The sequence below is a fragment of the Ectopseudomonas chengduensis genome (assembly GCF_900102635.1).
GTDB lineage: Bacteria > Pseudomonadota > Gammaproteobacteria > Pseudomonadales > Pseudomonadaceae > Aquipseudomonas > Aquipseudomonas chengduensis.
Window position 1 is genome coordinate 56,056 of record NZ_FMZQ01000002.1, and the last position, 55,068, is coordinate 111,123.

Below are 55,068 nucleotides of genomic sequence, written 5' to 3' on the forward strand. Positions count from 1 at the left end.
TCATGGCAAGCTCCGACCGATTTTGGGACAAAGGCTCTGTAACACGTCGTACAGGGACGCACCACTAGCGTTTCATTGAGCTGCCCCGTGCTGTTCGACGATGGCTGGCCGCAGTTCGCGCATGTCCGCACCGCTCGGATGCTGGAACACGCGCAGGCCGAACTCGGGGAGGATGGCCAGCAGGTGGTCGAAGATGTCCGACTGGATACCTTCGTAGGCATTCCAGGCGATGGTGTTGGTGAAGCAGTAGATTTCCAGCGGCAGGCCGTCGGCAGTCGGACTGAGCTGGCGCACCAGCAGGGTCATGTTCTGGTGGATGTTCGGGTTGTGCCGCAAGTAGTGCTCGACGTAGGCCCTGAAGCTGCCGATGTTGGTGATGCGCCGGGTGTTCACCGCTTCCTTGCCGTGCTCGGCCAGCTTGGCGTTCCAGTCCTGCAGTTCCTGGTCCTTGCGATCGAGGTACTCATCCAGAAGCATGAAGCGGCGCAGCCGTGCGATCTCCTCGTCGCTGAGGAAATGTACGCTGGTTTGATCCAAAAACAGCGCACGTTTGATCCGACGCCCACCCGACTCCTGCATGCCGCGCCAGTTCTTGAACGGGTCGGTGATGAAGCGCTTGGTTGGTATGGTGGTGATGGTCTTGTCCCAGTTCTGCACCTTGACCGTGTGCAGGGCGATATCGATCACGTCGCCGTCCGCGTTCAGCTGGGGCATTTCCACCCAGTCACCGACGCGGATGATGTCGCTGGAGGAAATCTGCACGCTGGCCACCAGCGACAGCAGGGTATCCTGAAAGATCAACATCAGCACGGCGGCCATGGCGCCGAGGCCGGACAGCAGGATCAGCGGCGAGCGGTCGATCAGCGCCGCTACCATCAGGATTGCGGCGATGGCGAAGATGGCGATCTTGATCACCTGCAAGTAGCCCTTGATCGGCTTCAGGTGTGCGTTGGGGCGACGCTGGTAGAGGGTGTTGAGGATATCCAGCAGCGCGCCAATGGCCATGGCGATAGTCAGCACCACGAAGGCGCCGCAGACGTTGCGCGTCACTTCCACCACGGCAGCGGGCATGCCCGGCACCAGAACCACGCCGCTGGACAGCACCAGCGCCGGCACGATGTTGGACAGGCGCTTGATGATGCCGCTTTCCTTGATCTGGCCATGGCGGCCCAGGGCGGTCGCGCCGACCAGGCGGTAGATGGCGCGGACCAGGATGCGTTTGACCACCCAGTTCGACAGCCAGGCGGCGACGATCAGGGCGAGGGTAGCAGTGAGGGTGAGCAGTTCTGGCTGAGTGTTCAGCCAGTCCATCCAGGTGTTGAGCTCATTCGGCATTTCCGGCTCCGAAGCAGACAGAAGAAATGACCGACGCTGCAGGGCGGCCATCTGAGCCGCCGTACCCTAGCAAAGATACTCGATTAACCCAAACGGCGGCTGTTGCAGGCTGCGTGCGTTCAGGGCTTGAACGCGCCGATGAAGATCGCAGGGTCGACCCGCGCGTCGTTGAGGCTGACGTTCCAGTGCAGGTGTGGGCCGGTGGCGCGCCCGGTGGCGCCGACCTTGCCGACGTGGCCGCCTCGGGCGATTTCGTCGCCAAGCTTCACGTCGATCTCGGACAGGTGGCAGAACATGCTGATCAGCCCCTGACCGTGATCGAGGAACACCGTTTTGCCATTGAAGAAGTAGTCACCGATGAGGATCACTTTGCCGGCTGCTGGCGCCTTGATCGGTGTGCCGCGGTTGGCGGCGAAGTCCAGGCCCGAGTGCGGGTTGCGCTCCTCGCCGTTGAAGAAACGACGCAAGCCGAACGGACTGGACAGCGGGCCGTTGACTGGTCTGTCGAACATCAGGTTGCTCGGCTGGCGTGCGCTGAATTGCTGGTAGGCGCGGGTCTGCTCGGCCAGCTCGCGTTCGATGCGCTTGAGGTTGGCGGCGTTGGGGGTGACCTGCTGCTGGTTCTTGATGGTGATGCGCTGCTCGGTGTAGTGCTTGGCACCCACCTGGAAATTCAGCCTCTGGCCGCCCTCGACCTCTACCTGCTGAGTGCCCGGTTTGACGCTGAGTGGGATGCCGACGATAGCGATCCAGCGCTTGCTGTCTTCATGCACGGTCAGCACCGGCTTGCCCTGATAGCGCACTTTGGGTGCCTGCGTCGGGTTGCCTAGATCGAGCACTGCCACACCGCCCGGCACCGGCTTGTTCAGCAGGCGAGTGATAAACCCCTCGGAGTAGGCGGGCAGGGTAAGACACAGAGCCAGCAGGCCGGCGAACAGTTGCGTGCGGGTAAGGCTGTACATCGGTTCTCAATCCAGGAGCGACAAGGTCGCCGGTTGTATGTGGTTGTCCTCGACGCGCACGTCCAGTTCGCCTTCGCTCAGGCGCGCCTTGAGGCGCTGGCCGGGCTGGGTCTGCGCGGCGCTGCGCACGGCCTGACCGCGTTCGTCGAGGAGGATGCTGTAGCCTCGACCGAGGGTGGCCAGGGGGCTGACGATCTGCAGTTGCGCGGCCAGTGCGCCCAGTTGCTGGCGCTGGCTGCGTAGCTGGCCTTGCATGGCGCGTGGCAGGCGCGTAGCCAGGCCATCCAGACGCTGTCGCAGCAGTGCCAGGTTGCGGCCCGGATGCTGGGCGGCGAGGCGCGCGTCGAGACGGGCCAGGCGTTCGCGCTGATAGGCCAGGTGCTGGTTGAAGGCACGGCGCAGGCGCATGTCCAGGTCATCCAGGCGCTGGGCTTGCTGGCGCAGGCGCTCGCCGGGGTGACGCAGGCGTCTGCTCACACCTTCCAGACGCAGACGTTCGCGGGCCAGACGGCCCTGCATATGCAGCACCAAGCGTCGTTGCAGATTGTGCAGGCGCTGCACCAGCTCACTGCTGTCCGGGGCCAGCAGTTCGGCGGCGGCCGAAGGGGTTGGCGCGCGCACGTCAGCGACGAAGTCGGCGATGGAAACGTCCGTTTCGTGGCCCACGGCGCTGACGATGGGTGTGACGCACGCAGCCACGGCACGGGCCACGGCTTCTTCGTTGAAGCACCAGAGGTCTTCCAGCGAGCCACCGCCGCGGGCCAGGATCAGCGCATCGAAACCCTGCGCATCGGCGCGTTGCAGGGCGCGCACGATCTGCGCGGTGGCTTCGCGGCCCTGCACGGCAGTGGGGATCAGGTTCAACTCCACCTGCGGCGCGCGGCGGCGAAACACGCTGATGATGTCGCGGATCACCGCGCCGGTCGGTGAGCTGACGATGCCGATGCGCTTGGGGTGCGCGGGCAGGGCGATCTTGCGTTCGGTAGAGAACAGCCCTTCGGCGCCGAGCTTTTCCTTCAGCGCCTCGAAAGCCAGGCGCAGCGCGCCGTCGCCGGCCGGCTCGACCGCATCGAGAATCAGCTGATAGTCGCCGCGCCCCTCGAACAGCGAGACCTTGCCGCGTACCTTCACCGCCAATCCGTCGCGCAGCGCCTGGCGTACGCGCGCAGCGTTCTGCCGGAACAGCGCGCAGCGCACCTGCGCCTGGCTGTCCTTCAGGGTGAAGTAGATGTGGCCGGAGGCCGGTCGGGCGAGGTTGGAGATTTCCCCCTCGACCCAGATGCCGGCGAACACGTCCTCCAGCAGCAGGCGGGCGCGATTGTTGAGCTGGCTGACGCTGAGCACCTCGCGGTCGAGGTTCAGGCGAGCAAAGGGATCATTGATCATGGGGCGGCATGATAAGCCGAGAGGCCCGCAGGTGCGACCTTCATCAGGCGTCCTGCAGCAGGCGCTCGAGCAACCAGGCCGCGACCGGGCCGAGTTCGCGCTGGCGTGACCAGATGGCGTCCACCGTGACCCGCCGTGGCCAGCCACTGCAGGGCAGTTCATGCAGGCTACCGAAGCCGTAGGCATCGACCAGTTGTCGTGGCAGTTCGGCCCAGCCGAAGCCCAGGCGCGCCATTTCCAGCAGCATCAGGTAGTCCGGTGCGGCCCAGCAGCGTCCGCCGCTGCCGGGCAGGTCATCGGTATTGGCATCGTCATGGGCGACGCTGCTCAGGCGCAGCAAGCGCCAGCGCGACAAGTCGTCCTGACGTACCTGGGCCAGCCTGCTCAGCGGGTGATCGTTGGCCACGAACAGGCCGAACTCGCTGCTCATTTCCAGGCGGGCGTGGGCGATATGCGGCGGGTAGGTTGGTTGTGCGCCGAGTAGCCCCAACTGCGCACGGCCCTGGGTAACCAGGTCGAGCACATCGGCCTGTTCGGCGATCAAGCTCTCGAACTGCAGGTCGGGGAAGCGCTGATCCAGCTCCTGCAGACGTACCTCGTATTGTTTCGGCTGGTAGGCGTCGGACAGGGCCAGGGTCAGGCGCGCTTCCTGGCCTCTTGCCAAACCGGCCGCGTGTCGCGCCAGGCGGTCGCTGGCGCACAGGACTTCTTCGGCGTGGGCCAGCAGGCTGGCCCCGGCTTCGGTCAGTTGCAATGTGCGTGGGCCGCGCTCGAACAGCGCCACGCCCAGGTCGATTTCCAGGCGCGCGACGGCCTCGCTGATGGTCGACTGACTCTTGCCCAGGCGCCGCGCCGCAGCGCTGAGCGAGCCGCAATTGGCGGCCTGAGCGAAAGCTTGCAGCGATTCAGGTGAAATATTCATATCGGTTTTGCCGATGGCAGCTGCCTTTGGGTTGGCTGATATTCCGATGATCATAGCGCTCGTCGTCACTTATCACGAGGTTCGCTTCATGACTCAGCCCCTGCCGCGCTCTCTGCGTGAGCGCATTGGTCACGCCCTGGCCTTCGAAGGTATTGCCGTGCTTATCTGTGCGCCTGCCATGGCCTGGGCAATGGACAAACCGCTACTGCACCTGGGTGTGCTGACTCTGATGTTCTCCACCGTGGCGATGTTGTGGAACATGGTGTTCAACTACCTCTTTGACCGGGCACAGAGTCGCCTGGGTTTCGAGCGCGGGCTGTGGGCGCGGGTCAGCCATGCGCTGCTGTTCGAGGTGGGCTTGATCGTCGTGCTGGTACCGCTGGCGGCTTGGTGGTTGTCGATCGGTCTGCTCGAGGCGCTGCTCTTGGACATCGTGCTGATCCTGTTTTTCCTGCCGTACACCATGGCGTTCAACTGGATCTACGACGTGCTGCGTGCTCGCTGGGTGGCCCGTCGTGAAGCGCAGCAGGCTGCTGTGATCTGTCGCGGGGCTTGATTTGCCGGCGGTAGCGCCTAAGCTGCCGCCCTTTCCTTGCCAGCCGTTCGAACACCATGACCGCGCAACTGATCCTCGTCCCACAGATATCCACGCTTCCCGCTCACGAGCAAAAGGCCCAGGCCATGCTGCGCTGGCTGGTCAAACGGGAAATCGTCGAGGCATTGCCGACCACCTGCGGCCAGGGTGGCAACGGTATGGCCTACGCCATCGGGCCAGGCGCGCGGCGTATCGCCCAGCGTCCCGATTTGCTGCCTTATGGCCAGGCACACAACGGTCTGGAGATCATCACCCACCGCTGCATCTATGTACCGACGCGCAGCTTTCTCGAAGAGGCGGGCTGCGCCGAATGCCGCAAGGAAGTGGGCGTGCCGCTGTTCGACAGCCTGGAGGTGTGGTGGCCAGGGGAGACCGACAACTTCACCTGCCCGGAATGCGGGCATGAAGATGACATCAACGGTTTCCTGTTCCTGCAGCCGTGCGGCTTTTCCAACCTGGGCTTCATCTTCAACGGCTGGGCTGAAGCCGGCCTGCGCCCGGCGTTCGTCGAAGAATTCGGCGAACGCCTGGGCTTTGCGGTGAGCCAGGTGCGGGTGGACGATCCGGCGTGAACCACGTTCTGGCGTTGTTGGAGGGGCTTTAGCCGCGATGTTCTCGAATCCCTTCGCGGTTGAAGTCGCTCCTACAAAGGCTTTTTAGAACTCGACACTGGCCGACAGGCGCAGCTCGCGCGGTTCGCCCACGGCAACGCGTAGATTGCCGCCGCTGGAGGGGTAGTAGCGCTCGTTGAACAGGTTACGTACGTTCAGTTGCAGGCGCGTCTTCTCTCCAAGCAATTGGCTGTCCCAAGTGACGAAGGCATCGGCCACGGTGTAGCTATCCAGCCAGAATGTGTTGGCGTTGTCGCCAGCACGCTCGCCGACATAGCGGGCGCCACCACCCAGTTTCCACTGACCCAGCTCCTGGGGTAAATGCAGGTGATGGACGAGGTAGAGACTGCCGACATTGCGTGCGGCGTTGACCAGCTCGTTGCCTTCGTTGCTCGGGTCATCGAGGATTTCCGTATCGGTGTAGGCATAGCTGCCAAGCAGCTCCCAGTGCTCGCTCAGGCGGCCGCTGATATCCAGTTCCACGCCGCGCGAACCGACCTTGCCTGCTGCTTCCGATACGGAGTTGTTGGTGACCACGACGTTTTTCTTCTCGATATCGAACAGCGCCAGGCTGGCGCCGATGCCTTGAGGCAAATCGAATTTCACCCCCAGCTCGTAGCTGCGGCCTTCTTCGGGGTCGAATGCCTGGCCAGTATTGGTATCCGAGGCATTGGGCACGAAAGAGCGGCTGTAGTTGCCATAGAACGCCACCTGGTCGCTCAGCTGGAATACCAGGCCGCCGAAGGGCAGGAAGGTGGTATCGGTACGGTCGGTGGTGCGGGTATAGGTTGCGCCGCGGCCTTGTTCCACGAGTTGCTCGAAACGCTGGTAGCGACCGCCAAGCACCACGATCCACTGGTCGTTCAGGTGCCAGTTGTCCTTCGCGTAGATCGAACGTGAGTGCAGCTCGTCGCTGCGATCACTTTGCGCCGGATTGAGTAACGAAGGCGCCGCGAGATTGCCGTATATCGGGTTGTAGATGTTGAAGCCACCCACTGCTGGGCCGCGCCAGGTATCGCCACGGAAATTGTCGACGCGCTCTGTATCTGCGCCTATCAGCAGATCATGTCGTTGGCTAAAAAGGCTGGCGTTGCCGATCCAGTCCCAGGCCAGATATTGGGTCTGGTTGTCATGCTCACTACCGTCAGAACGGCGGCTGAGCGCGCCTGTAGTGGCATTCAGCGCGTTGGGGCGAGCTTCGGCATAGTCGTAGCGCTCGTTGTTCCAGCCATAGGTGAGGCGGGTCGACCAGTCGTCGCTGAGCTGATATTCGGCGGTGGCGGTGAGCAGTTCATCGATGCCTTCGGCCTTCGACCAGCTTTCACCGAAGCGGTCGTTATAGGACACCTTCGCCGGTTTGCCGTTGATGATCACCGTGCCACGATCCACCGGAGTGCTGTATTCCTTGTATTCGTAGGCGATGTTCAGGCGCAGGCGTTCGCCTTCCCAGCTAAGTGAGGGGGCGATCAAACTGTGTTCTTCCTCGCCGAAATTGCGCCAGTAGTCTTCGTGCTGGCGCTCGGCAACAAGACGGAAGGCCAGGCCGCTGTCGGCAATGGGGCCGGTAACGTCGACTGCCAGGCTGCCACCGCCGAAGCTGGAGCTGTCTGCGTTCAGTCGCGTATTCCACTGATACTGTGGTTTCTTGCTGATGACGTTGATCAGGCCGCCCGACTCCAGCGCGCCATATAGCAGCGAGGCCGGCCCTTTGAGCACTTCCACGCGCTCGGTGGTGGCGCTGAAGTTGCGCGACAGGCTGGATCGAATGCCGTCGCGCAGGATGGAGCCATCGGCGTTGCTACCAAAACCGCGTTTGACGAAGCCATCCTGCGTGCCAGCCAGGGTGTTGCTCTGGGTCATGCCACTGACGAACTTCATTGCATCGTCCAGCGATCTGACCTGAAAGTCCTCGATGGTCTGTGGCGTTACCACCTGTACCGACTGTGCTTCATCCTTGAGTGCCACTGAAGATTTGCTCGCCGTACTGGCGCGCTTGGCCTGGTAGCCATTCTCGTCAGCCACGGGCGCCGCGACGACTTCCTGGCTGGGCAGCTCCAGCTCCTGAGCCAGCAGGTGGCCCGCTGGAAGCAGGCAAAAAGTGAGAAGGGCGGCGCCTTGGCTACTCAAGGAAAAGCGGTTGAATTTCATTTGGCACTCAAGTGCAAGGGTTTTTGAGAATCATTATTTTATGTGTTTCGAGGTATGGCTGCCTAGAGACACACTTTGCATTGAGTGAAATGAGCTCGCTGGGTATAATGCCGCGCTTCTTATTTTCCCGCTCGGGAGCCCTCCATGCTGCGCATCAGCCAAGAAGCACTCACTTTCGACGACGTCCTGCTCATCCCCGGTTATTCCGAGGTGCTGCCCAAGGACGTCAGCCTGAAGACCCGCCTGACCCGCGGCATCGAACTGAACATCCCGCTGCTGTCCGCTGCCATGGACACCGTTACCGAAGCGCGTCTGGCCATCGCCATGGCTCAGGAAGGCGGCATCGGCATCATCCACAAGAACATGACCATCGAGCAGCAGGCTGCCGAAGTGCGCAAGGTCAAGAAGTTCGAGGCTGGCGTGGTCAAGGACCCGATCACCATCGAGGCCGATGCCACCGTGCGTGACCTCTTCGAGCTGACCCGCCTGCACAACATCTCCGGTGTTCCGGTGCTGTCCAACGGCGACCTGGTGGGCATCGTGACCTCCCGTGACGTACGTTTCGAGAATCGTCTGGACGCTAAAGTGCGCGAAGTGATGACGCCGAAAGAGCGCCTGGTCACGGTCAAGGAAGGCGCCGACAAGGAAACCGTACGTGAGCTGTTGCACAAGCACCGCATCGAGAAGGTACTGATCGTCGACGACGCCTTCACCCTCAAGGGCATGATGACCGTCAAGGACATCGAGAAAGCCAAGGCTTACCCGCTGGCGAGCAAGGACGATCAAGGTCGTCTGCGCGTTGGTGCTGCCGTCGGCACCGGTGCCGACACCGGTGACCGCGTGGCTGCTCTGGTCAATGCAGGCGTCGACGTGATCATCGTCGACACCGCACACGGCCACTCCAAAGGCGTGATCGACCGCGTACGCTGGGTCAAGGAGAACTTCCCGGAAGTCCAGGTGATCGGTGGCAACATCGCCACTGGCGCCGCCGCCAAGGCGCTGGTCGAAGCTGGCGCTGATGGCGTCAAGGTCGGTATCGGCCCGGGCTCGATCTGCACCACGCGTATCGTTGCCGGCGTCGGTGTGCCGCAGATCAGCGCCGTGGCCAACGTTGCTGCCGCGCTGGCTGGTACCGGTGTGCCGCTGATCGCCGATGGTGGTATCCGCTTCTCCGGCGACCTGTCCAAGGCCATCGTCGCTGGCGCTTCCGCCGTGATGATCGGCTCCATGCTGGCCGGTACCGAAGAAGCCCCGGGCGAAGTCGAACTGTTCCAGGGCCGCTCCTACAAGGCTTACCGTGGCATGGGTTCGCTGGGTGCCATGGCGCAGGCGCAAGGGTCGAGCGACCGTTACTTCCAGGACTCCTCGGCCGGTGCCGAGAAGCTGGTGCCGGAAGGTATCGAAGGCCGCGTTCCCTACAAGGGCGCGATGAGTGCCATCGTTCACCAACTGATGGGCGGCCTGCGTGCCTCCATGGGCTACACCGGTTGCGCCACCGTCGAGGAAATGCGCACCAAGCCCGAGTTCGTGCGCATCACCGGTGCCGGCATGGCTGAGTCGCACGTCCACGACGTGCAGATCACCAAAGAGGCGCCCAACTATCGGGTTGGCTAAAAAATCGATTTGACGCTGCTGCGCTCGCGCATGCGGCGTTGGAGAAAAACTCGACACTGGCTCGCCAGTGAACGTCCGAAAGGACGGCCCGGAGGGCGAACGAAGTGAGTAAATGCGTGCTTCAGCAAACTCCGCTTTCTCGTTTCTCTCCGCCTTGCCTGCTCGTCGCTCGCGACGCGGCAAATCGATTTTTGCAATGTATGAATAACGGGGCTGTTCGATCAGCCCCGTGTCATTTGTGAACACCTACGAGAGACGGCCATGGCCCACGACATTCACGCCCACCGCATCCTCATTCTGGACTTCGGTTCCCAGTACACCCAGTTGATCGCCCGCCGCGTTCGCGAGATCGGCGTCTATTGCGAACTGCATCCCTGGGACATGAGCGACGAGGACATCCGTGCCTTCGCCCCGCGCGGCATCATCCTCGCCGGTGGCCCGGAATCGGTGCACGAAGCCAATAGCCCGCGCGCGCCGCAAGCGGTGTTCGACCTGAATGTGCCGGTACTGGGCATCTGCTACGGCATGCAGACCATGGCTGAGCAGCTCGGTGGCAAGGTGGAAGGTTCCGACCTGCGTGAATTCGGCTACGCCCGTGTCGACGTGGTCGGCAAGAGCCAGCTGCTGGCCGGCATCGAAGACCATGTCGACGCCGACGGCGTGCTGGGCCTCGACGTGTGGATGAGTCACGGCGACAAGGTTACCCGCCTGCCGGAAGGCTTCCACATCCTCGCCAGCACCCCGAGCTGCCCGATCGCCGCCATGTGCGACGACACTCGCCACTACTACGGCGTGCAGTTCCACCCGGAAGTGACCCATACCAAGCAGGGCGGTCGCATCCTCTCGCGCTTCGTGCTGGAAATCAGCGGCTGTGAAGCCCTGTGGACCCCGGCCAACATCGTCGAAGACGCCATCGCTGCCGTGCGTGCTCAGGTTGGCGATGCCAACGTGCTGCTGGGCCTGTCTGGCGGTGTGGACAGCTCGGTGGTCGCAGCGCTGCTGCACAAGGCCATCGGCGATCAGCTGACCTGCGTATTCGTCGACAATGGCCTGCTGCGCTTGCACGAAGGTGATCAGGTGATGGCCATGTTTGCCGAGAACATGGGTGTCAAAGTGATCCGTGCTGATGCCGAGGAACAGTTCCTCGGCAACCTGGCCGGCGAAGCCGACCCGGAGAAGAAGCGCAAGATCATCGGCCGCACCTTCATCGACGTGTTCGATGCCGAGGCCAGCAAGCTGGATAACATCCAGTTCCTCGCTCAGGGCACCATCTACCCGGACGTGATCGAGTCGGCTGGCGCCAAGAGCGGCAAGGCCCACGTGATCAAGTCGCACCACAACGTCGGTGGTCTGCCGGAGGAGATGAACCTCAAGCTGGTCGAGCCGCTACGTGAACTGTTCAAGGACGAAGTGCGCAAGATCGGCCTGGAACTCGGCCTGCCCTACGACATGGTCTACCGCCACCCATTCCCGGGCCCAGGCCTGGGCGTGCGCATCCTCGGCGAAGTGAAGAAGGAATACGCCGACCTGCTGCGCCGCGCCGACCACATCTTTATCGAAGAACTGCGCAAGGCCGACTGGTACCACAAGACCAGCCAGGCATTTGTTGTATTCCAGCCGGTGAAATCGGTTGGCGTCGTTGGTGACGGCCGTCGCTACGCTTGGGTCGTCGCCCTGCGCGCCGTGGAAACCGTCGACTTCATGACCGCTCGCTGGGCGCACCTGCCTTACGAGCTGCTGGAAACCGTCAGCGGCCGTATCATCAACGAAATCGAAGGCATCTCCCGCGTCACCTACGACGTGTCGAGCAAGCCGCCAGCGACCATCGAGTGGGAGTGATTCCACGTCTGGCACCGGCTGGCATCTAGTAGCACGAAAACACACCTAAGCCCGCGTCACTGCGGGCTTTTTTGTGATCTCGTTCGGCACCGCCTGGCAACATTTGGCATCGCCAAGCACCGTTTCTTCATGGCATGATGGATGGCATTGAATGCTTCTATGCCATGAGAAGTCGCCGATACCATGCAACCACCTTGCAGATGTTCATGGTATCGAATTTGCGTAACACGATGATTTAATTGTTGTTTTACGCCGAGGCGGGCCGATTTTCGGATCATGGTATTTGAGCTGAATCAGGGCGAGAACCATGTTGACCGATACCAAGCTGCGCAACCTCAAGCCGAAGGACAAGCTCTACAAGGTGAATGACCGTGACGGCCTCTATGTAGCCGTCACGGCCGCCGGAGCGATCTCGTTCCGCTACAACTACTCGATCCACGGTAGGCAGGAGACCATCACCTTCGGCCGCTACGGTGTCGGCGGCATCACCTTGGCGGAAGCCCGCGAGCGGTTGGGCGAGGCCAAGAAGATGATCGCGGCCGGGAAGTCACCGGCCAAGGAAAAGGCGCGGGACAAGGCCCGCGTCAAGGACGCGGAGACGTTCGGGGCCTGGGCGGAAAAGTGGCTGCGCGGCTACCAGATGGCCGACTCCACCCGCGACATGCGCCGCTCGGTCTACGAGCGCGAGCTGAAGCCGAAGTTCGGCAATCAGAAGCTGGTAGAGATCACCCACGAAGACCTGCGCGCGCTGACCGATGCCATCGTCGAGCGCGGCGCGCCGGCGACGGCCGTGCATGTCCGCGAGGTGGTGCTCCAGGTCTTTCGCTGGGCCATCGAGCGCGGACAGAAGGTCGAGAACCCGGCCGAGCTGGTGCGCCCGACGACCATTGCCAAGTTCGAGCCGCGCGACCGTGCGCTGACGCCCGACGAGATCGGCCTGATGTACCAGTACATGGAGCGCATCGGCACAGCGCCATCCATTCGGGCGGCGGCCAAGCTGCTGCTGTTGACGATGGTGCGCAAGAGCGAGCTGACCAACGCGACCTGGAGCGAGATCAATTTCAGCGACGCGCTTTGGACGATCCCGAAGGAGCGGATGAAGCGGCGCAATCCGCACCTGGTGTTCCTGTCCCGGCAGGCGCTGGACATCTTCATTGCCCTGAAAACCTTCGCGGGGGGATCGGACTACGTGCTTCCGTCGCGGTATGACTCGGACTTACCCATGAGCAGCGCCACGCTCAACCAGGTGCTGACGCTGACGTATCGGCTGGCGCAGAAAGAAGGGAAGTCGCTCGCCAAGTTCGGGCCGCATGACTTGCGGCGCACGGCCAGCACGTTGCTGCATGAGGCCGGCTACAACACGGACTGGATCGAGAAGTGCTTGGCGCACGAACAGCGGGGCGTCAGGGCCGTCTACAACAAGGCCGAGTACCGCGAGCAGCGCACGGCGATGTTGCAGGACTGGGCGGACATGATCGACGAATGGACGCTGAGACGGCCGAAGGCGTAAGTCAGAGGAGGGCGGGTTCAGCAGCGCCGCCCGAGCATCGAGGTGTGGCTTCGGGCGTCATTGACACTTGAGGGGCGCGGCGTTTTAGCGGCTAAAAAGTGGCGGCGGCGACCGACTGGGTGAAGCCAGGCCGCATCGCCTGAGTGCCCGACGACTTCCGCGCCTCGATCCATTCCTCGACCTCGGCCAAGTCCCAGGCGACGTTTCGGCTGGTGAGTGCGATCCGGCGCGGAAACTCCCCGCGCTGCTCCATGTTGAAGATCGTGCGCTCAGACAGCGGGATCATCGCCAGTAGCTTCTTCCGATTGATGAGCGTCTTGCTTGTCGTTGCCTGCATCCCCTGGCCTCTTTCAGTCACTTGCGAACATGTGCCTGATGGTGCCTGGCAATGCGGATTGTTTCGTCCTATTAGTTGGTCAATTAGGTTGACGCCGTGAGCGCGGCTTTGTACTCAAGTGGAACATTGCGGGGATCGCCGCCAGCGCCTTCGATACCGCTTGGCGCTCGATGCCGAGCTTTCGCGCAATCTCCGACTGATTGAGTCCAGACCACTGGAGCATCAGCATCTGCTTTTTGCGATCCGATAGCTTCGAGTCCACCATCAGTCGTGCTTGATTGCGCAGCTCTGCCTTGTCCGCCGGCTGTAAGGTCTGGCCCGCGACATAGTGGAAGAAGTAGCTGTCAACTAGTTGATCGCCCGATTTCACTTGGGCAGTGGCCGGCTTCGCGCATTGCTGGCTGAGTCTTGCCAGTTCGAGGTCGAATTGCGCGAGGGATCGCCTTGCTTGTCTGTAGACAGGGTTCCATGCGCCGCTCGGCAATTTAGGCCGATGATCCAGGCAATACAGGCTGCTTAGTCGAAGCTTTTCCTCTGGATCGTCCGCCTTCGGATCATCGCTCCCGCCGGCGAATGAGGTTAGCTCGGCGAGTGATCCGCAGAACCGGCAGAACCCATGAAGGCGTTCGCCATTCAGCCGGGTGTCGCGCACCTTTGACTTCGTTGGCCGTTTGCAGGCGCAGTCCCATACAAGCCCGATCAACGATTCGAGTGTCGCAACAAACCGCCGATCCTTTGGGGTCTGCCTGTCCTCCGTTTTGATGAACTGGCGCAGCAACTGCCGCTGCATGCGAACCATCGCATCAAGTCCCACCAGTCGAATGATTCCGCTGAAGCCCACCCCTGTTCCTGCTCCCGGGATGTGGCCCAAGTAGCGTTGCGGCAGCGTCGCCGTGTATGCAGCCACGGCGGGGTCAATGAGTTCCTGTATCAGCCCAACGATGGGGTAGCGCCGCGAGGAGGCGGAATACGGCCGCCAGCGATCCTCAAACTGCTCGATGGCTTCCGAGACAGTGGGATCGCAGCCTTCCCAGATGACAATGGTTGGGTCGTTCTTCATGTCAACCATTTTGGACAACTAATAAGATGTGGGCAACCCCCAATAGCGCCTAACCTTCGTAGCAATTCAGTTGACAACGGAGGTTTACGCAATGACGATAGAAGACACGCTGCTGCAACGCTTCGGCCCGCTGCTGAGCATGGCGCAGCTCGCCTCTGTCCTGGATCGATCACCGGATGGCCTGCGGGTCAGCTTGCGCACGACGAGCGAATGGGCGGGGCGAATCAACAAGGCTCGCTTGAAGATCGGTCGGCGCGTCTACTTTCGAACCTCGCAGATCGCCGAGGTGCTGAGCGACGAATCCCTGTACGGAACGGGGAACTGAGTCGTGGCGATTGACGTCCTGGCGGCGTTCGAGTGCGAACCGCCGGTGCTGGACTTCATATGGCCGGGCTTCCTCGCGGGAACCGTCGGCGCGCTCGTCGCCCCAGGGGCCACGGGCAAGAGCTTCTGGGCGCTGGAAGCGGCCATGAGCATCGCATGCAGCGTTGCCGGCGGCGACCTCGTGGGCCTGGCCCCCGCACACACCGGGCGCGTGGTCTATCTGGCCGGGGAAGACCCGCCGCCCGCGCTTGTCCGGCGCATTCACGCCATCGGCCAGCACCTCGGGCATGCAGCCCGCCAAGCCATCGCCGAGAACCTCGTGCTTGAGCCGATCATGGGCAAGCGCCTGAACGTCATGGACGAGGCTCACTTGCGCCGCGTCATCGAGTACAGCGCCGGGGCGAGGCTGATCGTGCTGGACACCCTGAGCCGCATCCACGCCCTCGATGAGAACAGCAACGGCAACATGGCCCACCTCGTGGCCGTGCTGGAGCAGGTCGCGGCTACCACGGGCGCATCCGTGCTCTACCTGCACCACGTCAGCAAAGGAAGCGCCCGCGAAGGGCAGACCGACCAGCAGCAGGCAGCGCGTGGCGCGTCCGCGCTGATCGACAACGCCAGGTGGTGCGGTTACGTCGCCCGCATGACTGAGGACGAGGCGAAGCGCCTCAGCGACCGCGCCCATGACCGGCAACCCATCGGCGATGAGCGGCGCGGCTACTTCGTGCGTTTCGGCGTCAGCAAGCAGAACTACGACGCCACGCCGCTTGATCGCTGGTACATGCGGCACGCCGGCGGCGTGCTGGTGCCGGTGGAGCTGTATGAGGCCAGCCGGAATGAGGAAAAGGGACGTGACGGTCGGAGGCGAGGCGATGGCTTTTGACCTCACCCATGCCAGGCACGATCCAATGCACTGCTTGGTCCCCGGCTTGTTCCGCAGTCTCAAGCGCGGCGAACGGAAGAAGCTCAAGCTCGATGTGACGTATCACTACGCCGAAAATGAACTAGCGCGGTTCGTCGGATTCGAGCCTCTTGGTGCTGATGACATGCGGCTGCTGCAAGGTCTTGTGGCTCTTGGAGGGCCGAAGGGCATCATCCTGACGCCAGAGCCAACAGCGGACTTGCCGAAGCAACTCCGTCTATTCCTTGAGCCGAAGTTCGACGCGGTAGGGCAGGATGCGCTGGTCGTGAGAGAGAGTATGACCAGCCTGCTAGGCGAAATCGGCTTGACCGATGGCGGCGACAATATCAGGGCGATCAAGGCGAGCTTGCTGCGCATGGCAAACGTGACGGTGGTCGTCACCAAGGGGAGCAGGCAAAGGTCTTTTCACCTGATGAGCTACGCCTTCGACGAGGAGGACGGACGGCTATTCGTCGCGCTGAATCCTCAGATTGCAGAGGCGATTCTTGGGCGTCGCCCGTATACCCGCATCGAGATGGCCGAGGTGCGGGCGCTACAGACTGACCCGGCCCGTCTGATTCACCAGCGGCTATGCGGCTGGATCGATCCGGGCAAAGCCGGGCGTGTGGAACTGGATACCCTTTCCGGTTATGTCTGGCCGGACCAGGCGAACGCCGAGGCCATGAAGAAGCGCCGCCAGAAGGCCCGCAAGGCTCTGGCCGAACTTGCCACCGTGGGATGGAAGGTCAGCGAGTATGCGGCAGGGAAGTGGGAAATAGGCAGGCCGAAGCCCGTAGTAACGTTCCCCAAGCTCCGTAGCAACGTTCCCCTTCACCCGTAGCAACGTTCCCCGCCTCAAACCGGAAAACAGAGCAACGGCGCGGGCTTGCGGCTAGTCCGCAAACTCCATCCATGATCTTCCAAGATCATCCACTAGGCGGCACTTGCCGCCGCCCTTTAGGGCGACGCCAAGTCCTTGCCGATGGTCGGCCTGCGGCCGAGTTGTACGCCAGAAGGGCGGTCAGCTCCAGCCGGTTCTTTTTAGCGGCTAAAACGCTGCGCCCCTCAAGTGTCAATAGGCAGGTGTTGTATGTTGTAGCACGCTACAACATACAACAGTTCAATTCGATGCCCTGGCCACGTCATGAGATCGGCCTTTCTTTCGCGCGCTACGTCGAGCTGCAGCATCGTCATCTCCAGCGAGGCTGGCCATGTCCGGGCCATGGTCGACCATCGCCACGTCCGACGATGCACCGACGGCCCCATCGCCAGTTCTGACGATGACGGCCGCCGGCGCTGGAGCTCGCATTGCCACTTTTGACGATGCGATCCTCTCTTTGACACTTGAGGGGCCGAGCGGCGGGGAATCTCCCGGCCTACTCCCCTCTTGGCGTTCAATTTTCCGTGCTGAATGAGCTGCCATCCCTGTTTCGATGGGCGTGCCTGTGTCATCGGCTCCATGTCAACCATTTCGGCCAATTATTGGAATGTTGTGTAGGCCAGCACTCCGTAACCTTCGGAGTAGTTCAGTTGATAACGGAGGTTTACGGACATGGCGACGACAGAAAGCAGCTACCCCGAGGAGCTGGCCGCACGGCTGGCTCTTCAGCAGAAGACCTCGCAAACAAAGCGCAGGGACTACCTGGCCGCTTTCATGGCGGTGCGCTCGGACGTGAAGGAAGCGATGGAGGCCGGCTACGCGCTCAAGATCATCTGGGAGCACCTGCGCGAGGTCGGGCGCATCCCTTTCCGGTATGAGACGTTCCTGAAGTACGTTCGCCAGCACATCACCAATGCGCGGCCTGGCTCCATGGGGCAGGGTACGAAGTAAGCAAAGTTCCATGCTCAATCGCTGCAAGCGCATGGCTGAAACGCTGTTACCGGCCTCTCGGATCGCGGCAAGCACACGGACGTTGGCAATTTCCGTTGGTTTTCCCGCTGCTGGCGCGCTGTTGCGAAGCAACGGTGCGGTTACAGCGCGAAGTTCGATGAGTCATACGAGGCAAAAACAACGCCGTAAGGCGGGCAGGATGTGTGAAGTAGGCCCACCGGCAAGCCGGTTGTCCTTCTTCACTCTCCCTTATTCGCGCGGGCGCTCAACGGGCATCCTGCTCTGCGAGGCTGCCGGCTACCGCCGGTTGGAGGACACATGGGTGACGAGAATCGAATCACCAGGAAGGGCAGCCCGCCGATCAAGGTGTACTGCCTTCCAGAAGAACGCGAACTGATTGAGGCGAACGCCAAGATGGCGGGGATCAGCGTGGCGCGCTATCTGCGCGACGTAGGACAGGGCTACCAGGTCAAGGGAGTCATGGACTACCACTACGTGCGCGAGCTGGTGCGGGTGAATGGCGACCTTGGCCGGCTGGGCGGATTGCTCAAGCTCTGGCTGACCGACGATCCGCGCACTGCCCGTTTCGGCGATGCAACGATCCTCGCCCTGTTGGCTCGGATCGAAGCTACTCAGGATGAAATGAGTCGGCTTATGAAATCCGTGGTGCAGCCGAGGGCCGACCGTTGAGAGTTTTAGCGGCTAAATTTCCGTGTGCCGGACGCGACACGAGGCACTTCCAGGCCGCCGGCCTGAGCGTTATCAACTCTCGGGAGGACGCATAAGGCCAGGGACACCCCGTAAGGGCCGAGAGCAGAACCACCGAAGCCCGGGCCTCAGTGCCAAGGGCGATACCGATTAGCTAGTGGCGTAGCTCTTCGATGAAACCTTGCCGTGGGCAAGCGCGAGCTTGGTCAAGGCATTGCCTTTCTTTCATCGAATGGAGATTGCGACCATGAAGCACGTCCGTTTTTTAGCGGCTAAAACCGCGCTCGCCGCCGCTCTGGCCGGCAGCATCATCGTCACCCCGGCGCAGGCCGGCATCCCCGTCATCGACGGCGGCAACCTTGTGCAGAACGTCATGACCGCCATTGAGTCGGTGGCGCAGACGCTCAAGCAGATCGAGCAGTACCAGACCCAATTGCAGCAGTACGAAAACATGCTGCAAAACACCATGGCTCCGGCCGCCTATATCTGGGACCAGGCGCAGTCCACCATCAACGGACTGATGGCCGCCACCGACACGCTGAACTACTACCGGAATCAGCTCGGCAGCATCGATGCGTACCTGGGCAAGTTCCAGGATGTGGCCTATTACCGTGGTTCGCCTTGCTTCTCGGCCGCTGGGTGCTCGGATGCCGAGCGCGCCGCGATGGAGCAAAACCGCAGCCTGGCGAGCGAGAGTCAGAAGAAGGCGAACGACGCGCTTTTCAAGGGCCTGGAGCAACAGCAGCGCAACCTTTCCGCCGATGCTCGCCAGCTCGAACGGCTCCAGTCCGCCGCGCAGGGCGCGACCGGGCAGATGCAGGCCATCGGCTACGCCAACCAGCTCGCCGCCAACCAGGCAAACCAGCTTCTGCAAATCCGTGGCCTGCTGATCGCACAGCAGAACGCCGCGACGGCCAGGATGCAGGCGCAGGCCGACCTAGAGGCGCAACAGCAGGCCGCCGGCGCGACTTCCCGGGAGTCCAGGATCGAGCGGACGGCCAACCCGAGAAACTGGCTCGAACTGACCCGCTGACGGAGGCCCTGCACCATGAAGAAAACGATGCTGCTTACCGGCCTCGTGGTGGTGCTGGTGGCTGGGTGCGACAACAAGCCGGCCATCCCGCCCATGCCCGAGGTCAATGACACCAATTGCCAGATCGAGGCGATCAAGAAGATCGAGGACAGGGCCACGCGCGAGAAATTCGCCGGGCTGTGCTCGCGCCGGTCGCCGGCCGCCGGCGGCATCGCGCCGACCGAGAAGCCCATAAACTGGCTCGAACTGGCCGACCCGAAAGACCAGAAGGAGGCGAAGCCATGAAAACACTGCACAAGGCGGCGCTGATCGGCGTCGCCCTCGCGCTTTACTCCACCGCCGCATCGGCCCAACTCACCAATCAGGGGATGCTTGACCAGGTGGTGACGGAATTCGCCACGCGGGCCACGTCCTGGCAGACGGTGGTGATGAATGCCGCGATGTTCCTGTTCTGGACGCTGGGCACGATCTCTCTGGTTTTCACGTTCGGCTTCATGGCGCTACGCAAGGCTGACATTGGGGAGTTCTTCGCGGAGTTCATCAGGTTCATCCTGTTCTTCGGCTTCTTCCTCTGGCTGCTGCGCAACGGCCCGGCCTTCGCCAATTCGATCATCCAGTCATTGGCCCGGATCGGTGAGCAGGCGTCCGGGGTGGCATCGGTGACACCTTCGGGCATCGTGGATATCGGCTTCATGATCTTGAAGCAGGCATTCACAAACTCGTCGATCTGGTCGCCCGTGGATAGCTTCATCGGTGTGGCCTTGAGCGTCGGCATCCTGATCCTGCTGGCGGTTGTCGCCGTGAATATGCTGCTGCTGCTCGTCTCGGGCTGGCTGCTGATGTACGCCGGCATCTTCTTCCTCGGCTTCGGCGGCTCGCGTTGGACGTCCGACATGGCGATCAACTACTACAAGACCGTGCTGGGCGTGGCCGTACAGATCATGACGATGGTGCTCCTGGTCGGCATCGGGAACGACCTGCTTTCCAGTTTCTACGCCAGGATGAACACCGGCACGCTGAACTTTGAAGAGCTGGGCGTGATGCTGGTTTTCTGCGTGGCGTTGCTCATGCTGGTCAATCGCGTGCCGCCACTGGTCGCGGGCGTCATTTCCGGTACAGGCATTGGGAACGCTGGCGGCATCGGTAACTTCGGCGCAGGCGCTGCCGTCGGTGCGGCTATGGGCGCGGCAAGCATGGCCGCCGGTGCGGCAAGCGTGGCCGGTGCGGCCGTGATGGGTGGCGCAGCCTCGGCCGCCGGCGGCATGTCGGCGATCAAGGCAGCGTTCGAGAAAGCGGGATCGAGCGCCGGCGGCGAGTCGGGCGGAATGCCCATGCTCGGCGGCGGCTCCGATTCCGGCAGTGATGCCGGCTCGTTTGCACAAGCTGCTGGCTTTGGTGGCGGTTCAGGCTCAGGTGCGGGCACCACTACGCCACTTGCACAGGCCGCCGGCTTCGGCAGCAGCTCGGGCAGCGGTGCCAGCCGTTCGGTTGGTCGCAATGGGCAGCAGTCCGGTAAACCGGATGGAGGTTCCAGCTCAATGGGCAGCAGCGACGCCGGCGGCGCGAAAGCCTCGCACGGTGGCCAGCAGGCAGCACCAGGCAGCACCGGCCCCGGCTTGCTGGCCTCGGCCGCTGCGGCGCTCAGTACGGCGGGCCGCGTGACGGCCGACGCCGGCGCGAACCTGATGCAAGGCGTTGGCGAGGTTGCGAAGGCCAAGGCTGCCAGCATCCGCGACGCCGCTGTGGAGCGCATCGCAGACACCACCGGCGGGAAGATCGCGGCGGCTATCCGGGCCAGCGCAGAGAGCGACCAGGCCGCCGCTGTCGAGTCGGTGCCGACATTCGGCGGCAACAACCTGGCAGGGGCCGATTCGGCCGCTGCTGATCCTGATGATGAAGTGGCCGCGTTCGCCAACCGCGAGCACGGTAAATCGGAGACGTGACCATGAAACGTAGTGGCTTTTTCGACTGCCTGGCGCCCGACCAGGTGCAGCGGCCGGCGGTGGAGTTTGAGCTGCCTGGCGATCAATCAACCGAGCTTGATGCAGCGGCGGAAGTGGCGGCCTTCGTTGATCGTCCTGCCCCGTCTGTCATCGAGGCCACCAGGCCGGCGGCCAGGTCATCGAGCAACAGTTACAGCGGCAGCAACAGGAACACGCCACTGGCCGAGGCCGCCGGCTTCTACGGCACCGGCAGCCGATAAGCGCGCCGGCCGGCGTGGGGCCGGCCGACACTTCCACAACCCACCTGTTAGAGAGGTGAATCATGGCAACCCTGAATCCTACCAATGCAACGCAGGCCGTTCATCATGCAGCCGTGCAGCTCGCCGCGCTCGACTGGCTCGACCAGGACGCGGCGCGGCAGCTCGGGCCGCTCGCCGAGGCCGTGGCAAACGCCTTCATGGTCGTGTTCTACCAAGCCGAGACGGGGCAGGCGACGCCTGCTGACTTCCGTGAGGCATTGGAGGCGGTGCGGCAGTCACTCCGCGCCGCGTAGGCACGCGCACCAGGAACAGCAAGGGCGGCCAGTGGCCGCCCTTGTTATTTCCGGGCCTGCATCGTCAAAGGCGACGATGTGCGCCGGCGTGCTCGACCATCGCCAGATCGTGCGATGACGGCCGCTCTGGCCTTCTCCCTTGGCGTGGATCTCGCATCGTCGTTTCTAGCGATGAGATCCAGCGCACCAGAACGGCGCACGTCGATCTGCAGCACCGCCAGGAATCCAGCTCTCCTACTCGATGCCGTGCATGGCCTTCGCCCGTGCTGCGACGGCCTGTGCGTGTTCGATATAGGCCGGGTCGGCTGTGGCCTCGGCTTCGGCCAGGAAGGTGCTGATCGCCTCGGCCGAGGTCAGCGTCTCGGCCGGGTCGAAAGGCGTCAGCTCACGGCCAATGGTCGGCGCATCTACCCATTCGCGTTGTTCCGGCGGCAGTGGATACACGCCTGCGGCTTCTGCCTCGGCCAGCAGCTCGGCCAGGGTGTAGCGCACCTGGCCAGGCGTGACGGCGCGGGCCGGGTCGGCCTTCAAGGCGTCATAGGCCGGGCCGACCTTCTCATGCAGCCAGTTTTCCAGGTTCTTCGAGCCTGTCATCGGCTGGCCTCATCAAGCATGGATGCCAGGCGCTCCAGGTCATTAACCGATTGCGAGCGAAAGCGGCCGGTCAGCAGCTCGTGCAGCGCGGCCGGCGTCAATCCGAGAAGCGTAGCCGCTTGCTCGGTCGACAACTGTTGCGCCTTGATGGCCTCGCCGATCTTGGTGACGAGTCGGGTCTTGACCAGCATTTCGCCGGCGTCGGGATAGCCCAGGTCGGCATAGACGTTGGCGCTGCCCTGCTGAATGTTCGGAGTGTCGTCAGCGTTCAGGTCGGCCAGCAGCTCGGCGACTGTGGCGAACCGCCCCGAGACACGGCCGGCGCGGCTGTCTGCAATTGCTTCCTCGGTTTCCTTCCTGCCCATCGCACACCTCACGCTGATTTGCCTAGCCCGTCTCATCCAGATGAGGCCACAGAGAGCGCGGCTGTGAAGGCCAAAGAGTACTACGTTGCGTGTTTTCCCTGGAAGAAGACACGCCGACCACCTTCTTGGCGTAAACCATCTACAACCAGGTGGCTAGAGCACATGGCCTTGCCATCGAGCCGGTACCGCGAGCCCGCCCAACGCATGGCGCCGGCCGAATCCATGGCTTCGCGCACATGAGATTCGGGGTTCATTTGGGTGGATCAGATGGTAAACTTGGCCAAACTTTGGAAGACTTCGCCGCGCGACACCAAGCGAGCCGCCTGACATGAACCAACCTGATAGCGAAATTCTCACGCTGGATGAAGTGGCGGTCTACCTCAAGGCAGGGAAGAAGACCGTTTACCGGCTGGCCCAGCAGGGGGAGATACCGGGATTCAAGCTGGGCGGCACCTGGCGGTTTCGTCGCAGCGAGTTGGATTGCTGGATTGCCGCGCAGATAGCCGAGAAAACGCAGGACAAGACATGAGCGCCCCGAAAAACGATAGCAACCAGGCGGCCTCGCTCCGAGAGGGGGCTGCACGCCCATGAACGCCGTAGAAATCGAACAAGCCATCACCGACCTCGCGGAGCAGCCGTTCGACCGTGCAGAGTTCCCCTATGCCTTTCTTGAGGCGTTCGGCAACAAAGCGACCACCATCAAGCGCCTGCGTGCGGGGGCATCGAACAAGTCCGATCTCGGCGGTGTTCTCCAGACCAGCAACATCCACATCCTGACCTGCGACGCAGGGCGGGTCACGCAGACGCTGGCCGCCCTCAAGGCCAGCCCGGCGACGGCCAAGGCCAAGGCGAAGTTCATCCTCGCCACCGACGGCACGGACTTCGAGGCCGAAGACCTGACCAGCGGCGAGACCGTCGCCTGCGCCTTCGAGGACTTTCCCGACCACTTCGGCTTCTTCCTGCCGCTGGCGGGCATCAGCACCGTCCGCCAGATCAGCGAGAACGCCTTCGACATCCGGGCCACCAGCCGCCTGAATCGCCTGTACGTCGAACTGCTGAAGGACAACCCGGAATGGGGCACGGCGGAGCGTCGCCACGACATGAACAAGTTCATGGCGCGGCTGATCTTCTGCTTCTTCGCCGAGGACACCGACATCTTCGTCGGCAAGGGCCGCTTCACCGAAACCGTCGCGCAGATGAGCGCCAGGGACTCATCGAACACGCACGAGGTTCTCGCCACGTTGTTCCGCGCCATGAACACCAAGCGCGACGACCGGGCTGCCGCCAGGATTCCCCGGTGGGCCGAAGACTTCCCCTACGTCAACGGGCAGTTGTTCTCCGGCGGCGACGAGGTGCCGCGGTTCAGCAAGATTGCCCGGTCCTACCTGTTGCATGTCGGTGGGTTGGACTGGACCAAGATCAACCCCGACATCTTCGGTTCGATGATCCAGGCCGTTGCCGAAGACGAGGAGCGCGGCGAGCTGGGGATGCACTACACCAGTGTCCCCAACATCCTCAAGGTTCTCAATCCGCTGTTCCTCGACGACCTGCGGGAGAAGCTGGAGGAAGCGGACGATAACGCCCGCATGTTGCTCAACCTGCGCAAACGCATTGCCAAGATCAGGGTCTTCGACCCGGCCTGCGGTTCGGGCAACTTCCTGGTCATCGCTTACAAGGAAATGCGCGCTATCGAGGCAGAGATCAACCGGCGGCGCGGCGAGCCGGATCGTGCATCAGAAATCCCGGTCACCAACTTTCGCGGGATCGAGCTACGCGATTTCCCGGCGGAAATCGCCCGCCTTGCGCTGGTCATTGCTGAGTATCAGTGCGATGTGCTGTATCGGGGCCAGAAGCTGGCCCTGGCCGAGTTTCTGCCACTGCGCAATGAGAACTGGATCACCTGCGGCAACGCGCTGCGGCTGGACTGGCTGAGCATTTGCCCGCCAGCGGGTACCGGAGTGAAGGTGCAGGCCGATGATCTTTTTCGCACGCCGCTAGATCAAGCCGAGATCGACTTCGAGAACGAGGGGGGCGAGACGTATATCTGTGGCAATCCCCCCTATCTCGGCAGTCGATGGAGAGACAAGGAGCAGCAAGACGACTTGGCGGCCTTATTCGCTGGTCGCGCGCCTAGTTTCAAGGACTTGGACTATGTCGCCGCTTGGTACTTGAAGGCTGCAGATTATCTTCACGCCGTACCCGATTGTTGCTGTGCGTTTGTCGCCACTAAGTCGATTTGTCAAGGCGAGCAAGTCGCCATGCTATGGCCTCTGATCTTTGGTCAAGGTCTGGAAATATCCTTCGCTTACCGACCCTTTCATTGGAGCAATCTGGCGGCCGCAAACGCGGGCGTGACTGTAGTTATTGTTGGCATCGCGTCCGCGCGTTCGAGCAAGAAAACTCTTTTTGAGGGTGATGAAAAGCGCGTCGTAGACAGCATCGGACCTTACCTGATTCCAGTCGGAAACATCATCGTTCAAAAGGCTCCTAGACCCTTAAATGGCTTGCCTCGGATGGACTACGGAAACAAGCCTACAGATGGCGGTAACCTGATATTGGACAGGGCCACGAAGGACGGCCTTGTTGCGGCACGCCCCGAAGCTGCTCGGTTCATAAGAGCATATGTCGGCTCCACCGAGTTCATCAATGGCGTGCCACGCTTCTGCCTGTGGGTTGAAGATAAGGAAGTTGATGACGCACGCTTAGTGCCCGAAATTTGTGAGAGGTTTGAGAACGTACGAAAGCTCAGAGCCGAAAGTAAGGGGCAGCAGGCGAACGCGAATGCAGACACGCCCCATCGGTTTGTCTTCGCGCCTCATCGATCTGGGAGCGCGCTGATTATTCCTCGCGTTTCTTCCGAACGCCGCCCGTACCTGCCTGTAGGGATTGTCGATGATGCGACAGTAATTTCTGATCGGGCTGCGGTGATCTACAGGCCTGAAACGTGGTTGCTCGGTATCGTGGCTAGCCGTATGCATTTGGTCTGGATTGCTACTGTATGCGTGCGCATGAGAATGGACTTTTCTTATTCAAACACTCTCGGCTGGCACACATTCCCAGTGCCGACACTGACCGAGAAAAACAAGGCCGATCTCACGCGCTGCGCGGAGGACATCCTGCTGGCGCGGGAGCATCACTTCCCCGCGACCATCGCGGACCTGTACGACCCCGAGAACATGCCCGCTGACCTGCGTGCCGCCCATGAGCGTAACGACGAAGTGCTGGAGCGCATCTACATCGGTCGGCGCTTCAAGAACGACACTGAGCGGCTGGAAAAACTGTTCGACCTTTACACCAAGATGACCGCTTCGGCTGCACTGGCCAAGGGCAAGAAGCGCAAAGCGGGAGCCAACGCATGAGCGACAAGATCAAGTCCGTACCGTCCGTTTCCGTCACCTACGCCCGAAACGGCGTATCGACCAAGGCCAATGCGCTTGGCATGCGGCCCATGCAGGAGCGGGCCTACGAGAAGCGGGGAGAGCAATACCTGCTGATCAAGTCGCCACCCGCATCGGGCAAGAGCCGTGCGCTGATGTTCGTGGCACTCGACAAGCTCAATAACCAAGGCTTGAAGCAGGCCATCATCGTTGTACCGGAAAAGTCCATCGGTGCTAGCTTCAACGACGAGCCGCTGTCGAAGTACGGTTTCTGGTCCGACTGGCACGTCGAACCCAAGTGGAACCTGTGCAACGCGCCGGGCAATGACAACGGCGGCAAGGTCAAGTCGTTGGGCGCCTTCCTTGAAGGTGACGACAAGGTGCTGGTCTGCACCCACGCGACCTTCCGTTTCGCGGTCGATGCCTACGGCGTGGAAGCGTTCGATGATCGACTGATCGCGGTCGATGAGTTCCACCACGTTTCGGCCAACCCGGACAACAAGCTCGGCTTGCACCTAGGGCAGTTCTTCGCGCGGGGCAAGACACACATCGTTGCCATGACCGGCTCCTACTTCCGTGGCGACGCCGAGGCCGTGCTTGCACCGCAGGATGAGTCGAAGTTCGATACCGTCACCTACACCTACTACGAACAGCTCAACGGCTACGAGTACCTCAAGCAACTCGACATCGGCTACTTCTTCTACAGCGGGCCTTACGTCGACGACATCCTCAATGTCCTTGATCCCGCCGAGAAGACCATCATCCACATCCCGAATGTCAATTCGCGCGAGAGCACGAAGGACAAGATGCGGGAAGTGGAGCACATCATCGAGGCGCTGGGTGAATGGCAAGGCATCGACCCTGCGACCGGCTTCCAACGTGTCAAGCGCCCCGATGGCCGCGTGCTGCGGATCGCCGATCTCGTCGATGACGATGCCGCCAAGCGCGACCGCGTGTCCGCCTCACTCAAAGACCCGGCGCAGAAGAACAACCGCGACCATGTGGACATCATCATCGCGCTGGGCATGGCGAAGGAAGGCTTCGATTGGATTTGGTGCGAACATGCGCTGACCGTGGGCTACCGCGCCAGCCTGACCGAGATCGTGCAGATCATCGGCCGAGCTACCCGCGACGCGCCCGGCAAGACCCGCGCGAGGTTCACCAACCTGATCGCCGAGCCGGACGCAGCCGAGGAAGCTGTCACCGAGGCCGTTAACGATACGTTAAAGGCCATCGCGGCGAGCCTGCTGATGGAGCAGGTTCTAGCTCCGCGCTTCGAGTTCAAGCCCAAGAACCCCGACAGCGGCCCGACGCCGGGCTTTAACTACGGCGAGGGGGGCTATGACCCGGACCGCTGCAATGTCGGTGTCAATGAGCAGACAGGGGCGTACCAAATCGAAATCAAGGGCCTCGCCGAGCCCAAGAGCAAGGAGGCGGCGCGAATCTGTCAGGAAGACTTGAACGAAGTTATCGCGGCCTTCGTGCAGGACAAGCCCACCATCGAGCGCGGCCTGTTCGATGAGGAGCTGGTGCCCGAGGAGCTGACGCAGGTTCGCATGGGCAAGATCATCAAGGACAAGTATCCCGAGCTTGACGCCGAAGATCAGGAGGCCGTGCGCCAGCACGCCATCGCCGCCCTCAACCTCACGCAGCAGGCCAAGCGGCTAGTCACCGAAGGTGAGAGCGACGGGTCACCCAACACCGCCCTGATCGACGGCGTGCGCCGCTTCGCGATGGACGTGCGCGAGTTGGACATCGACCTTATCGACCGCATCAACCCCTTCGGCGAAGCCTACGCCATCCTCGCCAAGACTATGAGCGAGGACAGCTTAAAGCAGGTCGCGGCAGCCATCTCGGCCAAGCGCACGAGCCTGACGCCGGACGAGGCGAAGGAGATGGCTGTTCGCGCCGTTCAGTTCAAGAAGGAGCGCGGACGCATTCCTGCACTCGATTCCCAGGATGCCTGGGAGCGACGCATGGCCGAAGGCGCGGTCGCCTTTATGCGATTCAAGGCGGAGGGGCGCTATGAGTAACTCCGATCTTGACGAACTCGCTGCGGAGCTTGCCGAGTTCGCACCGCCCGAGGCTAAAGGCGGACGGCCAGCCAGTGAGGAGCGCGTCATCGCGGGCTTCGAGGAAATCCAACGCTTCACCGAGAAGCACGGGCGTGTGCCGCAGCATGGTGAGGATCGCGACATATTCGAGCGCCTCTACGCCGTGCGCCTGGACCGCTTGCGTGCGCTCCCGGACTGCCGCGCCCTGCTGGAGTCGCTGGACCATCAGGGCTTGCTTGCCGGGGCGCCTGCCGTTGTCGTTTCGGCAGATGAAGCCATCGATATCGACGACCTGGCTGCCGAGTTGGCGGGCGTAGCCGAGGCGGACGACATCACGGTCCTGCGCCATGTCCGCACCAGCGCCGACAAGCGCGCAGCCGAGGAGATCGCGGATCGCAAGCCTTGCGAAGACTTCGAAGCGTTCAAGCCACTGTTCGAGCGCGTAGCGACGGAAGTCAAGACCGGCTTGCGCCAATCCCAGCCCATAGAGGCGGGCCGCCGAGCGATTGAGGCCGGGGACTTTTTCGTTCTCGATGGAATCACGCTCTACGTTGCCGAGGTCGGCGAGCCATTGAAGACCACCGCCGGGGAAGTGGACCGCCGCCTGCGCCTCATCTTCTCCAACGGCACCGAGAGCAATCTGCTGTTGCGCTCGCTCCAGCGCGCTTTTTACAACGACCCCGCCGCGCGGCGGCTGGCCTCGCCCGAGAGCGGACAACTCTCCTTCGGCGGCGAGCTTGAAGCCGACGATGTCGAAAGCGGCACGATCTACGTCCTGCGCTCTCTCTCCGATCATCCCTATGTCGCGCAGCACCGCGACATCATCCACAAGATGGGCGTGACCGGCGGCAGGGTGGAGACGCGCATCGCCAACGCCGAACACGATTCCACCTACCTGCTGGCGAAGGTCGAAGTGGTGGCGACCTACAAGCTCGCGGGCATCAACCGCACCCGGATGGAGAACCTGTTCCACAGGCTATTCGCGCCCGCACGGTTGAACATCACTATCAACGACCGCTTCGGTCATCCTGTGCAGCCTGAGGAATGGTTCCTAGTGCCACTTCATGTGATCGACGAGGCCGTTCAGCGCATTCGAGACGGATCGATTACCGAGTTTATCTATGACCCGAAGACCGCTCGACTGGTGGGCTACGCGCGGACTCACTATAAGGATGAACCATGATGGAAAGTCTGCGACCGAAGCAGTCAGAGGCTCGATCCATGGTCTTTGCAGAAGGGGCGCAGTGGGTCCGCGCTGACTTTCATCTGCATACCCGAGCGGACCGTGAATTCAAGTTCACGGGCGATGACAACTTCTACAACAGCAACTATGTGGATGCGTTGGAGAAAGCGGGCATCCGATTGGGCGTCATCACCAACCACAACAAGTTCGACTTCGAAGAATTCAAAGCACTGCGCAAGACGGCCCAGAAGAAGGGTATTGCGCTGCTGCCAGGCGTCGAGTTGTCGGTCAATGACGGGGCTAATGGCATCCACACGCTTGTTGTGTTCTCCGACGAATGGATCGATGAACATAATTACATCAACCCCTTCCTGACCAGCGCATTCGAAGGCAAAACGCCCGCGCAGTACGAGCAGGAGAACGGGCGCACTTCATGGTCGCTTCTGGAGACCATCAAGAAGCTGGAAGGCTATCACCGGGACTTCTTTCTTGTCTTCGCCCATGTCGAAGCCCCGAGTGGGCTGTGGGCGGAGCTGGATGGCGGCCGGCTGACTGAGTTGGGGCAAAACGAGTTCTTCCGACGCAGAACGCTGGCTTTTCAGAAGGTACGCACGCACGACGGCGCAGGCAAAGACAAACCCTGCCGCACCAAGATTCAAAGCTGGCTACAGAGCTGGTACCCCGCCGAACTGGAAGGCAGCGACCCCAAGAGTGTCGATGAAATCGGTCGAGGCAAAGCCAGCTACCTGAAGCTGGGCGAACTGTCCTTCGAGGCGGTCAAGTTTGCCTTGAGCGATCCGGCTGGGCGGGTAGCCATGGAGCCGCCAAAACATCAAGCGTCGCACATCCGCAGCATCCGCTTCGACGGCGGCATTCTCGACGGGCAGATGTTGCATTTCTCTTCCGAACTCAACACGTTGATCGGCATCCGAGGCAGCGGCAAATCATCCATCCTGGAGGCAGTGCGCTACGCCCTCGACATTCCACGCGGCGAGAAGGCGCAGGACACCAAGTACAAGGATGAGTTGATCCGCCATACCCTCGGCAGTGGCGGCAAGGTGACGTTGACGGCCTGCGATGTGTATGGGCAGGAGTTCACCATCTCCCGTATCTTCCGCGAAGCGCCGAACGTCTACTTGGGCGGCAAGTTGCAGCCCGGCGTGTCGATCCGAGAGACCGTACTGCGTCGCCCGATCTATTTTGGTCAGAAGGACCTCTCCAGCACCGGCGAAGGCTTCGAGACCGACCTGGTAGAAAAGCTGGTTGGCGAGAAGCTACGTGTGCTGCGTGACGAAATAGAGGTTCAACGCCAGCGCGTGCGCGACGCTGCTCAGCGCTGGCTCAAGCTCAGCAACACGGCCGAACTCAAGCGCGACTTCGAGACCCAACTAAATGATGCCAACTTCCGTATGACCAAGTTCGCGGAGCACGGCGTCGCCGACAAGCTCCAAAAGCGCCTCGGATTCCAGCAGGACGCTACTGCGCTAGCACGCATGAAGGAGCGGGCAGACAGCTTCCTCCTCGCCTTAGGGCAATTGATTGCCGAACATGAGGACGAGTTGCGCAACGCGACGAGTTACGTGTCCAAGCAGAACCCGGATTTCTTCGCAGCCTACTACGTCGAGTTCTCCAACCTCGTGGCCAAGGTCGATCAGCTCAAGCAGATCGAGCAAGACGCGCGAGCCATTGCGGGGCGCCTCAAGACCAAGCAGAGCGAGTTTGAAGGTGCAAGCAAGAGCCTTCAGGAGGAGTTCGCACAAGTCGAGCGTCAACTAGCTCAGGAACTCAAGCAAACCGGCATGACAGCCATTCAGCCGGACGACTTCCTGGCCCAGCAGCAGCGCAAAACCAAGGCGGAGCAAATGCTGGAGGCGCTGGCCAAGCAGGAATCACAGCAGACCAGCATCCGCGACGCGCTGTTTGCCGAGATCGACAAACTCAATGAACTATGGCTGCGCGAGTTCAACACCATCAAGGTAGAGCTGGACCGCGTGAACGCTGGCCACACCGCCCTGCAGATCGAAGCGGACTTCAAGGGCGACAAGGAAGCCGCCATCAGCTTCATGCAGCAGCTCTTCAAGGGCAGCAACATTCGCGAAACCACGCTGCGCGCAGTGATGGAGGACTATGCCGATTTCGGCGGCCTCCTGCGTGCCCTGCCGGGAGCCTTGGCGAAGGCCGGCAGCACCCCCGAGGTCTTCGAAAAGACCTTCATGCAGAACCTGACCGATTTCGTCACCTGGCAGGTGCCCAACCGCTTCGTCATCCGCTATCGCGGCAAAGAGTTGAAGCACCACTCTCTCGGGCAGCGCGCTTCGGCGCTGTTGCTGTACGTGCTCAGTCAACGCCAGAACGACGTGATCATCATCGACCAACCGGAAGACGATCTGGACAACCAGACCATTTACGACGATGTGATCAAGCTGCTACGCGAAATGAAGCCTCACGCCCAATTCATCTTCGCCACCCACAACGCCAACTTCCCGGTGCTGGGTGACGCGGAACAGGTGCACGCCTGCCAATACCAGGACGAGGAGGTCGCCACGCGAAGCGGCAGCATCGACGCCCGCCCGGTGCAGGACGCCATCATCAACATCATGGAAGGAGGCCAGGAAGCCTTCAACCGTCGCAAAGAGGTCTACAACCTATGGAAACCACAGAGCTGATCGACCTGCTCAGCCGGGGCGAGGACAGTCGGCAGCAGTTCAAGACGGACATCAACAATGCCGACGCCTTGGCAGCAGAGATCGTTGCCTTCAGCAACACCGCTGGTGGTCGCATCTTCATTGGGGTGAACGACGACGGTTCGGTGCGCGGTCTATCCGGCGCCGACGTTGCTCGTCTCAACATGCTCATCGCCAACGTGGCCTCGCAGGTCGTGCGTCCCGCCGTGAACCCGCTCACGGAAAACGTGCCCCACCCGGCAGGCACTGTGCTGGTGCTCTCCATCGCTGAAGGCGTCAACAAGCCCTACATGGACAAGAACGGCGCGATTTGGGTGAAGAACGGCTCGGACAAGCGCCGCGCCACCTCGCGCGAGGAATTGCAGCGCCTGTTCCAGCAGGCGGGTTTGGTGCACGCCGACGAAACGCCCGTAGCGGGCTTGAGCGCGGGCGATGTGGACATGCCCTATTTCGAAACCTTCTTCGAGCAGCAATTCGGTGAGCCGCTCGCCCAGCATAACCAGCCGCTGCCGCAGTTGCTGACCAACATGAACCTGATGAACCAGGGGCAGCTCAACGTGGCGGGCGGTCTGCTGTTCGCCAAATCACCGCACTACGCGCTACCCGCCTTCGTCGTCAAGGCCGTCGCCTTTGTCGGCACCCAGATTGAGGACGAACGCTACATCGACAGCCGCGACATCGTCGGCAAGCTGGCCGACGTGTTCCAGCAGACGCTGGGCTTTATTGTCGCCAACACCCGCGCTGCGCAGGGCGAGCAGGGCTTCAACTCCCAGGGGCAGCCTGAGATTCCCCGCATCGTCTGGGAAGAGCTGGTCGCCAACGCCCTCATTCACCGCGACTACTTCGTCAGCGCGCCGATCCGCGTACTGGTCTTCGCGGATCGTGTCGAGATCATCAGCCCTGGCCACCTGCCCAACAACCTGACTATCGAGAACATCAAGGCCGGCAACTCCAATATGCGAAACCCCATCCTGGCGTCCTTTGCCGCCAAGCTCCTGCCTTATCGCGGATTGGGTAGCGGCTTGCTGCGCTCACTGCGGGCATGGCCGCAGATCGAACTCATCGATGATCGGGCCGGCAATCTGTTCAAGGCTATCGTGGCGCGTCCCAGCGTGCTGGAGCCGGCCGGAAGTTCTTGACTGATCGGCTGGGAGGGAGGTGGATAGGCTTCTGATTTTTAGAACGTCGCTATGGTGTCAGCATGAAACTGAACGAAGAAAACGAACCGTTCTTCATCACCGAGGACATGGCCGCCGAGATGGCTGCTGCCGGCTACGAGTTCAAGCCTCCCGGCCATGCCAGAACGAAGAGCGTCCGCGACCTGTACGGATGGCAGCCTGGGGAGACTCTGGAGCAGGCCATTGCCCGTCAACAGCGAAGGCAGTGTTTATCCTCTTGATCTGAGCATGGCATTATCCATGGCATTAGTTGATTGCCGTATTGTAAGTTATTGATATTTAACATATTTTTGTGATTATGGATAATCGAGTGGGAGTGATCCCGAAGCGCTGCATGAAAAGACCGGCTTAGGCCGGTTTTTTCATGCCTGCAGATTGGAGCTGCGGCAACCCGTCTCTACTCGTGGGGTCGTTTTCCATTCGTTGAAAATGAGAAGATACCGCAATTGAGTATGTGCGCAGATTGCCGAGGATGAAGATGTCGTTTACCCGCAGACAGGTGCTGGCCGGTCTGGCTGGTCTGGGTGTGGCCGGGCTGGGCGCTGGCGGTGTGCGCTACTGGCTGGGGCGCCCGGAGAATGTCGCTACCCACGATTACGAGCTGATCGCCGCGCCGCTGGATCTGGAACTGGTACCGGGGCATGTGACGTCGGCCTGGGGTTATGGCGGCCAGGCACCTGGGTTGGAGCTGCGTTGCCGGCAGGGCGAGCGCCTGCGGGTGCGTTTCATCAACAAGCTGGATGTGCAGAGCACCATTCACTGGCATGGCATCCGCCTGCCGCTGGAGATGGACGGCGTGCCCTACGTCTCCCAGGCTCCGGTGCTGCCGGGTGAATTTTTCGACTACGACTTCATCTGCCATGACGCCGGCAGCTTCTGGTACCACCCGCATACCGCCAGCGCCGAGCAACTGGGGCGTGGCCTGGTCGGGCCGCTGATTGTCGAGGAGCGCGAGCCGACCGGTTTTCGCCACGAACGCACGCTGAGCCTGAAGACCTGGCATATCGACGAACAGGGCGCCTTCACCGACTTTCTGGTACCGCGCCAGGCAGCGCGCGAAGGCACGCGTGGGCGACTGACCACCATCAACGGCGAACCCAATCCGACCTTGGAACTGCCGGAAGGGCAGGTGGTGCGCCTGCGGCTGATCAACGTCGACAATACCATCACCTACCGTCTCAACCTGCCGGGCGGCGAGGCGCGTATCTATGCACTGGATGGCAATCCGGTGCAGCCGCGCCCGCTGGGCAAGGAGTACTGGCTGGGGCCGGGCATGCGCATCGACCTGGCGCTGAAGGTGCCATCTGCTGGCGAGGAATTGTCGCTACGCAACGGACCGCTGCGCCTGGCCACCTTGAAAGGTGTCGCCAGTAGCGAAGTCGCAGGCGACTGGCCGCCGCTCCTGCCGGCCAACCCGATTGCCGAGCCTGATCTGGCGCGCGCCGAAACGCTGCGTTTCAACTTCGAGTGGGCGGCGATGCTGTCCGGTAACGTCGAGCGTGGCGGCAGCTACAAGTATTGGCAGATCAACGGTCAGGCCTGGGATATCAATGACAAAACCTGTGCCGAGCGCCCGATTGCCACGCTGAAGAAGGATGGCCACTACATCTTCGTGCTCCGCAACATGGCGCAGTACCAGCACCCGATTCACCTGCACGGCATGACCTTCAAGGTGCTGAGCTCGGATCGACGCAAGATCATTCCGTACTTCACCGATACCTATCTGCTGGGCAAGAACGAGACGGCGCGCATTGCCTTCGTTGCCGATAATCCCGGTGTGTGGATGTTCCACTGCCACGTGATCGACCACATGGAAACGGGGCTGATGGCGGCCATCGAAGTGGTCTGAAACTGCAGGCTTCAGGCTGCAAGCCACAGGCAGGCGCGAAAAGCTTGACGGGCTCTGATGGAAAGGCACACTGGCGCGCCTGAAGCCTGAAGCCTGAAGCCTGAAGCCTGAAGCCTGAAGCCTGAAGCCTGAAGCCTGAAGCCTGAAGCCTGAAGCCTGAAGCCTGAAGCCTGAAACCTGAATTATGAGAAGACCGCAGATCATCGACCGCTCGCGTGACGAGCACTTCATGCGCCTGGCGCTGGCGCAGGCGCGTCTGGGCGCTGAGCAGGGTGAAGTGCCGGTCGGTGCCGTGCTGGTGCAGGACGGTGAGGTGGTGGGCCAGGGCTTCAACTGTCCGATCCTGCGTCATGACCCCAGCGCCCATGCCGAGATTGTGGCGATTCGCGCTGCGGCGCAAAGTGTGCAGAACTATCGACTGCCCGGTAGCACGCTGTACGTCACTCTGGAGCCCTGCAGCATGTGCGCCGGCTTGATCGTGCATGCGCGCATCGCTCGTGTGGTGTTCGCTGCCAGCGAGCCGCGTGCGGGCGTGGCGATCAGTCAGGGGCAGTTCTTCGATCAAGGCTTTCTCAACCATCGCGTACTGGTGGAAGGTGGCTTGCTGGCAGAGGAAAGCGGGACACTGCTGAAAGACTTTTTCAAGGCCAGGCGCGGCTAAGCGTCTTTACCGGGAGCGATTATGAACAAAGGGATATTGAGCCTGCTGGCACTGCTGGCTGCGCCGGTTGTGGCAGCACAGCCTGAGGTGTATCTGGTCGCCAGCGTGCAGTTGGGCGGCTCCAACCTGGCGCAAAGCATCTTTCTGCACGAGCCGCAGATCACCACGCTGGAGGAGTGCCAGGAGGCCGTGCGTGTCGGTCAGCGTGATCGCGACTGGCAGCGCTATCACCACATCTTCATGCGTGATCGCTTTCAGGGCTTTACCGGCCATCTGGACTACCGTTGCGTATTTTCCGCTCAGCGTTTCAGTGGCTGGAACGACCGTGCGCGCTACAACCATCCCTACCTGATCAGTATCGATGCGCAGTCCAATCTGCAGGTGGAGCGGATATCGAGTCAGGCGCAGTGCGCGACGCGTTTGAAAGGGCTGCCGCCGGCGCGCCAGGCGATCAGTCGCTGTGCGGTGGGGAATCAGAGTTTGCTCTGACTGCTCAGAGCGGCGGGGTTTCTTCTTCGGGTTTGCGCTTGTCGATGCCGGGCAGGTGGATACCGCTCTCGGCCACTTGCGTGCCTTCCAGCTGCGGTTGGGTCACCCAGGTGAGAATGTCGTAGTAGCGGCGGATGTTGCGTACGAAGTGTACCGGTTCGCCGCCGCGGGCATAGCCGTAACGGGTCTTGCTGTACCACTGCTTCTGCGCCAGGCGCGGCAGGATCTTCTGTACGTCGGCCCATTTGTTCGGGTCCAGTCCTTCGGCCTCGGTCAGCTTGCGCGCATCTTCCAGATGACCACCGCCGACGTTGTAGGCGGCCAGGGCGAACCAGGTGCGATCCGGCTCGGCGATGCTTTCCGGCAGTTGCTGGTGGATCTGGATGAAATAACGTGCGCCGCCCTCGATGCTCTGCTTGGGGTCGAGGCGGTTGGACACGCCGACCGACTGGGCGGTGCGCTGGGTCAGCATCATCAGGCCGCGCACGCCGGTCTTGGAGGTGGCGTTGGGTTGCCACAGCGATTCCTGATAGCCCATGGCGGCCAGCAGGCGCCAATCTACCTGATGGGTGTGGCCGGCCTGGCGGAACATCTTCTCGTAACGCGGCAAGCGCTGCTGCAGATGCTGGGCGAAGGTGTAGGCACCGACGTAGCCGAGCACGTCGACATGGCCGTAGTAGCGCTCTTTCAGGCGCTGCAGGGTGCCGTTGGCCTCGGAGCGTTCGAGGAAGGCGTCGATCTCCAGCAGCAGGCTGTCATCCTCGCCAGCGGCTACTGCCCAGCGCATGGTGTTGGTGTCGCCCAGGTCGAAGGCGACCCGCACGTTGGGGAAGTACACCTGGTTCATCGCCAGTTCGTTGGAGTCCACCAGGGTCAGGTCGATCTGCCCTTCGTCGACCATGCGCAGCAGGTCGACCACCTCGACGGCGTCGGAGACTTCGAACTCAAGCTCCGGCAACTCCAGTTTCAGGGCTTCCAGCTGTTCGGCGTGGCTGCTGCCGGCGAGCACCAGAATGCGCTTGCCGAGCAGATCCGCGGGCTTGGTCGGGCGGGTTTCGCCCTGGCGGTAGATGACCTGTGGCGTGACTTCCAGGTAAGGAATCGAGAAGCGCGCCTGACGCTGGCGCAGTGGCGTGTCGACCAGACCGGCAGCAGCCATGACCGGACCATTGGCGCGGCCCAGGCTGGAAAACAGGCTGTCGAGGTTGTCCGCGGTTTCGATCTTCAGTTCCAGGCCGAGATCGGTGGCGAAGCGCTTGGCCAGTTCGTATTCGAAACCGGTGGCGCCGTTGCGGTCCTGGAAGTAGGTGGCGGGGCTGTTACGAGTGACCACGCGCAGCTCACCCTCCGCCTTAGCCTGCTCGAGTACGCTGGGCTTGGGTTCTTCGCCACAGCCAGCAAGCATCAGGAGGGTTCCAATCGCCAACAGCCCTTTGGCGCAACGCATGCGTATCCCAGGTCGTGCAAACATCGGCGCAGTATACGCAAAGCGCAGGCGGTGCCATATCTCGACAGCGCTTCGCTTCTCTGCTAGTGCGTTCGTCCTTTCAGCGCCTGGCTACAGGTGCCGCAGGCCGCCACTTTAGGGTAGAATGTCCGGCCTCCAGCACACCCCTTCCCAGAGGCTGTTCCGACGATGTTGATCCTGCGCGGCGCTCCCGCCCTTTCCGCTTTCCGCCATGGCAAATTGCTTGAGCAACTGACCAGCAAGGTGCCGGCCGTGACCGGGCTGTACGCCGAGTTCGCGCATTTCGCCGACGTGACGGGCGTGCTCAACGCCGATGAAGAGCAAGTGCTGGCGCGGCTGCTCAAGTACGGCCCGAGCGTGCCGGTGCAGGAGCCCAGCGGCAAGCTGTTCCTGACCATCCCGCGTTTCGGCACCATTTCGCCCTGGTCGAGCAAGGCCAGCGACATTGCTCGCAACTGCGGCCTGAGCAAAATCCAGCGCCTGGAGCGCGGTATCGCTTACTACGTCAGTGGTGACCTGAGCGAAGCCGACAGCGCCGCCGTCGCCAGCCTGCTGCACGACCGCATGACCCAGCTTGTTCTGAATGCGCTGGAGGACGCCGCCGCGCTGTTCAGCCACGCCCAGCCCAAGCCGCTGACCGCCGTGGACGTGCTCGGCGGTGGTCGCGCCGCGCTGGAGCAGGCCAATCAGGACCTGGGCCTGGCCCTGGCCGAGGACGAAATCGACTACCTGGTGAAGAGCTTCAATGACCTGGGACGCAATCCGCACGACATCGAACTGATGATGTTCGCCCAGGCCAACTCCGAGCACTGCCGCCACAAGATCTTCAATGCCAGCTGGGACATCGACGGCGAGAGCCAGGACAAATCGCTGTTCGGCATGATCAAGAACACCTACCAGATGCACAGCGAAGGCGTGCTGTCCGCCTACAAGGACAACGCCTCGGTCATCGTTGGGCACACCGCCGGGCGTTTCTTCCCGAACCCGGAAACCCGCCAATACGGCGCGGTGCAGGAGCCGGTGCACATCCTGATGAAGGTGGAGACGCACAACCACCCGACCGCCATCGCTCCGTTCCCCGGCGCGTCCACCGGCTCCGGTGGTGAGATTCGCGACGAAGGCGCTACCGGTCGTGGCGCCAAGCCGAAGGCCGGCCTGACCGGTTTTTCGGTCTCCAACCTGAACATCCCCGACTTCCTCCAGCCCTGGGAAAAACCCTACGGCAAGCCCGAGCGCATCGTCAGCGCGCTGGACATCATGATCGAAGGCCCGCTGGGCGGCGCTGCGTTCAACAACGAATTCGGTCGCCCGGCGCTCAATGGCTACTTCCGTACCTTCGAGCAGGCGGTCAGCAGCCCACGTGGCGAAGAAGTGCGCGGCTACCACAAGCCGATCATGCTCGCTGGCGGTCTCGGCAACATTCGTGAAGACCACGTGCAGAAGGGCGAGATCTCGGTCGGCGCCAAGCTGATCGTGCTCGGCGGCCCAGCCATGCTCATCGGCCTGGGCGGCGGTGCCGCTTCGTCGATGGCCACCGGTGCCAGTTCGGCCGACCTGGACTTCGCCTCGGTGCAGCGCGAGAACCCGGAAATGGAACGCCGCTGCCAGGAGGTCATCGACCGCTGCTGGCAGCTGGGCGATGCCAACCCGATCAAGTTCATCCACGACGTCGGCGCAGGCGGTATCTCCAACGCCCTGCCGGAGCTGATCAACGACGGCGGCCGTGGCGGTCGTTTCGAATTGCGCAAGGTGCCCAATGACGAGCCAGGCATGGCCCCGCACGAGATCTGGTGCAACGAGTCGCAGGAGCGCTACGTGCTGTCGGTCGATGCGGCCGACTTCGAGCGCTTCCAGGCCATCTGCGAACGCGAGCGCTGCCCCTTCGCCGTGGTCGGCGAAGCCACTGCCGAGCCGCACCTGACCGTTACCGACAGCCATTTCAGCAACACCCCGGTGGACATGCCGCTGGAAGTGCTGCTGGGCAAGCCGCCGCGCATGCACCGCAGCGTCAGCCGTGAGGCGGAGCAGGGCGATGACTTCAGCGCCGCCAGTGTCGATATCGAAGAAGCGCTGGGCCGTGTGCTGCGTCATCCGGCCGTGGCCAGCAAGAGCTTCCTGATCACCATCGGCGACCGCACCATCACCGGCCTGGTAGCCCGCGACCAGATGGTCGGCCCGTGGCAGGTGCCGGTGGCCGACTGCGCCGTTACCGCCACCAGCTTCGACGTCTACACCGGTGAAGCCATGGCCATGGGCGAGCGCACACCGCTGGCGCTGCTCGACGCGCCGGCATCCGGGCGTATGGCCGTTGGCGAGACCATCACCAACCTGGCCGCGGCGCGTATCGGCAAGCTGTCCGACATCAAACTGTCGGCCAACTGGATGGCCGCTGCTGGCCACCCGGGTGAAGATGCCCGTCTGTATGACACCGTCAAGGCCGTGGGCATGGAGCTGTGCCCGCAGCTGGGCATCACCATCCCGGTGGGCAAGGACTCCATGTCCATGAAGACCCGTTGGCAGGACGAGGGCGTCGACAAGAGCGTGACCGCGCCGCTGTCTCTGGTGATCTCCGGCTTCGCTCCGGTGCAGGACATCCGCAATACCCTGACCCCGCAACTGCGCATGGACAAGGGCGAGACCGACCTGATCCTGATCGACCTCGGCCGCGGCCAGAACCGCATGGGCGCCTCGATCCTGGCGCAGGTCTACGCGCAGATCGGCCAGCAGGTGGCGGACCTTGACGACGCCGAAGACCTCAAGGCCTTCTTCGCCGTGATCCAGGGTCTGAATGCCGACGGCCATCTGCTGGCCTACCACGACCGCTCCGACGGCGGCCTGCTGACCACCGTGCTGGAAATGGCCTTCGCCGGTCACTGCGGCCTGTCGCTGAACCTCGATGCGCTGGCAGACGAAGCCGCAGAACTGCCGGCCGTGCTGTTCAACGAAGAGCTGGGCGCGGTGATCCAGGTGCGCCAGGACGCCACCCCAGAAGTGCTGGCGCAGTTCAGCGCCGCCGGTCTGGACGACTGCGTGGCCGTGATCGGCCAGGCGGTGAACAACGGCGAGGTCAGCATTAGCTTCAATGGCGAGCCGGTATTCGCCGGCGAGCGGCGTCTGCTGCAGCGCCAGTGGGCCGAAACCAGCTACCGCATCCAGCGGCTGCGCGACAACGCCCAGGGCGCCGACCAGGAGTTCGACCTGCTGCTGGAGGAGGACAACCCCGGTCTGTCGGTCAAGCTCGGCTTCGACGTCAACCAGGACATTGCCGCCCCCTACATCAAGAAGGGCGTTCGTCCACAGGTGGCGATCCTGCGTGAGCAGGGCGTCAACGGTCAGGTGGAAATGGCTGCCGCGTTCGACCGCGCCGGTTTCGCCGCCATCGACGTGCATATGAGCGACATCCTGGCTGGCCGCGTCAGCCTGGAAGAGTTCAAGGGCCTAGTGGCCTGCGGCGGCTTCTCCTACGGCGACGTGCTGGGGGCCGGCGAGGGTTGGGCCAAGTCGATTCTGTTCAATGCCCGTGCCCGCGACGGTTTCCAGGCCTTCTTCGAGCGCAAGGACAGCTTCGCCCTCGGCGTGTGCAACGGCTGCCAGATGATGAGCAACCTGCACGAGCTGATTCCGGGTACCGAGTTCTGGCCGCACTTCGTGCGCAATCGCTCGGAGCAGTTCGAGGCGCGCGTGGCCATGGTGCAGATTCAGGAATCGGCGTCGATCTTCCTGCAGGGCATGGCCGGTTCGCGCATGCCGATCGCCATCGCCCACGGCGAAGGCCATGCCGAGTTCGAAAGCGAGGAGGCGCTGCTGGAGGCTGATCTGTCCGGCACCGTGGCCCTGCGCTACGTCGACAACCACGGCAAGGTCACCGAAGCCTACCCGGCCAACCCCAACGGGTCGCCGCGCGGCATCACCGGCCTGACCAGCCGCGACGGTCGTGTGACCATCATGATGCCGCACCCGGAGCGCGTGTTCCGCGCCGTGCAGAACTCCTGGCGCCCGGACGAGTGGCAGGAAGACGGCGGCTGGATGCGCATGTTCCGCAACGCCCGCGTGTGGGTGGACTAAAAGCGGCCGCGTAGCGGCCTTCTGCTGACCCTCTCCCGCTTGCGGGAGAGGGGGGCGGGGCACGTAGCCCGGATGCAATCCGGGGGCAGTTTCCTTCGCACCACGAACCCGGACTTCATCCGGGCTACATGGGCCCGACGATGGCCGATGATCCGCTACACACCCTTCCTGAAGTCCGCCTGGTCAAACCCGGTGAGACCCATCGGCTGTGTCGCTGCGGGCATTCCCCCGAGATGCCTGACTGTCCATCCGGCTGCGCCCAATCCCTGATCCTGCAACCCAAGCGCGAGCAGCGTCTGCTGCTGTGCCGCTGCGGCCGCTCCGCAAGCCTGCCTTACTGCGATGGCAGCCATAATCCGTCAGCACCCGGCATCACCGACAAGTGGCGACGTTTTTTCGGCGGAAGTTGAGAACGCAGTGCCTTCGGCAAGGGTCGAAAGCAGCGTATCGCTGGATGCAACGTATGGATTTGTGCGGGCGATCTCAAGACAAGTGAATGGCGAAATGACATCATGTCGGCGTCATGGCTTGTCTGTTGTTCGGTTGCCCATTTTGCGGAGAACTTGATGTACAAACTGTGTTTCTACGTGCCGGAAGCCCATCTGGAGCCGGTGAAAAAGGCGGTGTTTGCAGCCGGCGGCGGGCGCATCGGGCTTTACGACAACTGCTGCTGGCAGGTCTTGGGGCAAGGTCAGTTCCGCGCCTTGGAAGGTAGTCAGCCGTTCATTGGGCAGGTTGGCGACGTCGAGCAGGTGGCCGAGTGGAAAGTGGAAATGGTCGTTGCCGACGAGTTGATCCACGATGCCGTCAAGGCGCTGAAGAAGAGCCATCCCTATGAGACGCCGGCGTTCGATGTCTGGCGTTTGTCCGATCTGCAGTTTTGAATCACCTCAGATAAGGCCTGCAGCGCAGTCTTTGTAGGAGCCCCGCCCCAGGGCGAAGCGGTTCGGTGCTGTGCCGTCCAGTTCGCGGCGGGGCGCCGCTCCTACAGGTTGAATGCTTGGGTTCAGGGCCTGATTTCGATCAGCGTACCGTCCTTGACCAGGCTCCAGACCTCGCGCATGTCGTCGTTCTTCATGGCGATGCAGCCCTCGGTCCAGTCTAGGGTGTGGAAGAACCACTCCGGGTATTCCTCATCCAGCGGCGTACCGTGGATCATGATCATGCTACCCGGCGGCACCCCGGCGTCATTGGCCTTGGCCAGGTCGCGAGCGTTGGGGTAGGAAATGTGCAGCGACAATTGGTACTTGTCGCTCGGCTTGCGCCAGTCGATCCAGTAGAAGCCTTCCGGCGTGCGCAGGTCGCCTTCGCGTTGCTTGGCGCCATTGGGCTGTTTGCCCAGGGAAATACGGTACGACTTGATAGTCTCGCCGCGCTGCTGCAGGTGCAGTTTGCGCTCGGACTTGAGTACCAGCACCTTGTCCACGGTGCGGCTGCTGGTCGCTGGCGTGGTGCTGGCCAGGACGTTGAAGCTGAGGGTCAGGCAAAGCAGGGGCAACAACCAGCGCATCGGGAACGTCCGCAAGGGTCAACGGGGTGTGTAGTGGGCACGCAGCGCTTCGAGTGGCTCATTGCGTACCGGAAAGAGATTCTGCCGACGGTCGGCGAAGAAGCATTCTAAGGTACGGCCTATGGTCGGGAAAGCCAGCTCTGACCAAGGGATTTCGCTCTCTGCAAACAACCGCACCTCCAGGCTCTCTTCGCCTACGGCGAAATCCAGGTCGACCAGTTCGGCCCGAAACAGCATGTACACCTGGCTGATATGCGGCAGATCGAAGAGGGTATAGAGGCTCAGGTCGCGTACGCGGGCGCAGGCTTCTTCCAGGGTCTCGCGGGCGGCGGCCTGTTCGGTGGTCTCGCCGTTTTCCATGAAGCCGGCCGGTAACGTCCAGTAGCCGCGGCGCGGCTCGATGGCGCGGCGGCACAGTAGCACTTGGTCGCGCCACACAGGCAGGCAGCCGGCAACGATACGCGGGTTTTCGTAATGCACGGTGGCGCAGTGGCCGCAGACATGGCGCATGCGGTTGTCGCCCGCGGGGATCATGCGGGTGACCGGGTTGCCGCACTGGCTGCAGAATTTCATGCCCGTTCCTCTTTTTCTGGCGCTATCTTGGCCGGCTGAGAGGTGGCCGGCAAGCCCGCTATTGCGGCCGGCTTGTCCTGTCGTCGGGGTTGGGCGGCCGCGTGCTTTCATGCCATGATGCCTGGCAAAACAAGACTCCGAGTATGCCCATGCTGGACGAGTTGCTCCATCGTGTGCGCGGTTACAGTCCGCGCCCTCTGGAGACCGAGCGCAGCTTCCCCGAAGCGGCGGTGCTGGTCCCGATTACCCGCAGTGATGAACCTGAGCTGGTGCTGACCCTGCGCGCCAGTGGTTTGTCGACTCACAGTGGCGAGGTCGCCTTTCCCGGCGGCCGGCGCGACCCGGAAGACCGCGATCTGGTGGACACCGCGCTGCGCGAAGCGGAGGAGGAAATTGGCCTGCCACCTGGTTTGGTCGAAGTCGTCGGACCGCTCAGCAGCCTGGTGTCGCGTCACGGCATTCAGGTCACGCCCTACGTCGGGCTGGTGCCGGATTACGTCGAATACAAGCCCAACGACGCCGAGATCGCCTCGGTATTCTCGGTTCCGCTGGAGTTCTTCCGCAGCGACCCGCGCGAAGTCACCCACCGTATCGACTACCTCGGGCAGAGCTGGTACGTGCCGTCCTACACCTATGGCGAGTACCGCATCTGGGGCTTGACCGCGATCATGGTGGTGGAGTTGGTCAACCTGATCTTCGACGATGCGCAGATCGCTCTGCACCAGCCCCCCGAACACTTCATACACCTGCGCTGATAGCGCCGAGGACTGACGAGCATGAAATACCGCCTGGGAAGCTCCCGTGTCGATGCCCATCCCGAGAGCTGGATCGCACCAAGCGCCGACCTGATCGGCAAGGTTCGACTGGAAGCCGGTGCCAGTGTCTGGTTCGGCGCCGTGTTGCGCGGCGACAACGAACTGATACATATCGGCGAGAACAGCAACGTGCAGGACGGTAGCGTCATGCACACCGACATGGGCTTTCCGCTGACGCTGGGCAAGGGCGTCACCGTCGGCCACAACGTGATGATGCATGGCTGCAGCGTGGATGATTACAGCCTGATCGGCATCAACGCGGTGATCCTCAATGGCGCCAAGATTGGCAAGTACTGCATCATCGGCGCCAACAGCCTGATTCCCGAAGGCAAGGTGATTCCCGATGGCAGCCTGGTCATGGGCAGCCCCGGCAAGGTGGTGCGCGAACTGACCGAGGCGCAGAAGAAGATGCTGGAGGCCAGCGCCGCTCATTACGTTCATAATGCGCAGCGCTATTCCCGTGACCTGGTACCTGATGACGATGAATGATGTAGAAAAGCCGGTGCGTTCGCCCTGCGTGCATGTCTGCGCGCTGGACGAGCAGGATGTCTGCATTGGTTGTCAGCGCACCGTCGCCGAGATCACCCGTTGGGGCCGCATGGACAATGCCGAGCGCCGCGAGGTACTGCAACTCTGCCTGGAGCGCGCCCGTGCCTCCGGTCTCTTAATGACTTCCTGATTCACTGTTCGAGGAACACTCATGCCCCGTATTGGAACCCCTCTGTCGTCCTCCGCGACCCGTGTGCTGCTGTGTGGCTGCGGCGAGCTCGGCAAGGAAGTGGTGATCGAGCTGCAGCGCCTGGGCTGCGAAGTCATCGGCGTCGACCGTTACGCCAATGCGCCGGCCATGCAGGTGGCACATCGTAGCCACGTCATCGACATGCTCGATGGTGCCGCGTTGCGTGCAGTGATCGAGAAAGAGCAGCCTCACTACATCGTCCCGGAAATTGAAGCCATCGCCACTGCCACCCTGGTCGAGCTGGAGGCCGAAGGCTTCAACGTGGTGCCGACCGCGCGTGCCGCGCAACTGACCATGAACCGCGAAGGCATTCGTCGTCTGGCGGCCGAGGAGCTGGGCCTGCCCACCTCGCCGTACCATTTCTCCGACACCTTCGAGGACTACGCCGCAGCGGTGAAATCCGTCGGCTACCCCTGCGTGGTCAAGCCGATCATGAGCTCCTCCGGCAAGGGCCAGAGCGTGCTCAAGAGCGACGCCGACCTGCAGCGCGCCTGGGACTACGCCCAGGAAGGCGGGCGTGCCGGCAAGGGGCGGGTGATCGTCGAGGGCTTCATCGACTTCGACTACGAAATCACCCTGCTCACCGTGCGTCATGTCGGTGGCACCAGTTTCTGCGCACCGATTGGCCATCGTCAGGAGAACGGCGACTATCAGGAGTCCTGGCAGCCGCAGCCGATGAGCCCGAAGGCGCTGGCCGAGTCCGAGCGCGTGGCGCTGGCGGTGACCGAGGCGCTGGGCGGCCGTGGCCTGTTCGGCGTCGAGCTGTTCGTCAAGGGCGACCAGGTATGGTTCAGCGAAGTCTCGCCGCGCCCGCACGACACCGGCCTGGTGACGCTGATCTCCCAAGAGCTGTCCGAGTTCGCCCTGCATGCCCGCGCCATTCTCGGCCTGCCGATTCCAGTGATCCGCCAGATGGGGCCGTCGGCGTCGGCGGTGATTCTGGTGGAGGGCAATTCACAGCAGGCCAGCTTCGCCAACCTCGGCGCCGCGCTGAGCGAGCAAGACACGGCGCTGCGCCTGTTCGGCAAACCCGAAGTCAAAGGCCAGCGCCGCATGGGCGTGGCGCTGGCGCGTGACGAGTCCATCGAGGCTGCTCGCGCCAAGGCGCTGCGCAGCGCACAAGCGGTTCGCGTCCAGTTGTGAGTCGGCATGCGCTGTGGTGGCTGGCGACTGTGCCACTGCTGCCATTGGCGCTGCCTCTGGCCCTGCACACCCGGCGCACGGCATTGCGTCTGCCGGTTGCGCAGGGCGAGCCAAGCGGCACCGCTGCCGCGCATCTACCGGGTGAGCCGTTACGCCTGCTGCTGATCGGTGAGTCGACCGTGGCGGGCGTTGGTGTCACGCACTTCGATCAGTCCCTGGCGAATTGTCTGGCAGTGGCCCTGGCCGAGCGCCTGGGGCGGCCGGTACGCTGGCGCGCCTGTGGCGAGAATGGCATCACCGCCTCCGAGGCGCATGAACGCCTGTTGCCGCTGGCATTGGCGGAGCCGGCCGATCTGGCGCTGCTGGTATTCGGCGTCAATGACACCACGCACCTCACCCCGAGCAAGCGCTGGCTGCAGGCGCTCGCCGCGATGGCAGGTGCATTGGGCGAGCGGGGCTGTCGCGTGGTGTTCAGCGGCGTGCCGCCGTTGCAGCATTTCCGCGCCTTGCCGTGGTTGTTGCGACAGTTGATGGGCTGGCGGGCCAGCTTGCTGGATCGTGAGTTGCAGAGCCTGGCGCAGCGGCTGGGCGTGCTGCACTGCGTGTTGGACCTGCCGTTCGAGGCGCATTATCTGGCCGAGGATGGCTATCACCCGTCGGCATTGGGCTATCGGCAATGGGCTGCAGGCCTGGCCGAACGCCTCACTCCGGAGCTGCTTCGTCCGCTTTGATCTTTGCCACCTGCCAAACGCGCACGCTCTTCACCCGGTTTTCCGCTGCCTGGAGAATCTCCAGGCGATAGGGGCCGATCTTCAGGCAGACGCTGCTGTCCGGGATGCTCTCCAGGGCTTCGGTGATCAGGCCGTTGAGGGTCTTGGGGCCGTCGCTGGGCAGATGCCAGCCGAGGGTCTTGTTCACTTCGCGAATGTAGGCGGCGCCGTCGATGACCAGGGTGCCATCTTCCTGCGGGTGGATATCGGGGCTGCGCAGGCTGTCCTGATTGCTGAAGTCGCCGACGATCTCTTCGAGGATGTCTTCCAGAGTGACGATGCCGATCACGTCGCCATATTCGTCGACGACGATGCCGATGCGCCGCTTGTGCTTCTGGAAGTTGATCAACTGGGTCGCCAGGGGTGTGTTTTCCGGGATGAAATAAGGCTCGTTGCAGGCTGCCAGCAACGACTCCTTGGTCAGCTGGTTGTGGCTCAGCAGGCGGGCGATCTGGCGCATGTGCACCACGCCTTCGATCTGATTGATGTCACCACGAAACACCGGCAGGCGGGTGTGAGAGGTGCTACGCAACTGACCGATGATGATTTCCAGGTCGTCGTCGAGGTCGATGCCGGTCACTTCGTTACGCGGGATCATGATGTCGTCGACCGTGACCCGTTCGAGGTCGAGGATGCTCAGCAGCATGCTCTGGCGGTTCGTCGGCAGTTCCGAGCCGGACTCACGCACCACGCTGCGCAGCTCCTCGGTGGAAAGACTGTCGCTGGCGCGCTGCGACGGATCGATGCCGAGCAGGCGCAGCAGACCGTTGCTGATCACGCTGGTCAGCCACACCACCGGGTAGAGTACGCGCAGCAGCAGGCTGAGCAGGCGACTGGCGGGGAAGGCCACCAGTTCCGGGCGCAGTGCAGCCAGGGTCTTGGGCGTGATTTCGCCGAAGATCAGCACGATGATGGTCAGGCCTGCCGTGGCAATGGCGATACCGGCTTCACCCCACATGTCCACCGCCAGCACCGTGGCGATGGAGGCGGCGAGAATGTTGACCACGTTGTTGCCGACCAGGATGGTGCCGAGCAGGCGATCCGGGCGATCCAGCAGGCGAATGACGCGCTTGGCGCCGCTGTGCCCTTCCTTGGCCAGGTGCTTGAGCCGGTAGCGGTTGAGGCTGAGCATGCCGGTCTCGGAGCTGGAGAAGAACGCCGAGCAGAGAATGAGGAAAATCAGCAGGCCGAGCAGGTAGCTCGAATGTAGGTCGTCCACGAGGTCTGCCTCAGATGTGCAGGATGAATTCGCGTACCAGCTTGCTGCCGAAATAGGCCAGCATCAGCAGGCAGAACCCGGCGAGGGTCCAGCGAATTGCCTTGTGGCCGCGCCAGCCGAGCTGGTGGCGCCCCCACAGCAGCACAGCGAAAACCACCCAGGCGAAGCAGGAAAGAATGGTCTTGTGTGCCAGGTGCTGAGCGAACAGGTCGTCGATGTACAGCGCGCCGGACAGCAGCGACAACGACAAGAGCAGCCAGCCGGCGAAGAGGAAACCGAACAGCAGGCTCTCCATGGTCTGCAGCGGTGGAAAGTTGCGAATCAGCCCGGACGGGTGCTTGTGCTTGAGCTGATGGTCCTGCAGCAGCAACAGGATCGACTGGAACACGGCGATGGTGAGCATGCCGTAGGCCAGGATCGAGAACAGGATGTGGGCGAGGATGCCAGGGTGCTCGTTGATCGGATTGATGGTGCCGCTGGGCATGAACTGCGCTGCCAGTACGGTCAGCGTGCCGAGCGGGAACAGGAGTAGCAGCAGGTTTTCCACCGGTATGCGCAGGCAGGCCAGCAGAATCAGGCCGATGACCGCGCAGGCGATCAGGCTGGCCGCATTGAAAAAGTCCAGGTTAAGGCCGTGTACGTCATACAGCTGGAAGAACAGGCCGACGACATGCAGGCACAAGGCGAGCGCACCAAGCGACGCCAGCAGGCGTTTGTCGGGGATGCTGCGCTGCGTAAGGCGCAGTCCTTGGTAAGCGGCGGCGCCAGCGTAGAGGAGTGCGGCGGCGAGGCTGGGCAACAGAGGGTGCATAAATCCGTGTAAGGCGAGCCCGAAAGGCGCTGAGTGTGGCACAGAAGGGCGTCAGCACGAAAGACCGCCGGCGGTGTCGGCAGCTCGGCGACTTCGCTATAATCCGCCGCCTGTCGCACACCCGGCGCGCCGGGTCGCACCTATCAAAGGAACGCGCATGTTCGAAAATCTTACCGATCGCCTGTCCCAGACGCTGCGTAATGTCACGGGCAAGGCCAAGCTGACCGAAGACAACATCAAGGATACGCTGCGCGAAGTGCGCATGGCCCTGCTCGAGGCCGACGTGGCTCTGCCGGTGGTCAAGGACTTCGTCGGCAAGGTCAAGGATCGCGCCGTTGGTACCGAAGTCTCCAAGAGCCTGACGCCGGGCCAGGCCTTCGTGAAGATCGTCCGCGCCGAGCTGGAAGAGCTGATGGGCGCGGCCAACGAAGACCTGTCGCTCAATGCAGCTCCGCCTGCCGTGGTACTGATGGCCGGCCTGCAGGGCGCGGGCAAGACCACCACCGCCGGCAAACTGGCCAAGTTCCTCAAGGAGCGCAAGAAGAAATCTGTGCTGCTGGTGTCGGCTGACGTCTATCGCCCGGCGGCGATCAAGCAGCTGGAAACCCTGGCGGGCGATCTCGGGGTGACATTCTTCCCCTCCGATGCCAGCCAGAAGCCGGTGGATATCGCCAACGCAGCGATTCGTGAAGCCAAGCTGAAGTTCATCGATGTGGTCATCCTCGATACCGCCGGTCGCCTGGCCGTTGATGCCGAGATGATGGCCGAGATCCAGGCGCTGCACGCAGCTGTCAAGCCGGTCGAAACGCTGTTCGTGGTCGACGCCATGACCGGCCAGGACGCCGCCAACACCGCCAAGGCGTTCGGCGAAGCGTTGCCGCTGACCGGTGTAGTGCTGACCAAGGTCGACGGTGATGCGCGTGGTGGCGCTGCCTTGTCCGTGCGCCATATCACCGGCAAGCCGATCAAGTTCATCGGTATGGGTGAGAAGAGCGACGCGCTCGAGCCCTTCCACCCGGATCGTATCGCCTCGCGCATTCTCGGCATGGGTGACGTGCTCAGCCTGATCGAGCAGGCCGAGCAGACCCTCGATCGCGAGAAGGCCGAGAAACTCACCAAGAAGCTGAAGAAGGGCAAGGGCTTCGATCTCGAAGACTTCCGTGATCAGCTGCAGCAGATGAAGAACATGGGTGGCCTTGGCGGCCTGATGGACAAACTGCCGTCCATCGGTGGCGTCAACCTGTCGCAGATGGGCAGTGCCCAAGGCGCGGCCGAGAAGCAGTTCAAGCAGATGGAGGCGATCATCAACTCGATGACGCCCGCCGAGCGCCGCGACCCGGACATCATCAGCGGCTCGCGCAAGCGCCGCATCGCCCTGGGCTCCGGTACTCAGGTGCAGGACATCGGCCGGCTGATCAAACAGCACAAGCAGATGCAGAAGATGATGAAGAAATTCACCGCCAAGGGCGGCATGGCCAAGATGATGCGCGGTATGGGCGGCATGCTTCCCGGTGGCGGCGGAATGCCGAAATTCTAGGAAAGCAGCCACAAGCCACGAGCTTCAAGCCGCAAGAAAGAGCTGCAGTCTGAAAAACTGCTTTTACTTGTAGCTTGTGGCTTGAAGCCTACCGCTTTTGCTCATAGAATATGCGGCCTTTCGGGCCTAGGCCCATTTTTGATGTGTGCCTCAAGTTAGCACCGACTACAGGAACGATGTTCTCATGGTAACTATTCGTCTCGCTCGCGGCGGCTCCAAAAAGCGCCCCTTCTACCACCTGACCGTGACCAACAGCCGCAATGCGCGCGACGGTCGCTTCGTAGAGCGTATCGGTTTCTTCAATCCGATCGCCTCGGGTGCTGAAGTCAAGCTGTCCGTAAACCAAGAGCGCGCTACCTACTGGCTGAGCCAGGGTGCACAGCCGTCTGAGCGCGTTGCTCAGCTGCTCAAGGAAGCTGCCAAGGCTGCTGCCTAAGCATCTTCTATGAGTACGACGCCGGCCGTCGCCGAGGATCTGATCGTTCTCGGCAAGATTGTTTCGGTGCACGGCGTCAAGGGTGAAGTGAAGGTGTACTCCTTTACCGATCCCATCGATAACGTGCTCGATTACCGCCACTGGACGCTCAAGCGTGACGGTGAGGTAAAGAAAGTGGAATTGGCCAGCGGCCGCCTGCAAGGCAAGGTGCTGGTAGCCAAGTTGAAGGGTCTGGATGATCGCGAAATTGCGCGTACCTACGCCGGTTTCGAGATCTGCGTGCCGCGTAGCGAGCTGCCGGACCTTGATGATGGCGAGTTCTACTGGTACCAGTTGCAGGGCTTGAAGGTCATCGATCAGGCGGGGCAGTTGCTCGGCATGGTCGACCATCTGTTCGAGACCGGTGCCAACGATGTGATGGTGGTCAAGGCTTGCGCAGGCAGCCTGGATGATCGCGAGCGTCTGCTGCCCTACACGGACCAGTGCGTGCTTTCGATCGATCTGGCCGCTGGCGAGATGCGGGTCGACTGGGATGCGGATTTCTAAGGCTCATGCGCGTAGAAGTTATCACCCTGTTCCCGGAAATGTTCGCCGCCATCGGCGAGTACGGCATCACCAGTCGTGCGGTCAGGCAGGAGCTGCTCAAGCTCAACTGCTGGAACCCGCGGGACTACACGACGGATCGCCACCATACGGTGGATGACCGCCCCTTCGGCGGTGGTCCGGGGATGGTGATGAAGATCAAGCCTCTCGAGGACGCTTTGGCTAATGCCAGGCAGGCCGCGGGGGAGACGGCGAAGGTGATCTACCTGTCGCCGCAGGGGCGTAGTCTGAATCAGGCTGCGGTCCGCGAGCTGGCGCAGGAGGATGCATTGATCCTGATCGCCGGTCGTTATGAAGGCATCGACGAGCGTTTCATCGAGACGCATGTCGATGAGGAATGGTCGATTGGCGACTACGTCCTGTCCGGCGGTGAGCTGCCGGCCATGGTGCTGATCGATGCGGTGACGCGCCTTTTGCCTGGTGCATTGGGTCATGCCGATTCGGCCGAGGAGGACTCCTTTACGGATGGCCTGCTCGACTGCCCGCACTACACCCGCCCGGAGGTGTATGCGGATAAACGTGTTCCCGAAGTGTTGCTTAGTGGCAACCACGAACACATCCGGCGCTGGCGTTTGCAGCAGTCCCTTGGTCGGACCTGGGAACGCCGCGCTGATCTTCTGGATAGCCGCTCGCTTTCTGGAGAAGAGAAGAAGCTGCTGGAGGAATACATCCGCCAGCGGGACGATAGTTAACGTATCGATGGCAGGCCGGGAGGCTTGTCTTAGGAGCGAAGCATGACCAACAAGATTATCCAGATGCTCGAAGCCGAGCAGATGAACAAAGAAATCCCGACTTTCGCACCGGGCGACACCGTTGTCGTGCAAGTGAAAGTGAAGGAAGGCGACCGTCAGCGTCTGCAGGCTTTCGAAGGCGTCGTGATCGCCAAGCGTAACCGCGGTCTGAACAGCGCTTTCACCGTGCGCAAGATCTCCAGCGGTGTTGGCGTCGAGCGTACCTTCCAGACCTACTCGCCGCTGGTCGACAGCCTGAGCGTCAAGCGTCGCGGTGACGTACGCAAAGCCAAGCTGTACTACCTGCGCGACCTGTCCGGCAAAGCCGCGCGCATCAAGGAAAAGCTGTCCTAAGTTCGGACGCTTCTCTGGAAAAGCAGCCTACGGGCTGCTTTTTTCGTTTCTGGCGTCCAGTAATCATGAGTAGTAGTGGCATGACTCCAAGAGAGCAAGAAATCCAGCGGCGCATCGCGCTATCGGAAACCCGCGTGACCAAGGCGGTGTTTCCGCCGACTACCAATCACCACAACACCCTGTTCGGCGGCACCGCGCTGGCCTGGATGGACGAAGTGTCGTTCATCGCCGCCACGCGCTTCTGTCGCCTGCCGCTGGTGACGGTGTCCAGCGATCGGATCGACTTCAAGCATGCGATACCGGCCGGCTCGATCGTCGAGCTGATCGGGCGGGTGATCAAGGTCGGCAATACCAGCCTCAAGGTGGAGGTCGAGGTATTCGTCGAGGGGCTGTATCAGGAAGGACGTGAGCGGGCGATCAGCGGTAGCTTCAGTTTCGTCGCTGTCGATGAGCAGCAAAAGCCCGTGCCGGTCTTGCCAGGCTTCGTTAGCTAGTCAGCTGCCTGCCTGATTGTCAGGCTGGTCTGCTGGTGCGTCGGGTGCAGGCTGTGGAACACTTGCCTGCCCTGTAATTGAAGGTCACTCGATGCCTGCGCTGACTCACCCTCTAATCGAGCGCTTCCTTGAGGCGCTGTGGCTGGAAAAGGGGCTCTCGGCCCACACTCAGGCTGCCTACCGCAGCGATCTGGAACACTTCAATGCCTGGCTCGATGCGCGCGGCCTGGCGCTGCAGCACATTGGTCGCGATGCCATTCTCGATCACCTGGCCTGGCGTCTCGAGCAGGGCTATCAGGCGCGCTCCACGGCGCGCTTTCTCTCCGGGGTGCGCGGTTTCTACCGTTTCCTGCTGCGTGAAACGCTGATCAGTGAAGACCCAACCTTGCAGGTCGAGCTGCCGCAGATCGGTCGCCCTTTGCCCAAGTCGTTGTCCGAAGCGGATGTCGAGGCGCTGCTGCAGGCGCCGGATCTGGATGACCCCATTGGCCTGCGTGATCGCGCCATGCTCGAAGTTCTGTATGCCTGCGGCTTGCGCGTCAGCGAGCTGGTGAGCCTGACGCTGGAGCAGGTCAATCTGCGCCAGGGCGTGTTGCGGGTGTTCGGCAAGGGCAGCAAGGAGCGTCTGGTGCCGCTGGGCGAGGAGGCCATCGCCTGGATCGAGCGTTACATGCGCGAGGCGCGCCCGCTGTTGCTCGGCGGCAAGCCCAGTGATGTGCTGTTCCCCAGTCTGCGTGGCGAGCAGATGACCCGGCAGACCTTCTGGCATCGCATCAAGCACCAGGCGCAGGTCGCCGGTATCAGCAAGGCGCTGTCGCCGCATACCTTGCGTCATGCCTTCGCCACGCATCTGCTCAATCACGGCGCCGACCTGCGCGTGGTGCAGATGCTGCTGGGTCACAGCGACCTGTCCACTACGCAGATCTACACGCATATCGCGCGTGCCCGCCTGCAGGAGCTGCATGCGCAACACCACCCGCGTGGCTGACTGGCCATAAACGAAACCCCGTCACCGTTGCCGGTGGCGGGGTTTCGCTGCGCTTGGCGAGCGGCTCGGGGCGATCAGCTCTGCAGTGTGCAGGCGCTGGAAAGCTGCTCGTAGCTGAGGGTTTCCACCTCACCCGTACTGTTGCGGTAGGTCATCTGCGCCGTGACCACTTCGCACTGGGCGCTATTGGGCACGTCGATGGAAATCACCTTGGCGATATCCAGGTTCTGGCCGTAGTGGTAGGGCGTGGCCTCGGCGCTGTGGGCGAGGGTGGTGAGCGACGCGCTGAGAGCGATGGCGGTCAGAGCGTTGGCGAACAGGGTGCGGGTTTTCATGGTGATTCTCCTCTTGAGCCGCGCTCGGGCTATGGCCGCGAGCGCTGACTGCTATCTGTCAGACGATGGTCAAAGTGACGTCGATGTTGCCGCGGGTGGCGTTGGAGTACGGGCAGACGATGTGCGCGCGATCCACCAGGGTTTGCGCGGCGTCGCGCTCCAGGCCGGGCAGGCTGATGCGCAGTTCCACTTCGATGCCGAAGCCGGTGGGGATGGCGCCGATGCCGACGGTGCCTTCGATGAAGGTGTCAGCCGGGATGCTCAGCTTGTCGCGGGCGGCGACGAATTTCAGGGCGCCGAGAAAGCAGGCGGAGTAACCGGCGGCGAACAGTTGTTCCGGGTTGGTGCCGTTACCGCCGGCGCCACCGAGTTCTTTCGGGGTGGTCAGGGCGATGTCGAGGATGCCGTCGGAGGAGACGGCGCGGCCTTCA

Annotated in this window: 57 protein-coding genes (2 of these 57 cut by a window edge); 40 read left to right on the forward strand and 17 right to left on the reverse strand. The window is 62.3% G+C overall.

The annotated features are described in order from the left end of the window. From BLS08_RS04830 to BLS08_RS04850, 5 genes are all read right to left on the reverse strand, one after another. Window positions 1–4, reverse strand: the start of a protein-coding gene (locus tag BLS08_RS04830; RefSeq protein ID WP_090336115.1) for a glutathione S-transferase family protein. 662 nt of this gene lie to the left of the window's left edge; 4 of the gene's 666 nt are visible here — the first part of the coding sequence; the start codon lies at window positions 2–4; its stop codon lies off the left edge, out of view. Between the two features lie 68 nt (window positions 5–72). Then, window positions 73–1,335 (reverse strand): mechanosensitive ion channel family protein, encoded by a 1,263-nt coding sequence (locus BLS08_RS04835; RefSeq protein WP_064495697.1) that lies wholly within the window; start codon window positions 1,333–1,335, stop codon window positions 73–75. Window positions 1,336–1,454: 119 nt separating this feature from the next. After that, the gene (locus BLS08_RS04840; RefSeq protein WP_090336117.1) at window positions 1,455–2,297 is read right to left on the reverse strand and encodes a M23 family metallopeptidase; all 843 of its coding nucleotides are present in this window, start codon (window positions 2,295–2,297) and stop codon (window positions 1,455–1,457) included. 6 nt (window positions 2,298–2,303) lie between these two features. Beyond that, the gene (gene xseA / locus BLS08_RS04845; RefSeq protein WP_090336119.1) at window positions 2,304–3,683 is read right to left on the reverse strand and encodes an exodeoxyribonuclease VII large subunit; all 1,380 of its coding nucleotides are present in this window, start codon (window positions 3,681–3,683) and stop codon (window positions 2,304–2,306) included. 43 nt (window positions 3,684–3,726) lie between these two features. After that, on the reverse strand, window positions 3,727–4,659 hold the full coding sequence (locus BLS08_RS04850; protein ID WP_090336120.1) for a LysR family transcriptional regulator: 933 nt from the start codon (window positions 4,657–4,659) through the stop codon (window positions 3,727–3,729). A gap of 34 nt (window positions 4,660–4,693) precedes the next feature. Here BLS08_RS04850 and BLS08_RS04855 point away from each other — a divergent pair, with 34 nt between their 5' ends. Both BLS08_RS04855 and BLS08_RS04860 read left to right on the forward strand, forming a co-directional pair. Next, window positions 4,694–5,161 carry a multidrug/biocide efflux PACE transporter gene (locus BLS08_RS04855; RefSeq protein ID WP_090336122.1) on the forward strand — a complete coding sequence of 156 codons (468 nt, stop codon included), beginning with the start codon at window positions 4,694–4,696 and terminating at the stop codon, window positions 5,159–5,161. 56 nt (window positions 5,162–5,217) lie between these two features. Next, window positions 5,218–5,772: a sugar ABC transporter ATPase gene (locus tag BLS08_RS04860; protein ID WP_090336124.1), complete on the forward strand. Its 555-nt coding sequence runs from the start codon at window positions 5,218–5,220 to the stop codon at window positions 5,770–5,772. Window positions 5,773–5,856: 84 nt separating this feature from the next. Here the strand turns inward: BLS08_RS04860 and BLS08_RS04865 are convergent, their stop codons facing one another. Continuing rightward, window positions 5,857–7,959 carry a TonB-dependent siderophore receptor gene (locus BLS08_RS04865; RefSeq protein ID WP_090336126.1) on the reverse strand — a complete coding sequence of 701 codons (2,103 nt, stop codon included), beginning with the start codon at window positions 7,957–7,959 and terminating at the stop codon, window positions 5,857–5,859. 144 nt (window positions 7,960–8,103) lie between these two features. Here BLS08_RS04865 and guaB point away from each other — a divergent pair, with 144 nt between their 5' ends. The 3 genes from guaB (at window position 8,104) to BLS08_RS04885 (ending at window position 12,922) form a co-directional block, all read left to right on the forward strand. Beyond that, a complete protein-coding gene (gene guaB, locus BLS08_RS04870; RefSeq protein WP_090336128.1) occupies window positions 8,104–9,573 on the forward strand; it encodes an IMP dehydrogenase in 1,470 nt (489 codons plus the stop codon). Window positions 9,574–9,834: 261 nt separating this feature from the next. Next, a complete protein-coding gene (guaA, locus tag BLS08_RS04875; protein ID WP_090336130.1) occupies window positions 9,835–11,412 on the forward strand; it encodes a glutamine-hydrolyzing GMP synthase in 1,578 nt (525 codons plus the stop codon). A 307-nt stretch (window positions 11,413–11,719) separates the two neighbouring features. Next, window positions 11,720–12,922: a tyrosine-type recombinase/integrase gene (locus tag BLS08_RS04885; protein ID WP_011805741.1), complete on the forward strand. Its 1,203-nt coding sequence runs from the start codon at window positions 11,720–11,722 to the stop codon at window positions 12,920–12,922. 91 nt (window positions 12,923–13,013) lie between these two features. Here the strand turns inward: BLS08_RS04885 and BLS08_RS04890 are convergent, their stop codons facing one another. Both BLS08_RS04890 and BLS08_RS04895 read right to left on the reverse strand, forming a co-directional pair. Beyond that, a complete protein-coding gene (locus BLS08_RS04890) occupies window positions 13,014–13,259 on the reverse strand; it encodes a helix-turn-helix transcriptional regulator (protein ID WP_011805740.1) in 246 nt (81 codons plus the stop codon). Window positions 13,260–13,338: 79 nt separating this feature from the next. Continuing rightward, entirely contained in the window at window positions 13,339–14,319 is a 981-nt protein-coding gene (locus BLS08_RS04895; protein WP_208600917.1) for a LuxR family transcriptional regulator, read from the reverse strand. A gap of 91 nt (window positions 14,320–14,410) precedes the next feature. On the opposite strand from BLS08_RS04895, the gene BLS08_RS04900 reads away from it, so the two are divergent. The 10 genes from BLS08_RS04900 (at window position 14,411) to BLS08_RS04950 (ending at window position 21,612) form a co-directional block, all read left to right on the forward strand. After that, entirely contained in the window at window positions 14,411–14,644 is a 234-nt protein-coding gene (locus BLS08_RS04900; RefSeq protein ID WP_033996783.1) for an SPRY domain-containing protein, read from the forward strand. Window positions 14,645–14,647: 3 nt separating this feature from the next. Continuing rightward, the gene (locus BLS08_RS04905; RefSeq protein WP_011805737.1) at window positions 14,648–15,526 is read left to right on the forward strand and encodes a helicase RepA family protein; all 879 of its coding nucleotides are present in this window, start codon (window positions 14,648–14,650) and stop codon (window positions 15,524–15,526) included. Beyond that, window positions 15,516–16,385: a replication protein C, IncQ-type gene (repC, locus tag BLS08_RS04910; RefSeq protein WP_011805736.1), complete on the forward strand. Its 870-nt coding sequence runs from the start codon at window positions 15,516–15,518 to the stop codon at window positions 16,383–16,385. Before BLS08_RS04905 ends, repC begins: the two co-directional genes overlap by 11 nt. Before the next feature lie 711 nt (window positions 16,386–17,096). Then, window positions 17,097–17,375 carry a TraK family protein gene (locus BLS08_RS04920; protein ID WP_011805735.1) on the forward strand — a complete coding sequence of 93 codons (279 nt, stop codon included), beginning with the start codon at window positions 17,097–17,099 and terminating at the stop codon, window positions 17,373–17,375. A 318-nt stretch (window positions 17,376–17,693) separates the two neighbouring features. Beyond that, window positions 17,694–18,065: a conjugal transfer transcriptional regulator TraJ gene (gene traJ / locus BLS08_RS04925; protein ID WP_090336134.1), complete on the forward strand. Its 372-nt coding sequence runs from the start codon at window positions 17,694–17,696 to the stop codon at window positions 18,063–18,065. A gap of 265 nt (window positions 18,066–18,330) precedes the next feature. Next, window positions 18,331–19,116, forward strand: coding sequence for a P-type conjugative transfer protein TrbJ (gene trbJ, locus BLS08_RS04930; RefSeq protein WP_033996778.1), 786 nt, complete (start codon window positions 18,331–18,333; stop codon window positions 19,114–19,116). Between the two features lie 15 nt (window positions 19,117–19,131). Then, window positions 19,132–19,401 carry an entry exclusion lipoprotein TrbK gene (gene trbK / locus BLS08_RS04935; protein ID WP_090336136.1) on the forward strand — a complete coding sequence of 90 codons (270 nt, stop codon included), beginning with the start codon at window positions 19,132–19,134 and terminating at the stop codon, window positions 19,399–19,401. Next, the gene (gene trbL, locus BLS08_RS04940; protein WP_090336137.1) at window positions 19,398–21,059 is read left to right on the forward strand and encodes a P-type conjugative transfer protein TrbL; all 1,662 of its coding nucleotides are present in this window, start codon (window positions 19,398–19,400) and stop codon (window positions 21,057–21,059) included. The genes trbK and trbL overlap by 4 nt, the downstream gene beginning before the upstream one ends. Before the next feature lie 2 nt (window positions 21,060–21,061). Continuing rightward, window positions 21,062–21,319, forward strand: a complete 258-nt coding sequence (locus tag BLS08_RS04945; RefSeq protein WP_090336139.1) for a hypothetical protein — start codon at window positions 21,062–21,064, stop codon at window positions 21,317–21,319. Window positions 21,320–21,381: 62 nt separating this feature from the next. Next, window positions 21,382–21,612 carry a type I toxin-antitoxin system ptaRNA1 family toxin gene (locus tag BLS08_RS04950; RefSeq protein WP_090336141.1) on the forward strand — a complete coding sequence of 77 codons (231 nt, stop codon included), beginning with the start codon at window positions 21,382–21,384 and terminating at the stop codon, window positions 21,610–21,612. Between the two features lie 234 nt (window positions 21,613–21,846). Here BLS08_RS04950 and BLS08_RS04955 read toward each other — a convergent pair whose 3' ends face one another. Both BLS08_RS04955 and BLS08_RS04960 read right to left on the reverse strand, forming a co-directional pair. Next, window positions 21,847–22,206 (reverse strand): helix-turn-helix domain-containing protein, encoded by a 360-nt coding sequence (locus tag BLS08_RS04955; RefSeq protein WP_090336142.1) that lies wholly within the window; start codon window positions 22,204–22,206, stop codon window positions 21,847–21,849. Next, entirely contained in the window at window positions 22,203–22,571 is a 369-nt protein-coding gene (locus BLS08_RS04960) for a helix-turn-helix domain-containing protein (protein WP_090336144.1), read from the reverse strand. The genes BLS08_RS04955 and BLS08_RS04960 overlap by 4 nt, the downstream gene beginning before the upstream one ends. Before the next feature lie 328 nt (window positions 22,572–22,899). Between BLS08_RS04960 and mads1 the strand changes: the two genes are divergently transcribed. From mads1 to BLS08_RS05010, 10 genes are all read left to right on the forward strand, one after another. Further along, window positions 22,900–23,100, forward strand: a complete 201-nt coding sequence (gene mads1, locus BLS08_RS04965) for a methylation-associated defense system helix-turn-helix domain-containing protein MAD1 (RefSeq protein WP_063570099.1) — start codon at window positions 22,900–22,902, stop codon at window positions 23,098–23,100. A gap of 58 nt (window positions 23,101–23,158) precedes the next feature. Then, window positions 23,159–25,930 carry a class I SAM-dependent DNA methyltransferase gene (locus tag BLS08_RS04970; protein ID WP_090336146.1) on the forward strand — a complete coding sequence of 924 codons (2,772 nt, stop codon included), beginning with the start codon at window positions 23,159–23,161 and terminating at the stop codon, window positions 25,928–25,930. Beyond that, on the forward strand, window positions 25,927–27,981 hold the full coding sequence (locus BLS08_RS04975) for a DEAD/DEAH box helicase (protein WP_090336148.1): 2,055 nt from the start codon (window positions 25,927–25,929) through the stop codon (window positions 27,979–27,981). Before BLS08_RS04970 ends, BLS08_RS04975 begins: the two co-directional genes overlap by 4 nt. Next, a complete protein-coding gene (locus BLS08_RS04980) occupies window positions 27,974–29,185 on the forward strand; it encodes a GIY-YIG nuclease family protein (RefSeq protein WP_090336150.1) in 1,212 nt (403 codons plus the stop codon). The genes BLS08_RS04975 and BLS08_RS04980 overlap by 8 nt, the downstream gene beginning before the upstream one ends. A gap of 38 nt (window positions 29,186–29,223) precedes the next feature. Next, the gene (locus tag BLS08_RS04985; protein WP_169886833.1) at window positions 29,224–31,851 is read left to right on the forward strand and encodes a TrlF family AAA-like ATPase; all 2,628 of its coding nucleotides are present in this window, start codon (window positions 29,224–29,226) and stop codon (window positions 31,849–31,851) included. Then, complete coding sequence (locus tag BLS08_RS04990; protein WP_090336154.1) at window positions 31,833–33,008, forward strand: RNA-binding domain-containing protein; 1,176 nt, start codon at window positions 31,833–31,835, stop codon at window positions 33,006–33,008. Before BLS08_RS04985 ends, BLS08_RS04990 begins: the two co-directional genes overlap by 19 nt. Window positions 33,009–33,070: 62 nt before the next feature. Continuing rightward, window positions 33,071–33,268: a transcriptional regulator gene (locus tag BLS08_RS04995; protein WP_090336155.1), complete on the forward strand. Its 198-nt coding sequence runs from the start codon at window positions 33,071–33,073 to the stop codon at window positions 33,266–33,268. 257 nt (window positions 33,269–33,525) lie between these two features. Continuing rightward, complete coding sequence (locus BLS08_RS05000; RefSeq protein ID WP_090336265.1) at window positions 33,526–34,896, forward strand: multicopper oxidase family protein; 1,371 nt, start codon at window positions 33,526–33,528, stop codon at window positions 34,894–34,896. Window positions 34,897–35,080: 184 nt separating this feature from the next. Beyond that, window positions 35,081–35,557, forward strand: a complete 477-nt coding sequence (gene tadA / locus BLS08_RS05005) for a tRNA adenosine(34) deaminase TadA (RefSeq protein ID WP_090336158.1) — start codon at window positions 35,081–35,083, stop codon at window positions 35,555–35,557. Window positions 35,558–35,578: 21 nt separating this feature from the next. After that, the gene (locus BLS08_RS05010; protein WP_090336160.1) at window positions 35,579–36,046 is read left to right on the forward strand and encodes a hypothetical protein; all 468 of its coding nucleotides are present in this window, start codon (window positions 35,579–35,581) and stop codon (window positions 36,044–36,046) included. Window positions 36,047–36,050: 4 nt separating this feature from the next. On the opposite strand, the gene mltF is transcribed toward BLS08_RS05010, so the two are convergent. Then, a complete protein-coding gene (mltF, locus tag BLS08_RS05015) occupies window positions 36,051–37,517 on the reverse strand; it encodes a membrane-bound lytic murein transglycosylase MltF (protein WP_090336161.1) in 1,467 nt (488 codons plus the stop codon). Between the two features lie 165 nt (window positions 37,518–37,682). Between mltF and purL the strand changes: the two genes are divergently transcribed. The 3 genes from purL to BLS08_RS05030 all read left to right on the forward strand — a co-directional run bounded on the left by purL (window position 37,683) and on the right by BLS08_RS05030 (window position 42,463). After that, window positions 37,683–41,579, forward strand: coding sequence for a phosphoribosylformylglycinamidine synthase (purL, locus tag BLS08_RS05020; RefSeq protein ID WP_090336163.1), 3,897 nt, complete (start codon window positions 37,683–37,685; stop codon window positions 41,577–41,579). A gap of 140 nt (window positions 41,580–41,719) precedes the next feature. Next, entirely contained in the window at window positions 41,720–41,989 is a 270-nt protein-coding gene (locus BLS08_RS05025) for a CDGSH iron-sulfur domain-containing protein (protein ID WP_090336165.1), read from the forward strand. Between the two features lie 156 nt (window positions 41,990–42,145). After that, window positions 42,146–42,463, forward strand: a complete 318-nt coding sequence (locus BLS08_RS05030; RefSeq protein ID WP_090336167.1) for a YqfO family protein — start codon at window positions 42,146–42,148, stop codon at window positions 42,461–42,463. A gap of 122 nt (window positions 42,464–42,585) precedes the next feature. Here BLS08_RS05030 and BLS08_RS05035 read toward each other — a convergent pair whose 3' ends face one another. Both BLS08_RS05035 and BLS08_RS05040 read right to left on the reverse strand, forming a co-directional pair. Continuing rightward, window positions 42,586–43,089, reverse strand: a complete 504-nt coding sequence (locus tag BLS08_RS05035; RefSeq protein ID WP_090336169.1) for a L,D-transpeptidase family protein — start codon at window positions 43,087–43,089, stop codon at window positions 42,586–42,588. An 18-nt stretch (window positions 43,090–43,107) separates the two neighbouring features. Next, window positions 43,108–43,662, reverse strand: a complete 555-nt coding sequence (locus tag BLS08_RS05040) for an NUDIX hydrolase (protein WP_090336171.1) — start codon at window positions 43,660–43,662, stop codon at window positions 43,108–43,110. 149 nt (window positions 43,663–43,811) lie between these two features. Here BLS08_RS05040 and BLS08_RS05045 point away from each other — a divergent pair, with 149 nt between their 5' ends. Genes BLS08_RS05045 through BLS08_RS05065 form a run of 5 tightly spaced genes read left to right on the forward strand, consistent with a single transcriptional unit; the run spans window position 43,812 to window position 47,090 of the window. Further along, window positions 43,812–44,417, forward strand: a complete 606-nt coding sequence (locus tag BLS08_RS05045; RefSeq protein WP_090336267.1) for a CoA pyrophosphatase — start codon at window positions 43,812–43,814, stop codon at window positions 44,415–44,417. 21 nt (window positions 44,418–44,438) lie between these two features. Beyond that, entirely contained in the window at window positions 44,439–44,966 is a 528-nt protein-coding gene (locus tag BLS08_RS05050; protein ID WP_090336172.1) for a gamma carbonic anhydrase family protein, read from the forward strand. Beyond that, a complete protein-coding gene (locus tag BLS08_RS05055; protein WP_017675139.1) occupies window positions 44,959–45,156 on the forward strand; it encodes a DUF1289 domain-containing protein in 198 nt (65 codons plus the stop codon). The genes BLS08_RS05050 and BLS08_RS05055 overlap by 8 nt, the downstream gene beginning before the upstream one ends. A 21-nt stretch (window positions 45,157–45,177) precedes the next feature. Continuing rightward, a complete protein-coding gene (purT, locus tag BLS08_RS05060; RefSeq protein WP_021488832.1) occupies window positions 45,178–46,359 on the forward strand; it encodes a formate-dependent phosphoribosylglycinamide formyltransferase in 1,182 nt (393 codons plus the stop codon). Next, window positions 46,356–47,090 (forward strand): SGNH/GDSL hydrolase family protein, encoded by a 735-nt coding sequence (locus BLS08_RS05065; protein ID WP_017675137.1) that lies wholly within the window; start codon window positions 46,356–46,358, stop codon window positions 47,088–47,090. The genes purT and BLS08_RS05065 overlap by 4 nt, the downstream gene beginning before the upstream one ends. Here the strand turns inward: BLS08_RS05065 and BLS08_RS05070 are convergent. Both BLS08_RS05070 and BLS08_RS05075 read right to left on the reverse strand, forming a co-directional pair. Then, window positions 47,062–48,348 (reverse strand): HlyC/CorC family transporter, encoded by a 1,287-nt coding sequence (locus BLS08_RS05070; protein WP_017675136.1) that lies wholly within the window; start codon window positions 48,346–48,348, stop codon window positions 47,062–47,064. The two genes, BLS08_RS05065 and BLS08_RS05070, sit on opposite strands and share 29 nt — an antisense overlap. A gap of 10 nt (window positions 48,349–48,358) precedes the next feature. Further along, window positions 48,359–49,159 carry a cytochrome C assembly family protein gene (locus BLS08_RS05075; RefSeq protein WP_017675135.1) on the reverse strand — a complete coding sequence of 267 codons (801 nt, stop codon included), beginning with the start codon at window positions 49,157–49,159 and terminating at the stop codon, window positions 48,359–48,361. Between the two features lie 157 nt (window positions 49,160–49,316). Here BLS08_RS05075 and ffh point away from each other — a divergent pair, with 157 nt between their 5' ends. The 7 genes from ffh to xerD all read left to right on the forward strand — a co-directional run bounded on the left by ffh (window position 49,317) and on the right by xerD (window position 54,302). Beyond that, window positions 49,317–50,696 carry a signal recognition particle protein gene (ffh, locus tag BLS08_RS05080; RefSeq protein WP_090336174.1) on the forward strand — a complete coding sequence of 460 codons (1,380 nt, stop codon included), beginning with the start codon at window positions 49,317–49,319 and terminating at the stop codon, window positions 50,694–50,696. 184 nt (window positions 50,697–50,880) lie between these two features. Next, window positions 50,881–51,132, forward strand: coding sequence for a 30S ribosomal protein S16 (gene rpsP / locus BLS08_RS05085; protein ID WP_009403592.1), 252 nt, complete (start codon window positions 50,881–50,883; stop codon window positions 51,130–51,132). Window positions 51,133–51,141: 9 nt separating this feature from the next. Next, entirely contained in the window at window positions 51,142–51,678 is a 537-nt protein-coding gene (rimM, locus tag BLS08_RS05090; protein ID WP_090336176.1) for a ribosome maturation factor RimM, read from the forward strand. A 5-nt stretch (window positions 51,679–51,683) separates the two neighbouring features. Next, complete coding sequence (trmD, locus tag BLS08_RS05095; protein ID WP_090336177.1) at window positions 51,684–52,427, forward strand: tRNA (guanosine(37)-N1)-methyltransferase TrmD; 744 nt, start codon at window positions 51,684–51,686, stop codon at window positions 52,425–52,427. Between the two features lie 42 nt (window positions 52,428–52,469). Continuing rightward, entirely contained in the window at window positions 52,470–52,820 is a 351-nt protein-coding gene (rplS, locus tag BLS08_RS05100) for a 50S ribosomal protein L19 (RefSeq protein WP_003246155.1), read from the forward strand. Window positions 52,821–52,900: 80 nt separating this feature from the next. Next, window positions 52,901–53,314 carry an acyl-CoA thioesterase gene (locus BLS08_RS05105; protein WP_090336178.1) on the forward strand — a complete coding sequence of 138 codons (414 nt, stop codon included), beginning with the start codon at window positions 52,901–52,903 and terminating at the stop codon, window positions 53,312–53,314. Between the two features lie 91 nt (window positions 53,315–53,405). Beyond that, window positions 53,406–54,302, forward strand: a complete 897-nt coding sequence (xerD, locus tag BLS08_RS05110; RefSeq protein WP_090336180.1) for a site-specific tyrosine recombinase XerD — start codon at window positions 53,406–53,408, stop codon at window positions 54,300–54,302. A gap of 74 nt (window positions 54,303–54,376) precedes the next feature. On the opposite strand, the gene BLS08_RS05115 is transcribed toward xerD, so the two are convergent. Both BLS08_RS05115 and BLS08_RS05120 read right to left on the reverse strand, forming a co-directional pair. Further along, window positions 54,377–54,637, reverse strand: coding sequence for a DUF2790 domain-containing protein (locus BLS08_RS05115; protein ID WP_090336182.1), 261 nt, complete (start codon window positions 54,635–54,637; stop codon window positions 54,377–54,379). 58 nt (window positions 54,638–54,695) lie between these two features. Next, window positions 54,696–55,068: the 3' portion of an organic hydroperoxide resistance protein gene (locus tag BLS08_RS05120; RefSeq protein WP_090336184.1), read on the reverse strand. Its footprint extends 53 nt past the window's final position; 373 of the gene's 426 nt are visible here — the last part of the coding sequence; its start codon lies beyond the right edge, outside the window — the gene reads right to left on this strand; it ends in the stop codon at window positions 54,696–54,698.

Excerpts from the sequence above, each read along its gene's own strand:
- xseA (WP_090336119.1), bottom strand. The coding sequence starts at position 3,683 with ATGATCAATGATCCCTTTGCTCGCCTGAACCTCGACCGCGAGGTGCTC.
- BLS08_RS05010 (WP_090336160.1), top strand. The coding sequence starts at position 35,579 with ATGAACAAAGGGATATTGAGCCTGCTGGCACTGCTGGCTGCGCCGGTT.
- BLS08_RS04950 (WP_090336141.1), top strand. The coding sequence starts at position 21,382 with ATGGCAACCCTGAATCCTACCAATGCAACGCAGGCCGTTCATCATGCA.
- BLS08_RS04855 (WP_090336122.1), top strand. The coding sequence starts at position 4,694 with ATGACTCAGCCCCTGCCGCGCTCTCTGCGTGAGCGCATTGGTCACGCC.
- BLS08_RS04920 (WP_011805735.1), top strand. The coding sequence starts at position 17,097 with ATGGCGACGACAGAAAGCAGCTACCCCGAGGAGCTGGCCGCACGGCTG.
- BLS08_RS04860 (WP_090336124.1), top strand. The coding sequence starts at position 5,218 with ATGACCGCGCAACTGATCCTCGTCCCACAGATATCCACGCTTCCCGCT.
- BLS08_RS05105 (WP_090336178.1), top strand. The coding sequence starts at position 52,901 with ATGACTCCAAGAGAGCAAGAAATCCAGCGGCGCATCGCGCTATCGGAA.
- BLS08_RS05045 (WP_090336267.1), top strand. The coding sequence starts at position 43,812 with ATGCTGGACGAGTTGCTCCATCGTGTGCGCGGTTACAGTCCGCGCCCT.
- purL (WP_090336163.1), top strand. The coding sequence starts at position 37,683 with ATGTTGATCCTGCGCGGCGCTCCCGCCCTTTCCGCTTTCCGCCATGGC.
- guaB (WP_090336128.1), top strand. The coding sequence starts at position 8,104 with ATGCTGCGCATCAGCCAAGAAGCACTCACTTTCGACGACGTCCTGCTC.
- mltF (WP_090336161.1), bottom strand. The coding sequence starts at position 37,517 with ATGTTTGCACGACCTGGGATACGCATGCGTTGCGCCAAAGGGCTGTTG.
- BLS08_RS04955 (WP_090336142.1), bottom strand. The coding sequence starts at position 22,206 with ATGACAGGCTCGAAGAACCTGGAAAACTGGCTGCATGAGAAGGTCGGC.
- mads1 (WP_063570099.1), top strand. The coding sequence starts at position 22,900 with ATGAACCAACCTGATAGCGAAATTCTCACGCTGGATGAAGTGGCGGTC.
- BLS08_RS05055 (WP_017675139.1), top strand. The coding sequence starts at position 44,959 with ATGAATGATGTAGAAAAGCCGGTGCGTTCGCCCTGCGTGCATGTCTGC.
- BLS08_RS05040 (WP_090336171.1), bottom strand. The coding sequence starts at position 43,662 with ATGAAATTCTGCAGCCAGTGCGGCAACCCGGTCACCCGCATGATCCCC.
- BLS08_RS04945 (WP_090336139.1), top strand. The coding sequence starts at position 21,062 with ATGAAACGTAGTGGCTTTTTCGACTGCCTGGCGCCCGACCAGGTGCAG.
- trmD (WP_090336177.1), top strand. The coding sequence starts at position 51,684 with ATGCGCGTAGAAGTTATCACCCTGTTCCCGGAAATGTTCGCCGCCATC.
- rplS (WP_003246155.1), top strand. The coding sequence starts at position 52,470 with ATGACCAACAAGATTATCCAGATGCTCGAAGCCGAGCAGATGAACAAA.
- trbJ (WP_033996778.1), top strand. The coding sequence starts at position 18,331 with ATGAAGCACGTCCGTTTTTTAGCGGCTAAAACCGCGCTCGCCGCCGCT.
- BLS08_RS04980 (WP_090336150.1), top strand. The coding sequence starts at position 27,974 with ATGAGTAACTCCGATCTTGACGAACTCGCTGCGGAGCTTGCCGAGTTC.
- rimM (WP_090336176.1), top strand. The coding sequence starts at position 51,142 with ATGAGTACGACGCCGGCCGTCGCCGAGGATCTGATCGTTCTCGGCAAG.
- BLS08_RS04900 (WP_033996783.1), top strand. The coding sequence starts at position 14,411 with ATGACGATAGAAGACACGCTGCTGCAACGCTTCGGCCCGCTGCTGAGC.
- BLS08_RS04960 (WP_090336144.1), bottom strand. The coding sequence starts at position 22,571 with ATGGGCAGGAAGGAAACCGAGGAAGCAATTGCAGACAGCCGCGCCGGC.
- guaA (WP_090336130.1), top strand. The coding sequence starts at position 9,835 with ATGGCCCACGACATTCACGCCCACCGCATCCTCATTCTGGACTTCGGT.
- BLS08_RS04890 (WP_011805740.1), bottom strand. The coding sequence starts at position 13,259 with ATGCAGGCAACGACAAGCAAGACGCTCATCAATCGGAAGAAGCTACTG.
- BLS08_RS04840 (WP_090336117.1), bottom strand. The coding sequence starts at position 2,297 with ATGTACAGCCTTACCCGCACGCAACTGTTCGCCGGCCTGCTGGCTCTG.
- BLS08_RS04975 (WP_090336148.1), top strand. The coding sequence starts at position 25,927 with ATGAGCGACAAGATCAAGTCCGTACCGTCCGTTTCCGTCACCTACGCC.
- BLS08_RS04850 (WP_090336120.1), bottom strand. The coding sequence starts at position 4,659 with ATGATCATCGGAATATCAGCCAACCCAAAGGCAGCTGCCATCGGCAAA.
- rpsP (WP_009403592.1), top strand. The coding sequence starts at position 50,881 with ATGGTAACTATTCGTCTCGCTCGCGGCGGCTCCAAAAAGCGCCCCTTC.
- BLS08_RS04835 (WP_064495697.1), bottom strand. The coding sequence starts at position 1,335 with ATGCCGAATGAGCTCAACACCTGGATGGACTGGCTGAACACTCAGCCA.
- BLS08_RS04995 (WP_090336155.1), top strand. The coding sequence starts at position 33,071 with ATGAAACTGAACGAAGAAAACGAACCGTTCTTCATCACCGAGGACATG.
- ffh (WP_090336174.1), top strand. The coding sequence starts at position 49,317 with ATGTTCGAAAATCTTACCGATCGCCTGTCCCAGACGCTGCGTAATGTC.
- BLS08_RS05000 (WP_090336265.1), top strand. The coding sequence starts at position 33,526 with ATGTCGTTTACCCGCAGACAGGTGCTGGCCGGTCTGGCTGGTCTGGGT.
- BLS08_RS04990 (WP_090336154.1), top strand. The coding sequence starts at position 31,833 with ATGGAAACCACAGAGCTGATCGACCTGCTCAGCCGGGGCGAGGACAGT.
- trbK (WP_090336136.1), top strand. The coding sequence starts at position 19,132 with ATGAAGAAAACGATGCTGCTTACCGGCCTCGTGGTGGTGCTGGTGGCT.
- BLS08_RS05025 (WP_090336165.1), top strand. The coding sequence starts at position 41,720 with ATGGCCGATGATCCGCTACACACCCTTCCTGAAGTCCGCCTGGTCAAA.
- BLS08_RS04865 (WP_090336126.1), bottom strand. The coding sequence starts at position 7,959 with ATGAAATTCAACCGCTTTTCCTTGAGTAGCCAAGGCGCCGCCCTTCTC.
- trbL (WP_090336137.1), top strand. The coding sequence starts at position 19,398 with ATGAAAACACTGCACAAGGCGGCGCTGATCGGCGTCGCCCTCGCGCTT.
- BLS08_RS05115 (WP_090336182.1), bottom strand. The coding sequence starts at position 54,637 with ATGAAAACCCGCACCCTGTTCGCCAACGCTCTGACCGCCATCGCTCTC.
- BLS08_RS05035 (WP_090336169.1), bottom strand. The coding sequence starts at position 43,089 with ATGCGCTGGTTGTTGCCCCTGCTTTGCCTGACCCTCAGCTTCAACGTC.
- BLS08_RS05050 (WP_090336172.1), top strand. The coding sequence starts at position 44,439 with ATGAAATACCGCCTGGGAAGCTCCCGTGTCGATGCCCATCCCGAGAGC.
- traJ (WP_090336134.1), top strand. The coding sequence starts at position 17,694 with ATGGGTGACGAGAATCGAATCACCAGGAAGGGCAGCCCGCCGATCAAG.
- BLS08_RS04985 (WP_169886833.1), top strand. The coding sequence starts at position 29,224 with ATGGTCTTTGCAGAAGGGGCGCAGTGGGTCCGCGCTGACTTTCATCTG.
- BLS08_RS05030 (WP_090336167.1), top strand. The coding sequence starts at position 42,146 with ATGTACAAACTGTGTTTCTACGTGCCGGAAGCCCATCTGGAGCCGGTG.
- BLS08_RS05075 (WP_017675135.1), bottom strand. The coding sequence starts at position 49,159 with ATGCACCCTCTGTTGCCCAGCCTCGCCGCCGCACTCCTCTACGCTGGC.
- BLS08_RS04895 (WP_208600917.1), bottom strand. The coding sequence starts at position 14,319 with ATGAAGAACGACCCAACCATTGTCATCTGGGAAGGCTGCGATCCCACT.
- repC (WP_011805736.1), top strand. The coding sequence starts at position 15,516 with ATGGCTTTTGACCTCACCCATGCCAGGCACGATCCAATGCACTGCTTG.
- BLS08_RS04885 (WP_011805741.1), top strand. The coding sequence starts at position 11,720 with ATGTTGACCGATACCAAGCTGCGCAACCTCAAGCCGAAGGACAAGCTC.
- BLS08_RS04970 (WP_090336146.1), top strand. The coding sequence starts at position 23,159 with ATGAACGCCGTAGAAATCGAACAAGCCATCACCGACCTCGCGGAGCAG.
- tadA (WP_090336158.1), top strand. The coding sequence starts at position 35,081 with ATGAGAAGACCGCAGATCATCGACCGCTCGCGTGACGAGCACTTCATG.
- xerD (WP_090336180.1), top strand. The coding sequence starts at position 53,406 with ATGCCTGCGCTGACTCACCCTCTAATCGAGCGCTTCCTTGAGGCGCTG.
- purT (WP_021488832.1), top strand. The coding sequence starts at position 45,178 with ATGCCCCGTATTGGAACCCCTCTGTCGTCCTCCGCGACCCGTGTGCTG.